Genomic DNA, 56232 nt, shown 5'->3' with positions numbered 1-56232 from the left:
CGCGAAGCGCGGTGAGGAAAGCAGTCCAGGACACGAGTCCCGGAGCGGCCCGCACCCGCGCCACGGCGACCGGGCCCGCCCGGAGTCCCGCACCCGTGCCCGGCGACCGGGCCGCCCCCAGGGACCAAAGACCCGCACCCCGAGACCTCGCACCCGGGGCGCCCCGCACCGACCGAGCCCCGAGAGATCAGTCCGCGTCCACCGTCACCGAGAACGAGAATCTGTCGCCGCGGTACCGGATCCGCGCCACATCCACCACTCGCCCGCCCTCGTCGTACGTCACCCCGGTGTAGTGCAGGATCGGGCTCAGCAACGGGACCTTCAACAGCTCCGCCGTCGGCGGATCCGCCAGCCGCGCCTCCACCGTGTCCGTGATCCTGCTGATCCGCACGCCCAGCACATCCCGCAGCACCTTCGTCATCGGCCAGCGCTCCAGGTCCGCGAGGTCGAGCCCCGCCGCCACATCCGGACGGACCGCGTTCTCCGCCCAGTTCGTCGGCTCACCGCTCTCCCCGTCGCAGCGCAGCCGCTTGTACAGCATGACCTCCGGCGTCTTGGGGAAGTACTCCACGAGCTCGCCCGGCACCGGCTCCGGCCCGTGCCCCAGAATCGTCGTCCGCTCGCCCGACTGCTGGGCCACGATCGCGTCGATCGAGCCCAGCAGCCGCCTCGGCGCACCCCGCCACGCCCCCGGTTCGATGAAGGTGCCGCGCCGCCGGTGCCTGCTGATCAGCCCCTCCTCCTCCAGCTCCTTGAGGGCCTGGCGCATGGTCAGCACGCTGACGCCGTAGTGCGCGGCGAGCTGCTCCTCGGTGGGCAGCCGCAGTGACGCCTCGGGCGTTCGGCCGAGTATCGAGGCACGCAGCGACTGCGAGACCTGGTACCACAGCGGCAGCTTGCGGTTCAGGACCAGCGAGTCAGGGGCGAAGGAGGAGGTCACAGGGACTCCGTATTAGGACCGGCCGTGGTTTCCGGGGGAGTATCCCCCAGACCCCCAGTGGCGCTGGAGACCCTGCCACACGTTGTCGTACCCCTCCTGCAGATGCCCCGCGCTCATCGCTTGTCCGGTTGCCGTCACCGGCCACCGCGTCTCGAACATGAACGCAAGCCCGTCGTCGATCTTCTGCGGCTTCAGGTCGGCAGCGCTGGCCCGGTCGAAGGTCTCACGATCCGGCCCGTGCGCGGACATCATGTTGTGGAGCGACCCGCCGCCCGGAACAAAGCCCTCAGCCTTGGCGTCGTACGCGCCCTCGATGAGTCCCATGTACTCGCTCATCACATTGCGGTGGAAGTACGGCGGCCGGAAGGTGTCCTCGCCGACCAGCCAGCGCGGCGCGAAGACCACGAAGTCGACGCCTGCGAGCCCAGGCGTGTCCGAAGGAGACGTCAGCACGGTGAAGATCGACGGATCCGGGTGGTCGTAGCTGATGGTGCCGAGCACATTGAAGCGCCGCAGATCGTAGACGTACGGGACATGGTTGCCGTGCCAGGCGACGACATCGAGCGGCGAGTGGTCGTACGTCGCTGCCCAGAGGTTCCCGCAGAACTTGTTGACCACCTCCACCGGCTGCTCCACCTCCTCGTACGCCGCCACCGGCGCGAGGAAGTCGCGGGCGTTGGCCAGCCCGTTCGCGCCGATCGGCCCCAGATCCGGCAGCTGGAACGGCTGCCCGTAGTTCTCGCAGACATATCCGCGCGCGCTCTCGTCCAGGAGCTCCACCCGGAAGCGGACCCCGCGCGGAATCAGCGCGACCTCGCCGGGCCGGGCGGCGAGCAGTCCGAGCTCCGTGCGGAGCAGCAGTCCACCCCGCTCGGGGACGATCAACAGCTCACCGTCCGCGTCGCTGAACACCCGGTCCGTCATGGCGGAGTTGGCGTGGTAGAGGTGCACGGCCATGCCGGTGCGCTGGGTCGCGTCGCCGTTGCCGCCGAGCGTCCACAGACCGGCCAGCCAGTCCGTACCCGGCGCGGGCTCCGGCAGCGGGTTCCAGCGCAGCCGGTTCGGGTCGGGCACGGACTCGGTGAAGGGCGCGCTGCGGAGCCGGCCGTTGTCGATGCGTACGAACGGCGGATGCGCCGCCGACGGGCGGATCCGGTACAGCCATGAGCGGCGGTTGTGGGAGCGCGGCTCGGTGAACGCCGAACCGCTCAGCTGCTCCGCGTAGAGCCCCAGCGGCGCGCGCTGCGGCGAATTGCGTCCGTGCGGCAGCGCGCCGGGCACAGCCTCGGAAGTGTGTTCATTGCCGAAGCCGGGGGAGTGGCCAAGACCCTCGGCCGTCTTCCGTGCCTGCTCGATGCCGCTCATCGTCCGCTCCCCGGTGCTGAAGGATTCCTATGCACAACCGTAGGATTGCAGGCCTGCCCCGTCAACGGGAGCAGGGCGGCATGATGGACGGCGTGTCCCCAGCCCGCCCTGCCCCGCATCTCCGCCGTACGCCCGTGCAGCAGCGCAGCGCCGATCGGCTCGCCCGGATACTGGACGCCTGTGCCGAACTCCTCGACGAGACCGGCTACGAGGAGCTCTCCACCCGCGCGGTGGCCGTCAGGGCCGGGGTCCCCATCGGTTCCGTCTACCGTTTCTTCGGCAATAAACGCGCCCTCGCCGACGCCCTCGCCCACCGCAATCTGGACAGCTACACCGAGCGCATCGGCGGCCGTCTCGCCTCGCTCCCGTCGGCCGACTGGCGCGGTGTCCTCGATGTCGTACTCGACGAGTATCTGGAGATGAAGCGGACCGTCCCCGGTTTCGCACTGATCGACTTCGGCTACCAGATCCCCGTCGGCACGCCCGCGACCGGGGCGAACCACCAGGTGGCGGACCGTCTTGCCGAGCTGCTCGCCGGCCATCTGGGCCGCGGTGCCGACGACGAGCTGCGCCGGGCGGCCCTGGTCTCCGTCGAGGCGGCGGACGCGCTGTTGCAACTCGCCTTCCGCGTGGACCCGGCGGGGGACGAGGAGATCGTCGCGGAGACGCGGGAGCTGTTGCGCGCGTATCTCGCACGGGTTCTCGACTAGGCCGTTTCGCCCGGATCACCGGGCGGACCGGAAGAGGATTCCCGCGATGGGGAGCCGAGCCGCGAGACGACTGCGACCGTTGTGCGCGGGGGCGGCGACGCGGCAGCGGTCCTGAACTTCGTCATCGATGGTCGCTCCCGCGGCGCGGGGGCAGTGGAGACGCACGTCACATTCGTTCATGTCACATAGTGCCGAGGCGTTTCCGTCCTGGGTGTGTAGCCACCGACAACGGCAGAGGAGCACACCATGGATGCCCGTTTGAACGTCTTCGGCAGCCCGACCGCAGGCAAGGTCCTGAAGCACATCATCTCGGCGGGCCAGGTGGTCTCGGCCTCGCCACTGCCGACCGTGACGCAGGAGTTGGTGAAGATCCGCGCGAGTCAGATCAACGGGTGCGGATTCTGCACCGACATGCACACCAAGGAAGCCGTGGCCGCCGGTGAGACGTCGGTGCGCCTCAACCTGGTCGCGGCGTGGCGGGAGGCCACGGTCTTCACCGATGCCGAGCGCGCTGCGCTGGAGCTGGCGGAGCAGGGCACCCGCATCGCGGACGCGGCCCGTGGTGTCACGGACGAAGTCTGGGCGAATGCCGCCAAGCACTACGACGACGAGCAGCTCACCGCCCTGGTGTCCCTGATCGCCGTCATCAACGCCTTCAACCGGCTGAACGTCATCATCCGGCAGCCCGCCGGCGACTACCAGCCCGGCCAGTTCGGATAGCCAGAAGTACCTTGTCCGGGGCCGGAGGCTGTTCCGCGCCGGCACCGGCCCTGGGCGTGGCCGCTGGGAGGACCCTGCCCCTTACCGAAATGTGGGCAGGTCCCCCGTGCGCCCCGGCCCCGGTTTCGGGAAGACGGCTTGCACCCCTCCCCTCCGTGCATACCGGTCGGTATGCTCGGAGTGAACCGCGCGCCACCGCCGCCGCCCCGGGGAGGGCCCATGTCCCGCACCAAAGCCGCCCAGACCGCACCGACGGACGGCGCGCCCGCCGTGCCGCCCGAGGCGGCCCGCACCGCGCTGCGCGTCTGTCCGCTCTGCGAAGCCACCTGCGGGCTGACCCTCACCATCGAGGGCACCCGTGTCACCGGTGCCCGCGGCGACCGCGACGACGTATTCAGCCACGGCTTCATCTGCCCCAAGGGCGCGTCCTTCGGGGAGCTCGACGGCGACCCCGACCGGCTGCGCACCCCCCTCGTGCGCAGGGACGGCGAGCTGAGGGAGGCGAGCTGGGAGGAGGCGTTCGACGAGGTCGCGGCCCGCATCAGGCCGCTGGTCGAGGAACACGGGCCGAACGCCGTGGGCGTCGTCCTCGGCAACCCGAACGTCCACACCATGGCCGGCGCCCTCTATCCCCCCGTACTGCTCTCTCTGCTGCGCACCCGCAATCTCTTCACCGCCAGCACCCTGGACCAGATGCCCAAGCATGTCTCCAGCGGACTGCTCTTCGGCAACGCCATCGCCATCCCCGTCCCGGACCTGGACCGCACCGACCATCTGCTGCTCCTCGGCGCCAACCCCTTCGACTCCAACGGCAGCCTCTGCACCGCGGCCGACTTCCCGGGCAAGCTCAAGGCGCTCCGCAAGCGCGGCGGCACGCTGACCGTCGTCGACCCGCGCCGTACCCGCACCGCTCAGCTCGCCGACCGGCACGTCCCGATCCGGCCCGGAGCGGACGCCCTGCTGCTCGCCGCCCTCGCCCAGGTCCTCTTCGAGGAGAAGCTCACCGATCTCGGAACGCTGGCGGCGCAGATCGAAGGCGTCGACGAACTCCGGGAAGCCATAGGGGAGTTCACGCCGGAAGCCGTCGCCGCCGCTTGCGACATGGACGCGGAGGAGATCCGTACGATCGCCCGCGAGCTCGCCGCCGCACCCACCGCCGCCGTATACGGCCGCGTCGGCAGCAGCACCGTCGAGTTCGGAACCCTCGCCAACTGGCTGGTCGACGTACTCAATGTGCTGACCGGAAACCTCGACCGCCCCGGCGGCGCGCTCTTCCCGCTCGCCGCCACCGACCGGGCGCCCCGCCCCGCCGCCCCCGGCAAGGGCTTTACGCTCGGCCGCTGGGCCAGCAGGGTCAGCGGCCACCCCGAGGCCAAGGGCGAACTGCCGATGGCGGCCCTCGCCGAGGAGATCGACACCCCCGGCGACGGCCGGATCCGCGCTGTCATCTCCATCGCCGCCAACCCGGTGCTCTCCGCCCCCGACGGCGACCGCCTCGACCGCGCGCTGGGCGGACTCGACTTCATGGTCAGCGTCGACCCGTATCTCAATGAGACGTCCCGGCACGCGGATGTGGTGCTGCCCCCGCCACCGCCCTCCCAGAGCGCGCACTTCGACTTCTCCTTCAACAACTTCGCCGTACGCAACCAGGCGCGCTACAGCCCGGCGGTCGTCCCTCTGGAGGAGGGCAGGCTCGGCGAGTGCGAGATCCAGGCCCGGCTGGTGCTCGCCGTGGCCGGCATGCACGGCGCCCACCCGTCCGCCGTGGACGACATGGTCATCGAGAGTTCGCTCACCAAGGCCGTCGCCGACCCGTACTCCCCGCTCCACGGCGAAGACCCCGGGGCTCTGGCCCGTCAGCTCTACGGCAGCACCGGACCCGAGCGGCGCCTGGACATGATGCTGCGCATGGGGCCGTACGACCTCGTCCTCGAGGATCTCCTCCAGAACCCGCACGGCGTCGACCTCGGCCCGCTGCAGCCCCGCCTCCCGCAGATCCTCAAGACCCGCAGCGGACGCGTCGAGCTGCTGCCCGAGCCCATCGCCGCCGATCTGCCGCGGCTGCGGCGCGCCCTGGACGAGCGGCCCGGCACACTCGTCCTGGTCGGCCGCCGCCATCTGCGCTCCAACAACAGCTGGATGCACAATGTCGCCACGCTCAACGGCGGCTCCAACCGCTGCACCCTCCAGATCCACCCCACCGACGCGGCCCGGCTGGGACTCGAGGGCGGCGCCCCGGTCCGTATCAAGGCGGACGGAGGAGAGGTCGAGGCCCCGGTGGAGATCACCGACACGGTACGGACCGGAGTGGTGAGCCTGCCGCACGGCTGGGGGCACGACCGGCCCGGCACCCGGATGTCGGTGGCTGCCTCGCGGCCCGGAGTCAATGTCAATCAGCTGCTCGACGGCTCCAGGCTCGACCCGCTGTCCGGCACCGCCGTGCTCAACGGCTTCCCCGTCGAACTATCACCTCTGCGATGACCTGGGGTTTTGCTCGTATTGCTCACGCGTCAACGTCTTGTTAACGGCGATTGGCGCGACCTAACGTCATCCGAACCGCCGCTCCGGTGGGAGTTCAAGGATGAACGTTAGGTGTCCCCAATGCTGACAATCCTCGGCTTTGCCATGATTGCGACCTTTCTGGTCCTGATCATGATGAAGAAGATGTCGCCGATCGCGTCGCTGGTCCTCATTCCCGCACTCTTCTGCGTACTCGTCGGAAAGGGCGCGCACCTCGGGGACTACGTCATCGAAGGCGTCGGCAATCTCGCCCCCACCGCGGCCATGCTGATGTTCGCGATCGTCTACTTCGGCGTCATGATCGACGTCGGCCTCTTCGACCCGATCGTCCGCGGCATCCTGCGCTTCTGCAAGGCGGACCCGCTGCGCATCGTGGTCGGTACGGCGGTGCTAGCCGCCATCGTCTCGCTGGACGGCGACGGCTCCACCACCTTCATGATCACCGTCTCGGCGATGTATCCGCTCTACAAGCGCCTCAAGATGAGCCTGGTCGTGATGACCGGTGTCGCCGCCACGGCGAACGGCGTGATGAACACCCTGCCCTGGGGCGGTCCCACCGCCCGTGCGGCGACCGCGCTGAAGGTCGACGCGGCCGACATCTTCGTCCCGATGATCCCGGCGCTCGGCGTCGGACTGCTCTTCGTCTTCGTCCTCGCCTATGTGCTGGGCCGGCGCGAGCGCACGCGCCTCGGTGTGCTCACCCTCGACGACGTGCTCGAGACCGAGACCGCCGACGAGACCGTCACCGGGACGGTGCTGGTCAATTCGGGCGGCGCCGGCAAGGGCACGAGGAAGAGCCTCACCGGTGGCGCCGGTACGGGCGCCGACGCCGAGCCCGCGAAGGCCGACGGGAACGACGGCAAGGACGCCGACGGGAACGACGGCAGGCACGGGAACGACGAGGGCTTCCAGGGACTCGACCCGAACCGCGCCACCCTCCGCCCCAGGCTCTACTGGTTCAACGCCGGGCTCACCGTCGCTCTCCTCGCCGCGATGATCATGGAGACTCTCCCCATCCCGGTGCTCTTCCTCCTCGGTGCGGCTCTCGCCCTCACGGTCAACTTCCCCAAGATGGCCGACCAGAGGGCCCGGGTCGCCGCCCACGCCGAGAACGTCCTCAACGTGGCGGGCATGGTCTTCGCCGCCGCCGTCTTCACCGGCGTCCTCACCGGTACCGGCATGGTCAAGCACATGGCCGACTGGCTCGTCGGCGCCATCCCCGAGGGCATGGGCCCGCACATGGGCATCGTCACCGGTCTGCTGAGCCTCCCGCTGACCTATTTCATGTCGAACGACGGCTTCTACTTCGGTGTGCTGCCGGTCCTCGCCGAAGCGGGCTCCGCCCACGGTGTCTCCTCGCTGGAGATCGCCCGCGCATCGCTGGTCGGCCAGGCCCTGCACATGTCGAGCCCGCTGGTCCCCGCCGTGTACGTGCTCGTCGGCATGGCCAAGGTCGAGTTCGGCGACCACACCAAGTTCACCGTCAAGTGGGCCGCGCTCACCTCTCTGGTGGTGCTCGGTGCCGGCGTCCTCTTCGGCATCATCTGATGGTGCCCGCTTCTGGGGAGCCCGGCAGGAGCTGGCTGCTGCGCCTCGTCATCGCCTTCGCCTTCGCGCAGGGCGCGGTGTCGATGGCGCGGCCGGCCGTCTCCTACCGGGCTCTTGCCCTGGGCGCGGACGAGCGCGCGATCGGTGTGATCGCGGGCGTGTACGCGCTGCTTCCCCTGTTCGCCGCCGTACCGCTGGGGCGCAGGACGGACCACGGGCGGTGTGCACCCCTGCTGCCCATCGGTGTTGTCCTGATCTCCGGCGGGTGTGCCCTCAGCGGTACGGCGGTCTCACTTCCCTCGATGGCGGCCTGGAGCGGAGTGATGGGCCTCGGTCATCTCTGCTTCGTCATCGGTGCCCAGTCGATCGTCGCCCGCCAGTCGGCCCCGGACGAACAGGACCGCAACTTCGGCCACTTCACCATCGGCGCCTCGCTCGGCCAGCTGGCCGGACCGATCGCCGCCGGGTTCCTGGTCTCCGAGCAGGATGGCGCCATGGACCGTACGAGCGCACTCGCCCTGGTCACCTCGGCGGCCGTGGCCGCCGTCTCCCTCACCTCGCTCTGGCGCATCGAGCATTGCGTGACCGGCCGTGAGGCTCGCGCACCGCGGTCCAAGGTCCCCGTACACCGCATTCTGCGCACCCGCGGCGTACCCGCCGGGATCTTCATCAGCCTCGCGGTGCTCTCGGCCACCGACATCCTCACGGCCTATCTCCCGGTGATCGGCGAGCACCGCGGTATCGCCCCCGCCGCCATCGGTCTGCTGCTCAGCCTGCGCGCGGCCGCGACCGTCGCCTGCCGCCTTGTGATGACGCCGATGATCCGGCTGCTGGGCCGTACGGCGCTGATGACCGTCACCTGTCTGCTCGGTGGTCTCCTGTGCGCGGGCATTGCGCTGCTCGTCCCGGTATGGGCGCTCGCCGTGATGCTCGCCGTCCTCGGCTTCTGTCTGGGCGTCGGTCAGCCGCTGTCGATGACGACGGTCGTCCAGGCCGCCCCGGCCCGGGCGCGCTCAACCGCACTCGCCCTGAGGCTGACCGGAAACCGCCTCGGCCAGGTCGCCGCTCCCGCTTCCGCGGGACTGGTCGCGGGCATCGCGGGCACGGCCGCGCCGTTCGTCATGCTGGGCACGCTCTTGCTGGTCGCGGCCGGATTGAGCGCCCGGCGGTCAACCCGCCCGGCGGCGGCCGGGGTAAGTGAGGGACGAGACCATGGCCGGGGTCGTCCCCCGGTGGCGGACGGCTCCGTACGAAGAGCCTGTCCCCAACCTTCGCGCGAATCATTCCCTGACCGGGAGTAGTCGGCTATTTTCAGGCGTCTCAGTCGCTCCTCCTCTTCTCCTGGCGGAACCATATGAGTCGCGCCATTTCCCTGCACAGCGTCAGTAAGAGGTACGGACGCGGCACCCGTGCCGTCGACCGCTTCTCCCTGGAGATCGAGCCGGGGGAGTTCGTGGTGCTGCTCGGCCCCTCGGGCTGCGGCAAGTCGACCGTGCTGCGCATGATCGCCGGCCTCGAGGACATCACCGAGGGGGAGTTGCTGCTCGACGGCGAGTACGCCAACTACATCCCGCCTCGCGAACGCGCGATGGCCATGGTGTTCCAGAACTTCGCGCTGTACCCGAGCATGACGAACCGCGAGAACATCGGCTTCCCGCTGCGACTGGAGAACCCCCGCCTGGACATCGGCCCGCAGGTCGAGGCCACCGCCCGGATGCTCGGCATCGAGGATGTCCTCGACCGCTATCCCAGCCAGCTGTCCGGCGGCGAACGCCAGCGGGTCGCGATGGGCCGTGCCATCTCCCGGCGGCCGTCCGTCTTCCTGATGGACGAGCCGCTGTCCAATCTCGACGCCAAGCTGCGTAATCATCTGCGGGCGGAAATCGCGCAGCTCACCGCGGAGTTGGGGGTGACCACCGTCTATGTCACGCACGACCAGGCCGAGGCGATGTCGCTCGGCGACCGGGTCGCGGTGATGCGCGGTGGCGTGCTGCAGCAGGTGAGCACCCCGCGCGAGACCTATGCCCTGCCGGAGAATGTCTTCGTCGCCGCGTTCATCGGCACGCCGCGCATCAACCTCCTGCAGGCCGTCGTGTACGCGCCGCTGGACGGCCGTATGTCGATCGATCTGGGCAAGCAGCGGCTGCCGCTGCCCGAGCCCCTCAGCATCGACCACCAGCTGCTCCGTATCCAGCAGGGCCGGCAGATCATCGTCGGCCTGCGTTCCGAGGCGACCCGGATCGCTCCGCCGAGCCAGGCGCGCCCCGGCGAGGTGGCTCTGACCGGGATCGTCGAGCACATGGAGTACCAGGGGCACGAAGCGCTGGTGTACTTCAACACCGGCTCGCAGCCCGCCGTGGTCGCCGATCTGGAGTCGCCCAAGCCGCAGCCCACCCCGCGCCGCCGCCGCGGAAGAAGCGGCGGCCCGAGCGTGCTGACCCGGCTGAAGGAGCGTGCGGCCGCGCATGTCTCGGGTCCCGTCGTGGTGCTCGACGACCCGGCGCCGGAGCCCGCCGCTCCGTTGTACGAGCGCCAAGCCGTTTCCACGGGCGATCTGGTCGTCAGGACCGGCCCCGACGTCCGGCTGCGTACCGGCGCCCAGGTGCCTCTCCTCGTCGACCTCGCGCATCTCTACGTCTTCGACCACCAAGGACGACGGATCTGTCCCGCTCCCGCCGACCTCCTCGGGCTGGATGCCTGAAGCCTGCGCCGGTCTCCTCACCCCGGGTGCCCCTGGCGCCCAAAAACTAACACCGCTAGTTTGGGGTCCGGAAGACTACCGCAGGTTCTGGAGGAGTGCGATGAAGGCTCACGACGGCATGTATATCGGCGGCCAGTGGCGGCCGGCCGCCGGACCCGACACGATCGCGGTGGTCAATCCGGCGGACGAGCAGGTCATCGCCCATGTCCCGGCCGGCACGGCGGAGGATGTCGACGCCGCCGTACGCGCCGCCCGCGAGGCCTTCCCGGCCTGGGCCGCGACCCCTCCCGCCGAACGCGCGGCGCGGATCGCGGCGCTGCGTGACGTGCTCGTGGCCCGCAAGGACGAGATCGCGGAGACGGTCACGGCCGAGCTCGGCGCACCACTCGCCCTCTCGCAGATGGTCCATGCCGCAGTACCGGTCCTGGTAGCCGGATCGTACGCGGAACTGGCCGCCTCGTACTCCTTCGAGGAGAAGATCGGCAATTCCACCGTGCTGCTGGAGCCGGTCGGCGTGGTCGGCGCCATCACCCCCTGGAACTACCCGCTGCACCAGGTCGTCGCCAAGGTGGCCCCGGCTCTCGCGGCGGGCTGCACGGTCGTACTCAAGCCCGCCGAGGACACCCCGCTGACCGCCCAGCTCTTCGCCGAGGCCGTGCACGAGGCCGGGCTGCCCGCCGGAGTGTTCAACCTGGTGACCGGCCTCGGCCCGGTCGCCGGCCAGGCACTCGCCGCGCACGAGGGTGTCGATCTGGTCTCCTTCACCGGCTCCACCGCGGTCGGCAGGCAGATCGGCGCGACGGCCGGCGCAGCCGTCAAGCGGGTCGCGCTGGAGCTCGGCGGCAAGTCGGCCAATGTCATCCTGCCGAGCGCCGACCTGGCCAAGGCCGTCAGCGTCGGCATCGCCAATGTCATGTCCAACTCCGGCCAGACATGCAGCGCCTGGACCCGGATGCTGGTGCACAAGGACCAGTACGACGAGGCGGTCGCGCTCGCCGCAGCCGCGGTCGCCAAGTACGTGCCGGGCGAGCGGGTCGGCCCACTGGTCAACGCCAAGCAGCAGCAGCGCGTACGCGGCTATATCGAGAAGGGTGTCGCCGAGGGAGCCCGTCTCGTCGCGGGCGGCCCCGACGCCCCGCACGAGACGGGCTACTACGTCAGCCCGACCGTCTTCGCCGATGTCACTGAGGACATGACCATCGCGCAGGAGGAGATCTTCGGCCCGGTGGTCTCCGTGCTCAAGTACGAGGACGAGGAGGACGCGCTCCGGATCGCCAACGGCACCGTCTACGGTCTCGCGGGCGCGGTCTGGGCCGGCGACGAGACGGAGGCCGTCGCCTTCGCGCGCCGGATGGACACCGGACAGGTCGACATCAACGGCGGCCGCTTCAACCCCCTCGCGCCGTTCGGCGGTTACAAGCAGTCCGGCGTCGGCCGCGAGCTCGGCCCGCACGGTCTGTCCGAGTATCTCCAGACCAAGTCCCTCCAGTTCTGAGCCGGGAGTCCCACCCATCATGGTCCGCGCCGCCGTACTGCCCGCCGTCGGCTCTCCGCTGGAGATCACCGACATCGAACTGCCCGAGCCTGGCCCCGGCAGGGTGAGGGTCCGCCTCGCCGCCGTCGGGGTCTGTCACTCCGATCTGTCCCTGTCCAACGGCACCATGCGCGTCCCCGTCCCGGCCGTCCTCGGCCATGAGGGCGCCGGCACGGTCGTCTCCGTCGGTGAAGGCGTCACCCATGTCGCCCCCGGCGACGGCGTGGTTCTCAACTGGGCGCCTTCGTGCGGGAGTTGCCACTACTGCGGGATCGGCGAGGTGTGGCTGTGCGCGGGCGCGCTCGCGGGCGCCGCAAGCGTCTACGCCCGTACCGCCGACGGCGTCGAACTCCACCCCGGCCTGAACGTCGCGGCCTTCGCCGAAGAGACCGTGGTCGCCGCGAACTGCGTTCTGCCGGTCCCGGACGGCGTCCCGCTCGCCGATGCCGCCCTGCTCGGCTGCGCGGTCCTCACCGGCTACGGCGCCGTCCATCACTCCGCCCGCGTCCGGCAGGGGGAGTCGGTGGTGGTCTTCGGCGTCGGCGGCGTCGGCATCGCCACCCTCCAGTCCGCCCGGATCGCAGGCGCCTCGACCGTCATCGCGGTCGATGTCTCGCCGGAGAAGGAGTCGCTCGCCCGCAGGGCGGGCGCCACCGAGTACGTCATCGCCTCCGAGACCACAGCCAAGGAGATCCGTAAACTCACCGGCGGCCAGGGTGCGGACGTCGCCATCGAGTGTGTCGGCCGGGCCGCCACCATCCGCACCGCATGGGACTCCACCCGCCGCGGCGGCCGCACCACGGTCGTCGGCATCGGAGGCAAGGACCAGCAGGTCAGCTTTAACGCACTGGAGATCTTCCACTGGGGCCGTACGCTCTCCGGCTGCGTCTACGGCAACAGTGATCCGGCTCGTGACCTGCCCGTCCTCGCCGCACACATCCGCGCCGGACGCCTCGACCTGAGCTCCATGATCACCGAGCGGATCGCGCTCGACGGCATCCCCGCCGCCTTCGACAACATGCTCGCCGGCAAGGGGGGCCGGGCCCTGGTCGTCTTCTAGATTCCGCTCCCGCAGCACCCCGGCCGCCCGTGCGCGGCCGGGGTGTCAGTGCTGCCTTCGAACTCCCGCTGACGAGTCATGCCCGGGCAAAAACTCCTGGTGCGCGAACCGTTGACCGCCATACCACCCGGTCGGTACGGTCCCCGCACTCCTCGTCCCCGCACCCATCGGAGTGTGCACAGCATGGACACGGCCGCACAGCTCACCGACAGCACCGCCCCGGCCCCCGCCGACCCGAACCGCCGCAGGGTGGCCACAGCCGCCGCCCTCGCCTCCGCCGTCGAGTGGTACGACTACTTCGTCTTCGGCATCGCCGCGGCTCTCGTCCTCGGCGACCTCTACTTCCCCTCCGGCAGCTCATCGGCCGGTGTGCTCGCCGCCTTCGCCACCTTCGCGGTCGGCTTCCTCGCCCGGCCCATCGGCGGGATCATCGCGGGCCAGCTCGGCGACAAGCACGGCCGCAAGCCGATGCTCGTCGTCGCGCTGACCCTGATGGGCGTCGCCACCACCGGAATCGGCCTCCTCCCGACGTACGAGACGATCGGCATCGCCGCCCCCGTGCTGCTCGTCCTGCTCCGCGTGGTCCAGGGCATCGCGGTCGGCGCCCAGTGGGGCGGCGCGATGCTGATGGCCACGGAGTACGCCCCGGAGGGCAAGCGCGGGCTGTACGGGAGCCTGGTCCAGCTCGGCGTCCCCATCGGAGTGGTGACCGCCAACACTGTCTTCCTGGTCGCCGGTGCCGTCACCAGTGACTCCACCTTCGCCACCTGGGGATGGCGGGTCCCGTTCTTCGTCGGCTTCCTCGTCCTCGCCCTCGCCTGGTTCATCCACACCCGGGTCGAGGAGACGCCCGCATTCCGCGAGGCCGAGCAGGCCCTGGCCGCACAGGAGAAGAGCGAGCCCCGCTCACCGCTCCGTACGATCCTGCGCAAGCACCTCGGCACGGTCTTCCTGGCCGGCGGTTCCTTCGCGGTGAACACCGCCACCTTCTACATCATCATCACCGGCGTGCTCGACTACGCGACCCGCGAACTCGAGATGAAGCGCAGCGCCGTGCTCACCGTCTCGCTCTGCGTCAGCCTCACCCAGCTGGCGCTGATACCCGCGGCCGCGGCCCTCTCCGACCGCATCGGACGGCTGCGCATCTACGCCGCGGGCGCGGTCGGCCTGCTGGTCTGGGCAATTCCGATGTTCCTGCTGATCGACACCAAGTCACTGCTCTGGCTGGGCGTCGGCACCTTCGTCACCAGCTGTTTCCTCAGCATCATGTACGGGCCGCAGGCGGCGCTGTTCGCCGAACTCTTCACCGCCGAGATGCGCTACACCGGAGCCTCGCTCGGCTACCAGATAGCCGCGGTCCTCGGCGGCGGCCTGGCTCCGTTCATGATGGTCCTGCTGCTGGAGGCGACCGGCACTTCGATGGCCGTCTCCGGCTACATCATCGGCCTGGCGGTGATCGCCCTCGTCTCGATCAAGATCCTGGCCTCACGGGCCGCCGCCCGGGATTGAGCCGGCACTCCGTTCCGTCCGTACGGCCGCCGCCCCCCGGCGCGGCGGCCGTACTCACTCACGAGCTCACGAGCTCACGAGCTCACGAGCTCACGAGCTCACGAGCTCACGAACTCACGAGCTCACGAGCCCCGGGGGCGGGAACGGCGTGGCTGCGGGAGCGCGCGGCTCAGGTCTGACGGGGCCCGGCACCGGACCCCGCCGGTCCCGTGTTCGCCGGTCCGGTCTCCGCTGTTCCTGTCTCCGGCGTCCCGGCCCCGAACGCGGAGGCGTCGGCCCCCGCTTCCGTCACCGGCCGCCGAGCCCGGCCCCGGGAGCGGGAGACGGCCACACCGGCCAGGCACAGGGCGCCTCCTGCCAGCGTCAGCCCGGCCGGCACCTCGTCCAGCGCCAGCCAGGACATCAGGACGACCAGAGCGGGGACGGCATACGTCGTCGCGCCCATCCGTCCCGCCGTCGTACGTGCCAGGGCATAGGCCCACGTCGTGAACGCCAGCGCGGTCGGGAACACCCCCAGATAGACCATGTTGAGCGTCGCCGTCACGGGCGCCCGGCTCGCCTCGTCGACCAGCTGCCCGACGAACGGCAGACAGGCCACCGCCCCGACCAGACACCCGAACGTCGTCACCTGCAGTGCGCTCGCACGGGCCAGCGCCGGCTTCTGACCGACCACCCCGGCCGCGTACCCCACCGCCGCCAGCAGACACAGCAGCACTCCCAGCGCGGATGCGCTGCCCTCGCCCGACATCGAGAGCCCGACGGTCACCGCTCCTGCGAACGACACCGCCATGCCGGCCAGCAGCCGCGGCGGCAGCGCCTCGCCCAGCAGCCGCGCGCCGAGCAGCGCGATGAGGATCGGCCCGATGTTCACGACCATCGCGGCCGTGCCCGCGTCGACCTGCTGCTCACCCCAGTTGAGCACCACCATGTAGACCCCGAACCAGAGCAGCCCCGAGACTGCGATCCCGGGCCAGGCGGCTCGCGGCGGCAGCCCCTCGCGCCGTATCAGCAGGAAGACGCCGAGTACGAGGGACCCGGCGAGCAGCCTTCCGAGGGCGAGTGCGCCGGGAGAGTACGCATCGCCCGCGCTGCGGATCGACACAAAGGCCGAGGCCCACAGCAGCACGGTGACGCCGGCCGCGGCCAGCGCGGGCCACTGCGGGCGGGGGACGGGGTGTGCGGGGTTCGTCATGGGGCGACCGTACGTCCCCGGCCATTCGGCGCTCACCGCAATATCTCCGGCTCGATGCCGAGCAGCTCGCCCAGCGCCCGCTCGCCGGCCGCGGTCACCTTCACCGCACGCTCGGATCCGATCCGTACGCACCAGCCCGCATCCAGCGCATGCCGGCACAGCTCCGCCCCGGCGATGCCGGCGAGATGCGGTTTGCGCTCGGTCCAGTCCAGACATCCCCGTGCGAGCGGACGTCGCCCCTTCCGCCGCAGTTCGATGCCCAACTCGCCGAACCATGCCGTCCCTTGATCGGTCAGGGCGAAACCGGTGTCCTGGCGCAGCAGCCCGCGTACCGTCATGGCCTGCGTGATCTCGATCCCGAGCCGCCCGGCGAGATGGTCGTAGCAGGTCCGCCCGCGCGCCATGGCACTGCGCGCGCTCGCCACCCGCAGGGACCGCGGCGCCGGGGCGGGTGCCGGGGCGGCATGCGAGGCGAGCTCCTCGAGGAGATGTGCGACGTGTTCGTCGGCGAGGCGCACGTACCGGTGCCGCCCTTGCCGCTCCTCGGCGAGCAGCCCGCCTGTGACGAGCTTGCCCAGATGCTCACTGGCGGTCGACGCCGCGACGCCCGCATGCCGTGCGAGTTCGCCGGCGGTCCAGGCCCGTCCGTCGAGCAGTACGAGACAGAAGGAGGCGCGGGTCTCGTCGGCCAGCAGTGCGGCGAATGCGGCCAGGTCTCTGGATTGCATGACTCCAGGATCGGCCATTCACCCTTCGGCGGTGGCCGAACTGTTCCGGTGCCTCCGGTCCGAGAGGTTCCACCGGAGAGGCCCGTTCCTGAGGGGGTGAATGAGGGGCTGTCCATGACGGGCGCGCCGCCCGTCAGGTGCGCACCAGGGCCGCGTACTGGACGGCAAGGCCGTCGATGAGTGCCCGGAGCCCCGTCTCGAACGCGCCCTCGTCCACCTTCTGCTGCCGGTCGGCGAGCAGATGGGCCTGGCCGAGATGCGGGTAGTCGGCCGGATCGTACGCCGTTTCGTCGTCGACGAATCCGCGGGCGAAGGAGCCGAGCGCCGAGCCGGTGATGAAGTACCGCATCAGGGCGCCGATATGGGTCGCCTGGGCCGGTGGCCAGCCGGCCCGGACCATCGCGCCGAAGACGGCGTCGGCCACCCGCAGGCCGGCCGGGCGGCGGCCTGGGCCGCGGGCGAGGACAGGGACCGTGTTGGGGTGGGCGGTCAGGGCGGCGCGGTAGGAGACGGCCCAGTCGTGGAGCGCGGTGCGCCAGTCGCGCGCGTCGTCCTCCTCGAACATCGACAGGTCGACCTGGGCGCTGATCGCGTCGGCGACCGCTTCGAGGATCTCGTCCTTGTTGCGGAAGTGGTTGTAGAGGGAGGGCCCGCTGACGCCCAGCTCGGCGGCGAGCCGCCGGGTGGAGACGGCCTCCAGACCCTCCGCGTCCACGAGTGCGCTCGCCGTTTCGACGATGCGTTCTCTGCTGAGGAGGGGCTTGCGCGGTCGGGCCATGCGGCACATAGTAGGGCCTGCCAGCAAGAAACTAGCAGTGATAGTTAAAAGTGGGGTGGGCGCGAATGAACCTGGAGCTCAGCGAGGAGCAGGCAGCCGTCCGGCAGCTGGCCAAGGACTTCGTCGACCGTGAGATCACCCCGCATGTCGTCGCATGGGACCGCGCCGAGAACGTCGACAAATCGATCGTCAAAAAGCTGGGCGCGCTGGGCTTCCTCGGGCTCACCGTCGACGAGGAGTACGGTGGCTCCGGCGGTGACCACCTGGCGTACTGCCTGGTCACGGAGGAGCTCGGGCGAGGCGACTCCTCGGTGCGCGGCATTGTCTCCGTATCCCTGGGGCTGGTCGCCAAGACGATCGCTGCCTGGGGGGACGAGTCGCAGAAGCGTGCGTGGCTGCCCCGGCTCACCGCCGGTGAGGCGATCGGCTGCTTCGGGCTGACGGAGCCGGGCACCGGCTCCGATGCGGGAAATCTGACCACCAAGGCTGTGCGGGACGGCGACGACTACGTCATCAACGGCTCCAAAATGTTCATCACCAACGGCACCTGGGCCGATGTGGTGCTCCTCTTCGCCCGTACCAACGACACGCCCGGCCACAAGGGCGTCTCCGCCTTCCTGGTGCCGGCCGACACGCCCGGACTGAGCCGTCGCACCATCCACGGAAAGCTGGGCCTGCGCGGCCAGGCAACCGCCGAACTGGTTCTCGAGGACGTCCGTGTCCCCGCGGCCACTCTGCTCGGCCCCGAGGGCAAGGGCTTCGCCATCGCCATGTCCGCGCTCGCCAAGGGGCGGATGTCGGTGGCGGCGGGCTGCGTCGGCATCGCGCAGGCCGCCCTCGACGCGGCAGTCGGCTATGCGGGCGAGCGCGAGCAGTTCGGCAGGTCCATCGCCTCGTACCAGCTGGTCCAGGAGCTGATCAGCGACATCTCGGTGGATGTGGACGCGGCCAGGCTGCTGACCTGGCGGGTCGCCGACCTCGTCGACCGCGGCGAGGACTTCGCCACCGCCGCGTCCCAGGCCAAACTCTTCGCATCCGAGGCCGCCGTGCGCTGTGCCAACAACGCTCTGCAGGTCTTCGGCGGTTACGGCTACATCGACGAGTACCCGGTCGGCAAACTGCTGCGCGACGCCCGCGTGATGACCCTCTACGAAGGCACCAGTCAGATCCAGAAGCTGATCATCGGCCGCGCGCTCACCGGAGTCTCCGCGTTCTGACCCGGTGGGTTGTTGATCCGGTGGGTCCGGCAGCCGGTGTCTCCGGGCCTCTGAGTACGCTGATGAGTACGGGAGCGGATGTGGCACCGGCCACACCGGCCGATGCTGACCGGCATGAGTGAAACACCGGTCAAGCAGCAGAACACGGCGGCCTTCTACGGTCAGGCCGTCGCCTCCTTCGCTGTCGCCCTGGCGGCCGTCGGCCTCGGCATCCTGTATCTCGACGCGGATGCCTGGGTGCGCGGCTTCCTCGCCATCGCCGTCCTCTACCTCACCACCTCGGCGTTCACCCTGGCCAAGGTGATCAGGGACCGTCAGGAGGCCGGGCAGATCGTCAGCCGCGTCGACCAGGCCCGGCTGGAAAAGATGCTCGCCGAGCACGACCCCTTCCAAAAGGTCTGACCAGATGCCCTAAGCGCTTGCTCACCCTCGGGGTATGGTGTGCGTTCTGCTGATCGGAAGGGGCCAGTGATGAGTACGGCGGAGGACACGGCCGGCGAGGACATGCCGTGGGGTGAGGTCACGCCCGAGGCGGCCAGAAAGCTGCTCGTCGCCGCCGTCGAGGCCTTCGCCGAAAGCGGCTACCACGCGACGACGACGCGGGACATCGCGGGCCGCGCGGGGATGAGCCCGGCCGCGCTCTACATCCACTACAAGACCAAGGAAGAGCTGCTTCACCGGATCAGCCGGATCGGGCACGACAAGGCGCTGGAGATCCTTACGGCGGCGGACGCCGGCGGCGGCACACCTTCCGATCGGCTCGCCGACGCGGTGCGCTCCTTCGTGCGCTGGCATGCCGGGCGGCACGACACCGCGCACGTGGTCCAGTACGAGATCGACGCGCTCTCCGACGACCACCGCACCGAGATCTTGGAGTTGCGGCGCCGCAGCGACGCCGTGGTGCGGGGCATCCTGCGCGACGGCGTGGAGACGGGGGAGTTCGACGTCCCCGATGTGCCCGGCACCACGGTCGCCGTGCTGTCGCTCTGCATCGACGTGGCGCGGTGGTTCAACGTGCGGGGAGCCCGGACGCCCGACGAGGTCGGCGCGCTCTACGCCGACCTCGTCCTGCGCATGGTCGCCGCTCGGAAGTAGCTCAGGAGCGGTCCAGGCCGACGCTCAGAAGTAGTAGCGGGACACCGACTCGGCCACGCACACCGGCTTGTCGCCGCCCTCGCGCTCCACTGTGACGAGGGCGGTCACCTGCACACCGCCGCCCGCCTCCTCGACGTTCTGGAGGACCGCCGACGCGCGCAGCCGTGAGCCCACCGGCACGGGGGAGGGGAAGCGGACCTTGTTGGCCCCGTAGTTGATGCCCATCTTCATGCCTTCGACGCGCAGGATCTGCGGTACGAAGACCGGCAGCAGCGACAGCGTGAGATAGCCGTGCGCGATCGTCGTGCCGAACGGGCCGCTCGCGGCCCGCTCCGGGTCCACATGGATCCACTGGTGGTCGCCGGTGGCGTCGGCGAAGAGGTCGATCCGCTTCTGCTCGACTTCCAGCCATTCGCTGTGCCCCAGCTGTTCGCCGACCCCGGCGCGCAGCTCATCGGCGGAGGTGAAGATCCTCGGCTCGGCCATGTCCCTGGTCCCTGCCTCTCAAGCGTTCACAAGCTCATTGTCTAAGCGCTTGCTCAGCATGGTTGTGCATGCGCTCTTCTGTCAACGGAAGGCTGCCAACACACGACCAGTAGGGTTCGAGGAGTGCCACAGATTCCCGAGAAGATCCATGAGCTCACGGTCGGCCAGCTGTCCGCGCGCAGTGGCGCGGCCGTGTCCGCCCTCCACTTCTACGAGTCAAAGGGCCTGATCAGCAGCCGCAGGACCACCGGAAACCAGCGCCGCTACAGCAGGGACGCACTGCGCCGCGTCGCCTTCGTGCGCGCCGCGCAGCGCGTCGGCATTCCGCTCGCCACCATCCGGGACGCGCTCGCCGAGCTGCCCGACGAACGCACGCCGGACCGTGAGGACTGGGCGCGGCTGTCCGAGGCCTGGCGTACCGAGCTCGATGAACGCATCAAGCAGCTCGGCAGGCTCCGTGACCATCTCACCGACTGCATCGGCTGCGGCTGTCTCTCGCTGGAGACCTGTGTGCTGTCCAACCCGGACGACATCTCGGGCGAGCGGATGAGCGGCTCGCGGCTGTTGCCGGAGCGCCGGTCCGCGAAGGACTGCTGCTGATGCGGGCGCGGTGGCCCATGCGGCCGGCCCGGTCCGTCCGGGCCCGCCGGGCAGAGGGTTCGTCCTCGGTCGCCGGACGGGCCTGAAGATCAAGCCCGTGTGGCGAGCCGCCGACCGGCGGTGGGCCCGCACCCCCGTGACGGGCCCACCTCTTCCACGGTCCGCGCAGGGTCGCTCTACTCGTACTCCGTGCCACCCTTGCGAGTCAGATACGCCGGGCTGACCGCCTTGGCGATCGCGCGGCCGCCCACCACGGGGCTGTAGCGCTCGGTGGCCGGACGGATCACGACGCCCTCGCGCAGATGCAGCTCGCGCCCGGACACGGTTTCCCGCCCGCTTGCCAGCTCCAGCACCTTCTCGATGTCGTACGGACCCTCGTACAGCCTTGGTACGAGCGGCAGTTCACCCTCCAGCAGCCCGGCCGGATCCAGCCAGCGGACCTGGCCGTCGATCTCCGCCGATACGTCGAATACGGCGTAACCCAGTGCCTCGGAGCGCGCGTTGGCACCGTAGCCGAGGTCCTGCACCCCGGCGCCGTACACCTCGCCGAAGAGACCGATCCGGCTCGCTCCCAGCTTCTCGGCGAGGCGCGCCGCGACCGCGGGGACGTCATGGCCGAGCACCGCGCGCCAGTACAGATTCCGCGGATCCTCTGTGAGCGCCAGACCCTTGGCGCCGAAGCCCTTCGACGACACCTGCACCTTCCCCCGGCCTCCGGTCGTGGGGACCCCCGTCTCGCTTCGCTCTCCGTCCGCCACGCTGTACGTCAGCAGGCAGGCCGAACCGTGCAGCTTCTCGGTCAGCACCACCGGCTCGCCCGGCTCGAATATCTCCGGGTAGCGCTGGATGTTCTCGATGTCGACCCACGGCAGCAGTTCGGGCGCCCGCTCCACCTCCCCGTCCATCGTGGGCGGGATGGGCGGCGACCACTTGGTGATCGAGAGCAGCTCCGCGAAGTCCGTGCCGTCGGCGGCCGCCTGCGTCAGATCGAGGTCCGCGAGCGCCCGCGGCCGGCACACGATGCCTTGCGACAGCTCGCCGCGCAGCCGCACCGCCTTGACCCGGTCGGACGCCTTGCCGGCCAGACGCCCGGTCAGCCCCAGCTCCTCGATCAACTCCGCGGGCAGCACTGCCTGTTCCGGGATGTACACGGCAGCGTCGCCACTGCGGTAGGCGCCCTTGGCGACGACCGCGCGGTACAGACCCACCTGGGCCAGCTCGAGCGCATCGGCGTTCGGGTGCTCGTGAACGGTGAGCAGTTCTGCGGTGACTCGCAGCGTCGACATCGGCGCCTCCTCGGTTACGGATTGCCTTCACCACTGTGAGGGCTGTCGAGGGTGGGCAGCCACCGAATATCGGCGATGTCCGGGGCGGCGCACGCCAGTTGGGCATGGGCCGCGGCACGCCGGCCGTCCGGCGGGAAGAGCGTGTCCGCCGGCCCGGTCCTCCGCAGTGCCGGTCACCGGCCGAACAGGGCGCGTCCGGGCAGACTTGGATGGTGCCTTCGGTGGTGCCGGCCGCCACTGACAAGGCCACCGTCACCGGGTCGGCTACGCGGGGGCGCAACGACGCCGTGGCCCGCCCCCGCGTGCCTCACGCCACCGACGCCAGTTCCCTGCGCCCGGCCCTCTTGGCCGCCGCCACGGCCTCGGACGTCAGAACGGGCTGCGGCACAACGATGCCGCAGCCCGTGCAGACCGGCCCGAACCACGGTTCACGGGCGAGGTCCTGCCGCCAGACGATGTTCGTTCCCTCGCACACCGGACAGGCCGCACCGGGATCGGTCTCCAGTGCGGAAATCAGCCGGCGCAGTACCTCACCGAGCGGCGCCGCCGGATGGGCGGCCGGGATGTCGCAGCGTGCGACCCCGTTCCCGCCCCAGGTCCGGCGGTGCCAGTCGTCGATGAATCCGGGTCGCCTCAGCCCGTCGTGCTTCTCGCGTTTCCGACGGTCGGCGAAACTCTCCTCGTACGCGAGCCAGACGGCCCGCGCCTCCTCCAACTCCTCGAGCGCGGCCACCAGCCGCGCCGGATCGGGAGCCCTGTCCTCGGGTTCGATTCTGTGCTTCCCGCACAGATGATCCCAGGTCGCCCGGTGCCCATAAGGGGCAAACCGCTCCAGGCACTTGCGCAGTGAATAGCGCCGAAGCGCCAGGTCACACCGTGGGTCGCGCACCTGTCTCGCGAGACTCCGGAAACCGGCCATCGCACTGCCACCTCCGTCGCTGGTACATCGGCGTCAAAGAGTGGACGTACGACTACCCCATCCGGCTCCATCGAAAATTCGATGGCGGCCATCAGCGGGACATCGCCTCGCCGTGTGGTGGTTCGGGAAAGGTGACGCATGTTCACCTTACTTGTGAGTCATACCGTCGGTAACCTCCGGAGGAGCATCCATGCGACGACGCACCGGAAGTCTCAGAACTGCCGTCACTGCCGCGGTGTTCGCGCTCGCCGCGGGGCTGATGGCCCCGCTGCCCCAGACCACGGCCGCGGCCGCGGCCCCCACCGCGTCCGCCGATGGCGACCTCTGCCGGAGCCAGTGCGCCGACATCCTGCCGCCCGGCGAGAACGGCAACGCCACCCTCGCCGACATCCTCGCCCATCGCGTCCTCGGCACCCGCCCGGCCCACAGCTCCGACCAACTCGGCCGCTACGACTCCCTGGTGGGCGGCTACGGCGGACTCACCGACACCAAGCTGACCGACTTCTTCAACGACTCCTCCTTCGGTGTCCCCGAAGGCCAGGCCGAGTCCGTCACCAAACCCCGCTCCGACGTCACGATCACCCGCGACAGGAAGACCGGCGTCCCGCACATCAAGGGCACCACCCGCTACGGCACCGAGTACGGCGCCGGATTCGCCGCCGGCCAGGACCGGCTGTGGATGATGGACCTCTTCCGGCACATCGGCCGGGGCGAACTCACCCCGTTCGCCGGTGGTGCGCTCGCCAACCAGGGCCTGGAGCAGCAGTTCTGGCCCTCCGCCCCGTACACCGAGGCCGACTACGAGGCGCAGACAGAGCGGATCCGCACCACCGAGGGCGCCCGTGGCGAGCAGGCCATGGCCGATGCCCAGGCCTACGTCGACGGCATCAACGCCTACCGGGTGCAGTCCAAGAACGGACGGTACTTCCCCGGCGAGTACGTCCTGACCGGCCATATCGACTCGATCACCAACGCCGGTGAGATCCAGCCCTTCAAACTCAGCGACCTCATCGCCATCGCCTCGGTGGTCGGCGGCCAGTTCGGCGGAGGCGGCGGCGGCGAGGTGCAGGCCGCTCTCTCCCTGCTCGCCGCGCAGCAGAAGTACGGCCTGGTGGAAGGCACCAGGGTCTGGGAGTCCTTCCGGCAGCGCGAGGATCCCGAGGCCGTGCTCACCGTCCATGACGGCACCAGTTTCCCGTACGCCAACAAGCCCGCGAACCCGCGCGGCACCGCACTGCCCGACGCCGGATCTCTCGTCCCCGAGCAGCTCGTCCACGACAGGACCGGCGCCGCGGGCACCGACGCCAAGTCCCCGCTGCGGGTCCCGGAGAACCTCAGGCCCGCGCAGGGCATGTACGACCACGGAGTTGTCGCGCCCGGTTCGATCGGCGGCGGGCGCGGGATGTCCAACGCGCTCGTCGTCTCCGGCAAGAACACCGCGAGCGGCAACCCGATCGCCGTCTTCGGCCCGCAAACCGGCTATTTCGCGCCACAGCTGATGATGCTCCAGGAGATACAGGGCCCCGGCATCTCCGCTCGCGGCGTCTCTTTCGCCGGCATCGGTATGTACGTTCAGATGGGCCGAGGCCAGGACTATGCCTGGTCCGCCACCTCCGCCGCCCAGGACATCACCGACAGCTATGCGGTCGAGCTGTGCGCACCCGGCGGCGGCACCCCGGGCAAGGACGCCGACCACTACCTCTACCGCGGCGTCTGCACCCCCATGGAGAAAATGGAGCGCCGCAATGCCTGGAAGCCGACGGTCGCCGACTCCACCGCCGCCGGCTCCTACCGCATGCAGGTCTGGCGGACCAAGTACGGCATGGTCACCCACCGCGCCACGGTGGGCGGCAGGCCCGTCGCGTACACCTCGCTGCGCACCACCTACCGCCACGAGGCCGACTCGATCATCGGCTTCCAGATGCTCAACGACCCGTCGTACGTGACGGACGCCACGTCCTTCCAGCAGGCCGCCCACCACATCGACTACGCCTTCAACTGGTTCTACGCCGACTCGCGCACCGCCGCCTATTTCAACAGCGGCATGAACCCGGTACGGGCGGCCGACGTCGACCCGGCGCTGCCGGTCAGGGCGGAGCAGTCGTACGAGTGGCAGGGCTTCGACCCGGCGGCCAACACCGCCTCGTACACGCCCTTCGCCCAGCACCCCCGGTCCATCGGCCAGGACTACTACATCTCCTGGAACAACCGGCAGGCCAAGGGGTACGCCACCGCGGCCTTCGGCTTCGGCGCCGTGCACCGTGGCGATCTGCTCGACGACCGGGTGGCGAAACTGGTCGCGGACGGCCGGGTGACCCGCGCCTCGCTCACCCGGGCCATGGCGGAGGCGGCCGTCGCCGATCTGCGCGGCGAGCAGCTGCTGCCCGAGCTGCTGAAGGTGCTGCGCTCCCAGCCCGTGACAGACCCCCAACTGAACGCGGCGATCCAGCAGTTGGACTCCTGGAGCGCGGCAGGCTCGCAGCGCAGGGAGACGGCGCCAGGCTCGCACAGCTACACCCATGCCGACGCGGTGCGCATCATGGACGCCTGGTGGCCGCTCTTGATCGAGGCCGAGTTCAAACCGGGGCTCGGCGACGGTCTCTACCAGGCTCTGGCCGGGAACCTCGCGATCGACGAGTCCCCGTCGGCCGGCCACGGCGCGACCGGCGCGCACAGCGGCTCCGCCTTCCAGTACGGCTGGTGGGCCTTCGCCGACAAGGATCTGCGTCAGGTACTGGGCGAGCCGGTCCAGGGCCCGCTGGCGAAGACGTACTGCGGCAACGGTGACCTCGCCGCCTGCCGCGACGCACTCCTCGCCACGCTGAAGCAGGCCACGGCCAAGCCGGCGACCGAGGTCTACCCCGCCGACGGCAGCTGCGGCGCGGGCAACCAGTGGTGCACGGACTCGATCATCCACCGTGCGCTGGGCGGCATCACCCACCCGGGGGTCAACTGGCAGAACCGGCCGACGTACCAGCAGGTCGTGGAGTTCCCGACGCACCGGTGACCACATATCGCCGACCGCTCGCCGGAGACACTCATCGCTGACGGTCGGCCGGTCGGCCGGTGACCGGTTCGGCCGGTGTCGGCCGGTCGATGACAACTGCTGTGTTTCGCACGGGCGTTGAGGCCACTCAGCGCCCGATGCGGCCGGCGGCCACCACCACCCGCGCCAGCTCCTCATGGCAGATGTCGCTGTGCGCGCCCGCCGGCGGCCCGCCGCGCCGCACCACCGGCGCCGTGTCCACACTGACGCAGCCCGAGCCCGGAATACCGTCGCGGAGCGCCTGCTCGAGTGTTATCCGCGATGTCTGCCCGACGGCCTGTATCCCGTCGTGTCCCATCGCCCACCACCGCTTGTCCAGCCCGACCGCGCTCGCATCGTCCCCGGCGAGGCTCGAAGCCAGCGGATAGATCACCCCGAGCGCGCTGTCGTGCCGCGAATAGCAGGCGACCACGGGACCGTCGACCCGGTGCTCCATGCTGCGCAGAGCCCCGCCGCTGTGCGGGGAGTGCGGCAGGCTCGGCGCGAACGCGTAGTGAGAGAAAGCTCCCTGAAGGAGCGTCAGTGACTTCACGTTCCTTACGCCGTCGGGCAGTCCGCGCAGCGCGAAGGAAACCAGCCGTGCCCCCTGGCTGTGTCCGACCAGATGGACGCGTACATCGGGGGAGGACCGGGCGAGCTGCCCGAGCAGCGGGCCGAGGCCCAGCTCGCCGACGGTCCCGGCGCGCCGCTTCATCGCGTAGTACGTCGTCTGCCTCAGCAGCTCCTTCGCGCCCTTCCACACCTTCTTCAATCCGCCGCCGAGCGAGAAGGACCGAGCGGCGGACTGCTCCGTCATGGCCCCGGTCTCCTCCAGTGCCAGCGTGAACTTCCGGCACATCGTGAGCGCGTCCTCGTACAGGACTGCCGGCGGGCCCTGCTCGTCCTGCGGCAGATCGTCCGTGAAGCCGGACTCGAGCCCACCTGCCGGCACTTCGGCCAACTGCCGTGCCAGTACGCCGAACTCCGCGAACGCGGTCTCCGACTCGGGCTGCTCGTCCAGGAGCCGGGCCAGCCGTTCCACCGTCGCCCGGTGTCCGGGGAACAGCTCGATCAGGGCGTCCTGTGTCGCCTCGTCCAGCCCCGGTTCCGTCGACGGGCCGAAGACGGACGGCTTGAAGTCGGGTACCGGCTCGTCCGTGAACTTCATCGACGGCCACACGACACCCGCGTATCCGAGCCGCACGCCGGGCGATGCCGCCAGCAGCCCGGGAAACGGCGCGAAGAAGGCCGAGTACAACTGGGCCGCAACCGATGGCGAGTTGTTCCAGCCGTGCGCGAACATCACCAGATCGGTGACATCCAGCTTTGCCAGCCGGTCGCGCTGCCGCGCATCGACATCACCGTCCTTGTCGAAGGTGATGTCCCGGTACGGCTCCACACTCATATCCGGCATGACCGGCCCTCCCCGCTTTTGTCACCTGATGACACAGCATCCTGCGGGAAGGGAGGGACGGCCATACCCGCGACATATGTCGGCCGCGGTCGGTCGAAGACAGTCAGAGCCGATCAGAGCCGGTCGTACGGTGGCCCGGGCCCCGTCAGTACCGCAGATACCTCTTCCGTACGGCCCGGAACGCGGCCAGCTCGCTCTGCCATGCCCCGACCACCTCGTCGGTCCCGGCGCCCGCGTCGATCATCGTGCGTACCTTCGCCGAGCCCGTCAGCTTGTCGATCCAGTTGTCCGGGCGCCAGGCGAAACCGCTCCAGGTCCGCTTCGCCGTCACCAGCAGCGCGATCCCCGTGCGGACCGGGTCGTACGACTTCCGGTCGTGGATGTGGAGTTGGACCCCGCCGATCGTCCTGCCCTGGAACTTGGAGAAGGTCGGAGCGAAGTACGCCTCGCGAAAGCGGACGCCCGGCAGCCGGAGCGCGTTCGCGGCCTCCGCCCACTTGCGGTCGATGCCCTCCGCGCCCAGCAGCTCGAACGGCCGTGTCGTCCCGCGCCCCTCCGACAGATTCGTGCCCTCGAAAAGACAGGTCCCCGAGTAGACGAGCGCGGTGTCCGGCGTCGGCATATTGGGGCTCGGCGGCACCCACGGCAGGCCCGTCCCGTCGAAGAAGTCCGAGCGACGCCAGCCCGACATCCGCACCGTCTCCAACTCCACCGGCTTGGTCAGGAACTCACCGTTGAACAGTTCCGCCAGCTCGGTCACGGTCATGCCGTGTGCCTGGGAGATCGGCTCGCGGCCCACGAAGGTCGCGAACGCCTTGTCGAGCACGGGTCCGAGGGCGGCCCTGCCCGTCACCGGGTTCGGCCGGTCGAGCACCACGAAGCGCTTGCCCGCCAGCGCCGCCGCCTGCATGCAGTCGTAGAGCGTCCAGATGTACGTGTAGAAACGGGCGCCGGCGTCCTGGATGTCGAAGACCACCGTCTCCACGCCCGACGCGGTGAAGATGTCGGCGAGCGGCTGCCCGCTCTTGAGGTAGGTGTCGTACACGGGCAGCCCGGTCGCCGGGTCGTTGTAGCGGCCCTCGGAACCGCCTGCCTGCGCGGTACCGCGGAAGCCGTGTTCGGGACCGAAGACGGCGACGATGTTCACCCGGTCGTCGGCATGCATGACGTCCACGATGTGGCGTACGTCCCGGGTGATCCCGGTGGGGTTGGTGACCACCCCGACCCGCTGTCCGGACAGCCGTGCGTATCCGTCGGCGGCCAGCCGGTCGAAACCGGTACGTACCCGGCCGCCGTCGCCGGACCGCGCGACGGACGCCCCCGGCCGCGCCGCGGCCGAACCGGATGTCGCCGCCAGCGCGCCCGCCGCGCCTCCGGCGGCCAGCAAACCTCGTCTGGACAGGCTCATCGGGCTACCTCCGTGACCGTCGTCTGTCATGGCCACGCACGCTAGCGCGCACACCGGCCTCGGGGAACGACCCCGTCTCCAGGTTCGCATCCGGCCTTCCGGTCCATCGGCCGCTCCCCTTACGGTCCGCCCCTTCCCTCGCGACATACCGACTGGTTAGTCTGCGGTGATGGTCGGCACGCAGAGAGGCGGAGCTTGATGGGTACGGTGCACGGCGCTGGAGTTGTGGTTACGGGCGCGGGCGGCGGCATCGGCGCCGCACTCGCCCGCCGGTTCGCGGCGGAGGGCGCCCGCGTCGTGGTCAACGACCTCGATCCCACAAGGACCAAGGCGATCGCCGACGAGATCGGCGCGACCGCGGTCCCCGGTGACGCCTCGGAGATCGTGGAAGCGGCCCGCGACGCGCTGGGAGGCACCGTCGACGTCTACTGCGCCAACGCCGGCCTTGCCTCGCCCGGCGACGCCTTCGCCGGCGAAGAGGTCTGGGCAGCCGCCTGGGACGTCAATCTCATGGCGCACGTCCGCGCGGCCCGCACCCTGCTGCCCCACTGGCTGGAGCGGGGGAGCGGCCGCTTCGTCTCCACCGTCTCCGCCGCCGGGCTGCTCACCATGGTCGGCGCGGCCCCGTACAGCGTCACGAAGCACGGCGCGTACGCCTTCGCCGAGTGGCTCTCGCTCACCTACCGCCACCGCGGCATCAAGGTTCACGCGATCTGCCCCCAGGGCGTGCGTACGGACATGCTGACGGCGGCCGGATCGGCGGGCGAGCTTGTCCTCGCGCCGACCGCGATCGAGCCCGAGGACGTCGCCGACGCGCTCTTCGAGGGCATCGAGGCCGACCGCTTCCTGATCCTGCCGCACCCCGAGGTCGCCGAGTACTACCAGGCACGTGCCGCCACGCCCGAACGCTGGCTGACCGGTATGAACCACCTTCAGCAGAAGTGGGAAGGGACGGCCCGGTGACCTCGATCTACGCCGCCAAGCCGTGGCTCTCCCAGCTCACCGACGTCCAGCGCGCCGACATCACCCCGCCGGCGACCGTGGTGCACTCCTTCCGCGCCGCCGTCGACCGGGCCCCCGAGCACACCGCCCTCGCCTACTTCGACGGACGGCTCAGCTACCGCGAGACCGACGCGCTCTCCGACTCCGTCGCGGGCCATCTCGCCGCGCGCGGTGTCCGGCGCGGCGACCGTGTCGCGATCATGCTGCAGAACTCCCCGCACTTCGTGATCGCGCTGCTCGGTGCCTGGAAGGCCGGCGCCACCGTCGTCCCGCTCAACCCGATGTACAAGTCGGCCGAGGTGTCGCACGTACTGAGCGACGCCGACGTCACCGCGCTGATCTGCTCGGACCGTGCCTGGGAGACCTATCTGCGCGCGAGCGCCGCCGCCTCGTCCGTACGTATCGCGCTCACCGCCTGCGAACTCGATCTGCAGACCCGGAACGACGCCCGCGTCCTCGGCTTCGAGCGGCTGCCGCAGCCGGTGGACGCCGACGATCTGGTGAGCGTGGCCCGCGCCGGGCACACTGCTCCGGTGGACCGTGAACTCGCCACCGCCGACGTGGCGTTGATCAGCTACACCTCGGGCACCAGTGGCACTCCCAAGGGTGCCATGAACCTCCACGGCGGCATCACCTACAACGCCGAACGCCAGCGCACCGGCCACCCTCTGCCCGAAGGTGCCTGCTACTTCGCGCTCGCGCCCCTGTTCCACATCACCGGCATGGTCTGCCAGCTCGCCGCCTGTATCGCCAACGCCGGCACCCTTGCTCTCGCCTACCGCTTCGAGGCGGGCGTTGTCCTCGACGCCTTCGCGGAGCACCGTCCCGCCTACACCGTGGGACCCTCCACCGCCTTCATGGCGCTCGCCGCACAGCCCACCGCCACCCGCGAGCACTTCGACTCCTTTCAGGTGATCTCCTCGGGCGGCGCCCCGGTGCCGCCCGCGCTGGTCGAGAGGTTCCGCGCCGGCTTCGGCCCGTACGTCCGCAACGGCTACGGCCTCACCGAGTGCACAGCACCCTGCGCCTCCGTGCCGCCGGAGAAGGAGGCCCCGGTCGACCCGGCCTCCGGCACCCTCTCCGTCGGCGTGCCGGGGCCGGACACGCTCGTGCGGATCATCGACGAGACGGGCGAGGAGGTGCCCTTCGGCGAGCCGGGTGAGATCGCGGTCAGCGGTCCCCAGGTCGTGCCCGGCTACTGGAAGCTGCCGGACGCCACCGCCGAGGCGTTCCCGGACGGCGAGCTGCGCACCGGAGACATCGGCTTCATGGACGCGGACGGCTGGCTCTATGTCGTCGACCGCAAGAAGGACATGATCAACGCTTCCGGTTTCAAGGTCTGGCCGCGCGAGGTCGAGGACGTCCTTTACACCCACCCGGCGGTGCGCGAGGCGGCCGTTGTCGGCGTCCCCGACGACTACCGTGGGGAAACGGTCAAGGCATACATCAGCCTGCGCCCCGGAGTCGACGTGGAACCGGCTGAAATCTCCGCGTACTGCGCGGAGCGGCTGGCCGCGTACAAGTACCCGCGGGTGGTGGAGATCCTGCCGGAACTGCCCAAAACGACAAGTGGGAAGATCCTCCGGCGCGAACTGCGTTTCAACAAGTAAGTTACTCAGTGGTACTGAACGAGAGGTGGGTGGCGGCAATGGCCAGGACGACGGACGGGGACGGCGCCCCTGTCCCGCAGAGGCTGCTGGCCGCCGCCACCCGGCTCTTCGCCGAGCGCGGCTACGACCGCACCTCCGTGCAGGAGATCGTCGAGGCGGCCGGCGTCACCAAGGGGGCGCTCTACCACTACTTCGGCTCCAAGGAAGACCTGCTCCAGGAGGTCTACGCGCGAGTGCTCCGGATCCAGCAGGAGCGGCTCGACGCCTACGCGAACGCCGATGAGCCGGTGGAGCGGCGGCTGCGCGGCGCCGCGGCCGATGTGGTCGTGACCACGATCGACAACCTCGACGACGCGGCGATCTTCTTCCGGTCCATGCACCATCTGAGCCCGGAGAAGCACAAGCAGGTACGTGCCGAGCGCCGCCGCTATCACGAGCGGTTTCGCGCGCTGGTCGAGGAGGGCCAGCGGAGCGGGGTGTTCTCCTCGGCCACCCCCGCCGACCTGGTGGTGGACTACCACTTCGGCTCGGTCCATCATCTGTCCACCTGGTACAGCCCGGACGGCCCGCTCACTCCGCAGCAGGTCGCCGACCACCTCGCGGACATGCTGCTGCGCGCGCTGCGCCCGTAGTCGTCGTCGTGTCCTCAGTCAGCCGGGCGGGCCTGGAATCAGGTCCGCCCGGCTGACTGAGGACCGGCATCCGGGGCGGAGCCCCGGCGAATGCCTACATGTACTGCTTCAGCTCACGCCGCGCCAGCGAGCGCTGGTGCACCTCGTCCGGGCCGTCCGCCAGCTTCAACGTCCGTGCCGCGGCCCAGAGTTCGGCCAGCGGGAAGTCCTGGCTCACGCCGCCGGCGCCATGCACCTGGACCGCCTTGTCGAGGATTTCCACGACCGCGCGCGGGGTGGCGATCTTGATGGCCTGGATCTCCGTGTGCGCACCGCGGTTGCCGACCGTGTCCATCAGCCAGGCGGTCTTCAGCACCAGGAGACGCAGCTGCTCGACCGTCACCCGGGCGTCCGCGATCCAGTTCTGCACGACGCCCTGCTGGGCGATCGCCTTGCCGAAGGCCTCACGCGATACGGCCCGCCGGCACATCAGCTCGATGGCCCGCTCGGCCATGCCGATCAGCCGCATGCAGTGGTGGATACGGCCCGGGCCGAGGCGCGCCTGGGCGATGGCGAAGCCGCCGCCCTCCTCGCCGATGAGGTTCGAGGCGGGCACCCGGACATTGTTGAAGACGATCTCGGCGTGGCCGCCGTGCGAGTGGTCCTCGTAGCCGTACACCTGCATGGCGCGCCGGACTTCGAGACCGGGCGCGTCGCGCGGAACCAGGATCATCGACTGCTGGCGGCGGATGTCGTCGCCGTCCGGGTCGGTCTTGCCCATCACGATGAAGATCTTGCAGTCGGGGTTCATCGCCCCGGAGATGTACCACTTGCGGCCGTTGATGACGTAGTCGTCACCGTCGCGCTCGATCCGCGTCTGGATGTTCGTCGCGTCGGACGAGGCGACCTCGGGCTCGGTCATCGCGAACGCCGACCGGATCTCACCGGCGAGCAGTGGCTCCAGCCACTGCTTCTTCTGGTCGTCGGTGGCGAACTGCGCGAGCACCTCCATGTTCCCGGTGTCCGGAGCGGCACAGTTCAGCGCCGTCGGGGCCAGGTGCGGGCTGCGACCGGTGATTTCGGCGAGCGGCGCGTACTGCAGGTTGGTCAGTCCGGCGCCGTGCTCGGCATCGGGCAGGAAGAGGTTCCACAGGCCCTGCTTGCGCGCCTCGGCCTTCAGCTCCTCCACGATCGCCGGGGTGTCCCACGGCGAGGCCAGCTGCCGGCGCTGCTCGTGCTCGATCGCCTCGGCCGGGTAGACGTGCTCGTCCATGAAGGCGAGCAGCCGGGCACGCAGCTCCTCGGTGCGCGCGTCGAATGCGAAGTCCATGGGTGTACTCAGCCTTCCTGGAGGGTGGTGCGGCCGTGCTCGATGAAGACGGGGACGAGATCGCCGATCCGGTCGAAGCCGGCGCCGACGGTCTGGCCGAGGGTGTAGCGGTAGTGGATGCCCTCGAGGATCACGGCGAGCTTGAACCAGGCGAAGGCCGTGTACCAGGGGATGGCGGAGGTGTCGCGGCCGGAGCGGGCGGCGTACCGCTCGATGAGCTCGGCAGCGTCCGGATGGCCCGGCGCTCCCGCGGTCGTGCTGATCGGAGAGTCGGGCAGCTCCAGCCTGGCGCTGTACATCACCAGCAGACCGAGGTCGGTCAGCGGATCGCCGAGGGTCGACATCTCCCAGTCCAGCACCGCCTTGATCCGGTCGTCCTCGCCGACCAGGACGTTGTCCAGCCGGTAGTCGCCGTGGATGACGGTGGCTGTGGGGGAGGTGGGCAGCGAGCCGCCGAGTGCGGCGTGCAGCTCGTCGATGCCGGCGAGTTCGCGGTTGCGGGAGGCGTCCAACTGCTTGCCCCACCGCCGCAGCTGTCGGTCGAGGAAGCCCTCGGGCCGGCCGAAGTCGCCCAGACCCACCGACTCGGGGTTCACGGCATGCAGTTCCACGAGGGTGTCGACCAGGCCGAGCACGGTGTCCCGGGTGCGCTGGGGTCCGATCGGTGCCAGTTCCTCGGCCGTACGGTACGGAGTGCCGTCCACGAACTCCATGACATAGAACGGCGACCCGATCACCGCCTCGTCCTCGCACAGCAGTACAGGCTCAGGCACCGGCACGGCGGTCGGGTGCAGCGCGCTGATCACCCGGTGCTCACGCTTCATGTCGTGCGCGGTGGCCAGCACATGCCCGAGCGGCGGCCTGCGGACGACCCAGCGGCCGGTTCCGTCGGTCACGGAGTACGTGAGGTTGGAGCGGCCGCCCTGGATCAGCCGGGCGCTGAGCGGTCCGCTCACCAGACCCGGCCGCTCGCGGTCGAGATAACCGCGCAGCTGCTCGGGATCGAGGCCTGGCGGGGGGACTGAGCTCATGGTTGGCACCTCCGGGGGCGCATAGGAACGGATCCGGTTCATGATGACCGACCAGTCGGTATGTCGTCCAGTGCACGGCGGAACCCGGGTGCGGATCACACCGCGGCGGATCACCTTCAGGTGTGTCCGTGACGTACCGGAACCGGGTCGCTGTCGGGCAGGCGGCGGGACCGCTCAGGCGTGGCAGGCCACCGGCACGCCGCCGTTCATCGCCGCCATATCGCCGAAGACCAGCACGGGATCCAGTGGCGAGCCCTCCGGCTGCCCGTCCAGCTCCGCGTACGCCCGGTGCAGATTCGCCACCAGGCGCTCGCTCTCCCGCAGATCGGCGAAGGCCCCGAGATCCGCCTCACGTGCCGTCTCCAGCGGAGTGCGCCCCTTGGCGCGTCCCTCCTGGGCCAGCTCGGCGACGTACCGCAGATAGCGCTCCGTCGCGTCGTAGGCCGACGGGTCGGTGACCGGACCGTGGCCGGGGACGACCGTCGTCGCATCGAGCGAGCGCAGCACGTCCAGCGCCCGCAGGGACCCGCTCAGCGAGCCCATCGGGATGAAGGGCGTGCCGCCCTGGAAGATCAAATCCCCGGTGAAGACCACCTCTTGCCGCGGCAGATGCACGATGGTGTCGCCGAGGGTGTGCGCGACGCCGCCGGGGTGGATCAGCCGCACCTCGATGTCACCGACATGGACGGTGAGCCGGTCGTTGTACGTCACGGTGGGCGCGGTGATCGTGATGTCGCCGAAGTCGGTCCGCGGCCACATCAGATGGAGCTGATGGCCTGCCGACAACTGCTCGCTGCGGCACAGGTCGTGCCCGATCACCACGGCTCGCGGAGTGAAGACCGCGTTGCCGTAGGTGTGATCGCCGTGGTGATGCGTATTGACGATGGTGCGGGGCAGCGGGACGCCGCTCGCCAGGACCGCCTCACGCAGCGCTCGCGCCCGCCGTTCCGTGGCGGCGGTGTCGATGAGGAGGGTCGACTCCCCGTCGCTGACGAACCCCGCGTTGTTCAGGCACCAGCCGCCGTCCGGCTGGACATAGGCGTGCACTTCCGGGGCGAGCCGGACGGTGTACGGATCCGTTGCAGACAACTGAACTCCCCCGAGTCAAGGCCGAACCGAGCGGTAACAGACTGCCAGTTGGCCGGGGCTCGGGGGAAGGCGGGAGCCGGCCGTGCTCAGTGGTCGTCCCAGTGGCCGTCATGCTGGGCGTGCCGGTGTCCGTCGTGGGCGTAGTCCATATGGTCGCCGTGCTCCACGGCGGGGTGCCCGCAGCCCGGGCCGTGATCGTGCGCATGGCCGCTGTGCGAGACATGCTCGCCCGGCTCGCACTCGTCCCAGTGCCCGGAGTGCGCCCGGTGGAGATGGCCGTCGTGCGCGTAATCCACGTGATCGCCGTGCGGAACCTCGGTATGCCCGCAGGCCGGACCGTGCGTGTGCTCATGCGTGGGATGTTCGTGGTGGAGAACGGTCATGACGCTCACCTTTGATGTGATTCGTGGCGTTCTGTCGCTCTTCAGGCTATCCGTCGGGACTCTCTGCGTCCGTGTCCCGGCCCCGTGCCGCGCCCGGGAAAACAGGATGACCGCGCATCACCGCGCAGGGGCGCGCCGACCGGCCCGGGGCGCTCGTACAGACCCGGCTTGCGCAAGCGCCGACCGCAGCTGAGGGTCGGATTCCCTGTGGACCGGGCCTTCCCGCTGGAGCAGGCGGCCGAGGCTCAAGCGCTGAACGCGGAGGGCCGCACCCGCGGCAAGATCGTCGTCGCCGCCGACCGGGCGGCCCGAGCCGACCGGCGGCCTGAGTTCAGACGATCACCGCGACCGCGAAACCGGCCAGGGCGACCGTGCAGGCCACGGCTGCCAGCGCGGCACGGCCCGGCAGCGCCTGCGGTCTGGGACCGGTACCCAGCGCGTGCACCCGCCGGTGGGCCACCCGCAGAAATCCCAGCCACACCAGGGCACTGCAGGCCACCGCCATGAACCCGGCAGTGCCCAGATCGCCGCCGGCCGCCTGCCGGGCAGCGAGCACGGCCGCCACGGTGAACGCCAGGGTGGTCCTGCGCCACGCCAGCCGGGTCCGCTCGGGCTGCAGCCCCGGATCCCGCTCCGGCTCGACGGTCAACGCCCGCCCTCCCAGCCGAAGAGAACGACCACCACCATCGCCACCGCGACGACGGCGATCACCATGCTCAGGAGGGTCGGGAACCGCGAAACGGGCAGATCCTCGCCCCGCCGCATCGCCCGCTCGCACCGCACCCAGTGATTCACAGCGCGCAGCGCACACAGCACCCCGGCGCCCAGCAGCCCGAGCGCCATCCCCGCGCGCAATCCCCAGGCCAGGTCCGGCAGAAACTGGTCGACCGCGAACCCGCCGCCGATCAGTGCGAGCGCCGTACGCAGCCAGGCGAGAAAGGTCCGCTCATTGGCGAGCGAGAACCGGTAGTCGGGGGTCTCGCCCTCCTCCCGCACCCGCTGGGGCGCGAACCACAGCCGCAGGCTCTGTCCGATTTCGCTCACCTGCCGCACCCTACCCGCGGAGTTGTCAGTGGCCCCGGCCACCGGGCGGCGGTACGGGGAGCCGCTGTCCGATCCTCGGCAACTCCATCCGGCAGCTGCCGAGTCGGGCCGTACGGGACGGCAGCCCGATCCCGGTCCGTGGCAGCGGCCACAGCCCCCGCGCGCTTCCCCCGGCGCCGGGCATCACCTCCGACCGGGCCCGCGATCTCGCCGACGCCCGGTCAGGAGGGCCGCGTACCCGACTCCCGCACCCGTTCGTACGCCGCGAGACCGTCCGGCACCCACTCCCACTCACCGAGCCGCCGCTCCAGCTCCTCCTCCGGCAGGAAGTCGTGCCAGGCGATCTCATCGGCCTGAGGGTGCACGGGCAGCTCGCAGCGGACCTCGTACACGGCCGACCACCAGCTCTGCTCGCCGTTCTCGTACAGGAACTTGAACAGCGGTTCGGGCCGGGGGAGTCCGCGGACCCCGAGCTCCTCCTCGGCCTCGCGCAGCGCCGCCTCGTCGTAGCTCTCGCCCGCGCCGACGACGCCGCCGACGAACATGTCGTACAGCGAAGGGAAGACAAGCTTCGTCGCCGTACGGCGGTGGACGAAGATCCGGCCCTCCGCGTCCCTGACGAGGATGAACGCACAGCGGTGGCGCATCCGGCGGGCGTATGCCTCGCCGCGCGCGGCCTGGCCTATCACCTCGTCGTTCTCGTCGACGATGTCCAGGATTTCGTCAGCGGGAGTCATGCCCCCATCCAATCACCGGCCGACCGGACTGTTGACTAGTTACTGACCCGTACCGAAGATCGGACCACCGCACGCGCCCCTGACACGGCCGAGCCCGACAAGGATGGAACTCATGGCGTACGACGCTGATGTGATCGTGATCGGGGCAGGGCTGGCAGGCCTGGTGGCCACCGCGGAGCTCGTCGACGCGGGGCGCAAGGTCATCCTTCTCGACCAGGAGCCCGAGCAGTCCATCGGCGGGCAGGCGCACTGGTCCTTCGGCGGGCTGTTCTTCGTCGACTCGCCCGAGCAGCGGCGGATGCGGATCAAGGACAGCAGGGCCCTGGCGCTCCAGGACTGGCTCGGCACTGCCGGGTTCGACCGCGACGAGGACCGGTGGCCGCGCGAGTGGGCCGAGGCATACGTCGACTTCGCCGCCGGCGAGAAGCGGGCCTGGCTGCACGCGCAGGGAATGCGGTTCTTCCCGGTGGTGGGCTGGGCCGAGCGCGGCGGATACGACGCCACCGGCCACGGCAACTCCGTACCGCGTTTCCACGTCACCTGGGGCACCGGACCCGGCGTGGTCGCACCCTTCGAACGCCGGGTCCGGGAAGGCGTCGCGCGCGGCCTGGTCCAGCTGAGGTTCCGGCACCGCGTCACCGGCCTGAGCGGCAGTGCCGGAGTGCTGGACACCGTCAGCGGCGAGGTCCTCGAGCCGTCCGCAGCCGAGCGCGGCACCGCGAGCACCCGCGAGGTGGCCGGCGCCTTCGAGTTCCGCGCGCAGGCGGTGATCGTCACCTCGGGCGGCATAGGCGGCAACCACGATCTCGTACGCGCCCAGTGGCCCGAGCGGCTCGGCACCCCGCCACGGAAGATGCTCTCCGGCGTTCCCGCGCACGTCGACGGGCTGATGCTCGGCATCGCGGAGGGCGCGGGCGCGAGCCACATCAACCGCGACCGGATGTGGCACTACACCGAGGGCATCGAGAACTGGAACCCGATCTGGGCCAGGCACGGCATCCGCATCCTGCCCGGCCCGTCCTCCCTCTGGCTGGACGCGCGCGGCAAGCGGCTGCCCGTCCCGCTCTTCCCCGGCTTCGACACGCTCGGCACGCTCGAGCACATCATGAAGTCCGGCTACGACTACACCTGGTTCGTGCTCGACCAGAAGATCATCGGCAAGGAGTTCGCACTGTCGGGCTCCGAGCAGAACCCGGATCTGACCGGGAAGTCGATCCGCGATGTGATCGGGCGCGCCAGGGCCGATGTCCCGGGCCCGGTGAAGGCTTTCATGGACAACGGCGTCGACTTCGTCGTCGAGCACGATCTCTCCGCGCTCGTACGAGGGATGAACGCACTCACCAAGGAGGCGCTGATCGACGAGGCGGAGCTGCGGCGCGAGATCACCGCGCGGGACCGGGAGATCAAGAACCGGTTCACCAAGGACCTCCAGGTCACGGCCATCCGCGGGGCCCGCAACTATCTCGGCGACAAGCTCATACGTACCGCCGCACCGCACCGCATCCTCGACCCCAAGGCCGGACCGCTCATCGCCGTGCGGCTGAATATCGTCACCCGCAAATCCCTCGGAGGCCTGGAGACCGACCTGTCCTCGCGGGTGCTCGGAGAGGACGGCGAGCCGCTGGCGGGTCTGTACGCGGCGGGCGAATCGGCCGGCTTCGGCGGCGGCGGGGTGCACGGCTACCGCTCGCTGGAGGGCACGTTCCTCGGCGGCTGCATCTTCTCGGGGCGGGCAGCGGGGCGGGCAGCGGCGAAAGCGGTGGGCTAGGGCGAATTGCGGCCCGTCAGGAGATCGAGGGCAGGCCCCGAAACGCCACTTGCCGACGGAGTGTGACGAAAGTCTGACGTGCGGCCGGTTCTTCTGGCTTCTGGAGGCCCGTGGTGTTCGAATCAAAGGGTGACCACACACCACTCCGACACCGAGGGCGCGCCCGTCGGGCGCCGCTTGGTGCTCGGCATGCTCGGCCTCGGCGCGACCGGAGTCGTGGCGGCGCCCTATCTGCAGCGCGGGCTCGAATCCTTCCTCGGCGCGGCCTCGGACAAGGACCCGACCGGTCTGAGCGGGCTGTTGCCCAACGGCGGCGGCTTCCGCTACTACTCGGTCGCCTCCTCCGTACCGCGCAAGGACGAGCGGAGCTACCGGCTGACCGTCGACGGTCTGGTCGACCGCCCGGCGACCTACACGCTGGACGCGCTGCGCAGGCTCCCGCAGACCAGGGTCGTACGCGACGTCCAGTGCGTCACCGGCTGGCGGGTCCCCGACACCCCGTTCGCGGGCGTCAAGCTGTCGCTGCTGCTGGACGCCGCGGGCGTACGCCCCGAGGCCAAGGCGATCCGCTTCAGCTGTTTCGACGGCACGTACAGCGAGAGCCTCACGCTGCCGCAGGCCCGTCGCGACGATGTGCTGGTTGCCCTGCAGATGCAGGACAAGCCGGTCAGCCACTCCCACGGCGGCCCGGTCCGGCTCTATGTCGCACCGATGTATTTCTACAAGTCGGCGAAATGGCTTTCCGGGATCACCGTCACCGACGGCGTCCGGCCCGGCTACTGGGAGGAGCGGGGCTATGACGTCGACGCCTGGGTCGGCCGGTCCAATGGCCGCACTGACACCCCCACAGTCTGAACGGCCCCCGCGGGTACGGCGGTTCAGCCGCGCCGAGCGCTGGGTGCACCGTACGACTGCCGGGCTGATGCTGCTCTGTGTGGCGACCGCCGCGGCTCTCTACGTACCTCAGATCGCCGAACTCGTCGGCCGCCGCTACCTGGTGGTCACCGTCCATGAGTGGGCCGGGCTGCTGCTGCCCGTGCCGTTCCTGCTCGGTCTCGCCTCGCCCGCCTTCCGGGCCGATCTGCGCAGGCTGAACCGCTTCGGGCCGCACGACCGGACATGGCTGCGCGCGGCCCGCCGGCGCGACCGCCGTCCCGAGTCCCGTCCCGCGGGCAAGTTCAACGCCGGGCAGAAGGTGTACGCCGCGTGGATCGCGGGCGCGGTGCTGGTGATGCTGGCGACCGGGCTGCTGATGTGGTTCACCCACCTGACCCCGCTGGTCTGGCGGACCAGCGCGACGTTCGTCCATGACTGGCTGTCGCTGACCGTCGGCATCGTGCTGGCCGGACACATCGCCATGGCGCTCGCCGACCCGGAGGCACGCAGGGGTATGCGTACCGGGTCGGTCGAGCGCCCGTGGGCGAAGCGGGAACACCCGCTGTGGCTGGACGACCGGCTAGAGGACGAGTGACAGCAGCAGTACGCAGCCGAGGCCGACCACGGAGATGATCGTCTCCATCACCGACCAGGTCTTGATCGTCTGGCCGACACTCATCCCGAAGTACTCCTTCACCAGCCAGAATCCGGCGTCGTTGACATGGCTGAAGAAGAGCGAGCCCGTGCCGATCGCCAGCACCAGCAGGGCCGCGTGCGTGGTCGACATATCGGCCGCGAGCGGCGCGACCAGACCGGCGGCTGAGATGGTCGCCACGGTCGCCGAGCCGGTCGCCAGACGGATGGCCACGGCGATGAGCCAGGCCAGCAGCAGCGCCGGAATCGACCAGCTCTTGGAGAAGTCCAGGATCATCCGGCCCACGCCGACGTCGATCAGAGTCTGCTTGAAGCCGCCGCCCGCGCCGACGATCAGCAGGATGCCCGCGATCGGGGCGAGCGACTTCTCGACGGTGGAGGAGAGCCGTTCCTTGGTGAACCCGGCCGCGCGGCCCAGCGTGAACATTCCGACGATGACCGCAGCGAGCAGGGCGATGAGCGGCGAGCCGATGACATCGGTGACACGCTGGATGCCGCTCTCCTTGTCGTCGACGACGATGTCCACGAGCGCCTTGACCAGCATGAGGACGACCGGCAGCAGCACGGTGGCCACCGTGGCGCCGAAGCCGGGACGCCGGTCCAGGTCTTCGGAAGGACGCTGCGGAATCATGCGCTCCGGCGCCGGGATGTCCACCCAGCGCGCGGCGAATCGGGAGAACACCGGACCCGCGATGATCACGGTCGGAATGGCGACCACCACACCCAGCGCCAGCGTGACGCCGAGGTTGGCGCCGATGGCGTCGATCGCGACCAGCGGCCCGGGGTGCGGCGGGATCAGCCCGTGCATCACGGAGAGGCCGGCCAGGGCCGGGATGCCGATCCGCATCAGCGAGTAGTTGCCGCGCTTGGCGACGAGCAGTACCACCGGGATCAGCAGCACGATGCCGACCTCGAAGAAGAGCGGCAGCCCGATCACCGAGGCGATGAGCACCATCGCCCACGGCATGGCGCGACCGCCGGCCCTGGCGAGGATCGTGTCGACGATCTGGTCCGCGCCGCCGGAGTCGGCGAGGAGCTTGCCGAGGATCGCACCGAGCGCGATGAGCACGCCCACACCGGCGACGGTGGTGCCGAGGCCGGTGGTGAAGCTGACTATGGCCTTGTCCAGCGGGGCGCCGGCGAACGCGCCGAGAGCCAGTGAGCCGATGGTCAGCGCCAGGAAGGCATGGACCTTGAACCTGGTGATGAGAAGGACGATGACGGCAATGCCCGCCAGGACGGCGATGCCCAACTGCGCGTTGCCGGCCGAAGTGATCGTTTCGGTGGCGTCCGCTGCCAGCGTCTCGACGCTGAGACTGGTCACGGTGGCGATTCCTTAGCTCTCGAGCCGGCGCAGCGCGGCGACGGCCCGTTCGGTTATTTCTTCCGGGGTGCCGGACACATCGACGGCGACGCCCACCTCGTCCCCGCCGAGCGGCTGGAGCGTGGCGAACTGCGAGTCCAGCAGCGCGGCGGGCATGAAGTGGCCCTTGCGCTCGGACATCCGCTGCTCCACGAGCGCCCGGTCGCCGGTGAGATGGAGGAAGACGGCACCGGGTGCGGCGGCCCGCAGCCGGTCGCGATAGACCCGCTTGAGCGCGGAGCTGGAGACCACTCCGCCCAACCCCGCCCGGCTGTGCGCCCACTGCCCGATGGCATCGAGCCAGGGCCCGCGGTCCGCGTCGTCCAGCGGGGTGCCGGCCGACATCTTGGCGATGTTCGCCGGGGGGTGGAAATCGTCGCCCTCGGCGTACGGGACGCCCAGTGCGGCGGCGAGCAGGGGGCCGATCGTGGTCTTGCCGGTGCCTGCCACGCCCATCACCACGACGACGTGGGGGGTGCTCATTTACGTGCCTCGCTGTCTTCGTCGACATCGGTCCGTCGCGCTACTGAAGCCCATTAGGTATGACGTATTCAAGAGGTCGAGACATAAACGTCATACTTTTAGATCCCGAATCGTGCCCCGATACTCTTGCCCCATGACCACTGAGGGCCGGGGCCTCCATTCCCATGTGCTGGACACCCTCGGCCTCGCGATCACCGCGGGCGAGTATCCACAGGGCAGCGTGCTGCGCACCGATGAGGTGGCGCAGCGCTTCGACGTCTCGCGCACCGTCGTCCGCGAAGTGGTCCGGGTGCTGGAGTCGATGCACCTCGTGGAGTCCCGACGCCGGGTCGGTGTGACCGTCCGCCCGACCGAGGAGTGGAACGTCTACGACCCGCGGGTCATCCGCTGGCGGCTGGCCGGCAGCGACCGCCCGCGCCAGCTGCGCTCACTGACCGTGCTGCGCTCCGCCATCGAGCCGGTCGCGGCCGGGCTCGCCGCCCGCAACGCCACCCCCGAGCAGTGCGCCGAACTCACGGAGTGCGCCCTCGGCATGGTCGCCACATCGCGCGGACACCAGCTCGAGGGGTATCTGAAGCACGACATCGCCTTCCACCGTGTCGTGCTGAACGCCTCGGGCAACGAGATGTTCGCGCGGCTCGGCGATGTGGTCGCCGAGGTCCTCGCCGGACGTACGCACCATCAGGTGATGTTCGACGACCCCGATCCGGCGGCCGTGACCCTGCATGTCCAGGTGGCCGAGGCAGTTCGTGAGGGCGACGCGGTCCGGGCCGAGGAGATCACCCGCCAGATCTCCCTCGGGGCGCTCGCCGAACTGGATGTGCTGGCGCCCTGAGGCGTTCGGAGCCGCCCACGCCCCGGAGAACCGAGCACGTGGGTGACCTTGGTTTACTGCGGCGTAACCTCTGAAACACCTCAGATCTATTCCTGCGTGAGGTTGGCCACTGCCAAAATCGCAGGGTTGCCGTGATGATGGGCCGTCGGGTTATGTGCCCTCGGGCCATGCCAGGGTGACCACCCCCCACCGGCTGCGGCCGGGCCCCCGTCCCCTCACGAAGGCGAACCTCTCCATGAGTGACCGCACCACCGCGGCCGAAACGCTCGCCGCCGGGGCACCGGCGAAGAGCTCCCCCCATGTCGACGCGGGCGACGCCGGCTACAGCAAGGATCTCAAGTCCCGCCACATCAACATGATCGCCATCGGCGGAGCGATAGGCACCGGGCTGTTCCTCGGCGCGGGCGGCCGGCTGGCCGGCGCGGGCCCTTCCCTCGCCATCGCCTACGCGGTCTGCGGCGTCTTCGCCTTCTTCGTGGTCCGCGCGCTCGGCGAGCTGGTGCTCTACCGCCCCTCGTCCGGCGCCTTCGTCTCGTACGCCCGTGAGTTCATGGGCGAGAAGGGCGCCTTCGCGGCCGGCTGGCTCTACTTCCTCAACTGGTCGACCACCGCGATCGCCGACATCACCGCGGCCGCCACCTACGCCCACTTCTGGGCCATGTTCAGCGACATCCCGCAGTGGGTCCTCGCGCTGATCGCACTCGCCGTCGTCCTCGCCGCGAACCTCATCTCGGTGAAGTACTTCGGTGAGATGGAGTTCTGGTTCGCGATCATCAAGGTGGCCGCGCTGGTCGCCTTCATGCTGGTCGGCATCTTCCTGGTGGTCACTCAGCACCCGGTCGACGGCCACACCCCCGGCTTCTCCACCATCACCGACAGCGGCGGCATCTTCCCGGTGGGCATGCTGCCGATGCTGCTGGTGATCCAGGGCGTCGTCTTCGCGTACGCCTCCGTCGAGCTGTGCGGCGTCGCCGCGGGTGAGACCGAGAGCCCCGAAAAGATCATGCCCAAGGCGATCAACTCGATCATGTGGCGTGTCGGTCTCTTCTACGTCGGCTCGGTGGTACTGCTCGCGCTGCTCCTCCCGTACACGGCGTACTCCGATGGCCAGAGCCCGTTCGTCACCGTCATGGACAAGCTCGGCGTCCCGGGCGCGGCCGGCGTGATGAACCTCGTCGTGCTGACCGCGGCGCTCTCCAGCCTGAACTCCGGTCTGTACTCCACCGGCCGCATCCTGCGCTCCATGGCGCTGTCGGGCTCCGCGCCCAAGTTCACCGGCAGGATGAACAAGGGCCAGGTGCCCTACGGCGGCATCCTGCTGACCGCCGGATTCGGTGTGCTGGGCGTCGCGCTCAACTACATCGTGCCCGGCCAGGCCTTCGAGATCGTGCTGAACTTCGCCTCGATCGGCATCCTCGGCACCTGGGGCATGATCATGCTCTGTTCGCTGCTGTTCTGGCACCGGGCACAGGACGGCCGGGTCACCCGCCCCGCCTACCGGCTGCCCTGGGCCCCGTACACCCAGATCGTCACGCTCCTCTTCCTCGCCAGCGTGGTCTTTCTGATGTGGTGGGGCGGCGGTGTGGGCCGTACGACCGTGATGTTCCTGCCGCTGATCGCGGCGGCCCTGGTCGGTGGCTGGTACCTGGTCCGCGGCCGGGTGAACTCCCTCGCGCGGGAGCGGCAGGACGCCTGACCGCGTCGTTGCAGGAGAACGGGCCCCCGCCGGAGAGAGATCCCGCGGGGGCCCGTTCCCGTACCCGTCAGCCCTGGTACGGACCGGCCACGGCGACGCGACCGCCATCGGCGACGAGTCACCTCACGTCGCGGAGTGGGCTGCGCCACATCAGCGGCTGCGCCGGGCGGCGGGCCACTGAGTCAGCCGGAGCCCGCTCTCGAAGCGGAGCGGCTCCCCTGTCACCGGATCGGTGAACTCCAGCGCCTTCGCCAGGAGTTGAAGAGGCCGGGAGTAGTCGTCGGGCCCCGCCTCCTGGACGACCGGATAGACCGGGTCGTTCAGCAGCGGAAGCCCCAGGCTGTTCATGTGGACCCGCAGCTGATGGGTGCGGCCGGTGGCCGGCAGCAGCCGGTAGAGGCCGAGCCCGGCGTGGTGCTCGAGCAGCTCGATCCGGCTCTCGCTGTTCGGCTCGCCGGGCTCCTCGCGCGCTGCCATCACCCCGCGCTCCTTCACGAGCCTGCTGCGTACGGTGCGGGGCAGCGCCACTGCCGGGTCGTACGGAGCCACCGCCTCGTACTCCTTGCGAACCTCCCGGTCCCGGAACAGGGTCTGGTACGCGCCTCGGTCCCCGGGCCGTACGACGAAGAGCGCGAGCCCCGCGGTCAGCCGGTCGAGACGGTGCGCGGGCTGCAGCTCGGGCAGTTCCAGATCGCGCCGCAGCCGGGCGAGCGCCGTCTCGGTGATGTGCCGGCCGCGCGGTGTGGTGGCCAGGAAGTGGGGTTTGTCGGCGACCACGAGACGCTCGTCGCGATGGACGATCCCGACCTCGAAGGGGACGGGCTCCTCGGGGGCGAAGTCCCGGTGGAACCAGAGGTACCGGCCGGCGGTGTAGGGCTCGTCGGCGGCGACAGGACCCTTGGTACCGACGACGCGTCCCTCACGGAACATCGCGTCGACGGCCTCGGCGCCGATGGCGCCGGCGTACCGCGCCGCGAGATGGTCGCGCACCGTCGCCCAGGCGCCGTCCGGGTCGGCGGGCAGCCGCAGTCGCACCGGGTCGATCCCGTCGCGTTGGGGGAGCGGAGCGGCCGGGGCTTTGTGTCTGCGTCTCACCGGGATGACTGTATGCCCGCTACATGGGATGCCGGTGGAACGGGGGCCGGAGCTGATGGCGCTGCCCATCCACCCTGCACCCCACTTCGGCTGCGCTCCCCGGCCACGCGCGTACCGCGGACGCACGACACTCAGACGCACGACACTCAGGGGTACACAAAAGATCCCCACGGGAATCCGTGGGGATCTTTGCTGGTGTCCGAGGGGGGACTTGAACCCCCACGCCCGATAAAGGGCACTAGCACCTCAAGCTAGCGCGTCTGCCATTCCGCCACCCGGACCAGGTGTCTGTCTCGCGGCGCTGGGCCGTTCCGACGTGGAAAACCATAGCAAACATTCGACTGTGCTCGATCACGCCCGGATCCGGTGTGACGGCCGCATGACGGCGGGCGGTCGCCCTTGGGGTACGGGGCCGGGGCGCGGGAGGATGAGGAGGAACCACCAGCAGCGACAGTGGGAGGAATCAGCGTGAGCCAGTCGAACAAGGCTGAGAGGACCAAGCCCGTTTCGGGTGAGGACGAGGTCGTCGACCTCTGCCGTGAGCTGATCCGGATCGACACCAGCAACTACGGCGACCACTCGGGCCCGGGGGAGCGGGCCGCCGCCGAGTACGTCGCGGAGAAGCTCGCCGAGGTCGGGCTCGAGCCGCAGATCTTCGAGTCCCACAAGGGCCGCGCCTCCACTGTGGCCCGTATCGCGGGTGAGGACCCGTCGAGGCCCGCGCTGCTCATTCACGGCCACACCGACGTCGTACCGGCCAACGCGGACGACTGGACGCACCACCCCTTCTCCGGCGAGATCGCGGACGGCTGTGTGTGGGGCCGGGGCGCGGTCGACATGAAGGACATGGACGCCATGACCCTGGCGGTCGTACGGGACCGGCTGCGCAGCGGCCGAAAGCCCCCGCGCGACATCGTGCTGGCCTTCCTCGCCGACGAGGAGGCCGGCGGCACGTACGGCGCCCGGCACCTGGTCGACAAGCACCCCGATCTCTTCGAGGGTGTGACAGAGGCGATCGGCGAGGTCGGCGGCTTCTCCTTCACCGTCAACGAGAATCTGCGGCTCTATCTCGTCGAGACGGCGCAGAAGGGCATGCACTGGATGCGGCTCACTGTGGAAGGCACCGCCGGCCACGGGTCGATGACCAACAACGACAACGCCATCACCGAGCTCTGCGAGGCGGTCGGGCGGCTGGGCCGGCACAAGTGGCCGGTCAGGATGACCAAGACCGTACGGTCCTTCCTCGACGAGCTCTCCGACGCGCTCGGCACACCGCTCGACCCCGAGGACATGGAGGCGACGCTCGCCAAGCTCGGCGGCATCGCCAAGATGATCGGCGCCACGCTGCGCAACTCCGCCGCCCCCACCATGCTCGGCGCCGGCTACAAGGTGAACGTGATCCCCGGGCAGGCGACCGCACATGTCGACGGGCGCTTCCTGCCGGGCTACGAGGAGGAGTTCCTGACCGACCTCGACCGGCTGCTCGGCCCAAGGGTCAAGCGCGAGGACGTGCACGGGGACAAGGCGCTCGAGACCAGCTTCGACGGGGATCTCGTCGACGCCATGCAGATCGCGCTCAAGGCCGAGGACCCGATCGCCCGGGCCGTCCCGTACATGCTTTCCGGCGGTACCGACGCCAAGTCCTTCGACGACCTCGGCATCCGCTGCTTCGGCTTCGCGCCGCTCAAGCTGCCGCCGGAGCTGGACTTCGCGGGCATGTTCCACGGGGTCGACGAGCGGGTTCCGGTGGACGGTCTGAAGTTCGGCGTTCGGGTGCTCGACCGATTCCTGGACCAGTGCTGAACCGCGGCGGATGAGATCTGCTGAAAGGGAACTCCAATAATCGCCATTGCGTACGTGCTTGACTGAAAAGAGTGAATGGGGCCGTCGGCTCGTAGCCCCGTTCGCTCCTCCTCGTTACAGGTGATGCGGTCCGCGGCTGGGATCGCATTGCCAACAAGGAGGAACAATGATCAAGAAGGTCGTCGCTGCTGCGGCTGCCACCGGTGGTCTGGTGCTCGCTGGTGCGGGTGTGGCCATGGCCGACGCGGGTGCCCAGGGTGCTGCTGTTGGCTCCCCCGGTGTGCTCTCCGGCAACGTCATCCAGGTGCCTGTCCACGTGCCGGTGAACGCGTGCGGCAACACGGTCTCTGTGATCGGGCTGCTGAACCCCACCTTCGGCAACACCTGCGTCAACGAATGACGTTGTGACTCGACCCGTATGGGTCTGGGTTTGAACTGGTTTGAACTCGAGCGGCCCCGGAGTGCGCGCCACGCACTCCGGGGCCGTCCGGGCATTCCACCCCCGGGTACCGACGCCCGTGGGTATTCCTGAAGCAGAAGGCAGGGATTCAACCTATGCGACAGATCACGCGCAAGGGCCTGATCACCATGGCGGCGGCGGGCGGCGTACTCGCCCTCGGCGGCGGCTATGCGAACGCGGACGCCGGTGCCACCGGAAGCTCGTCGAATTCGCCGGGCGTGCTGTCCGGAAACACGGTCCAGGCTCCGGTGCATGTTCCCGTCAATGTGTGCGGGAACACCGTGAACGTCATCGCGCTGCTCAACCCCGTCAGCGGCAACGCCTGCAGCAACGAGTCCGACGGCGGGGACGGGCAGGGCACTGGAGCCCACGCGGTCGGGCAGACCAGCGACTCTCCCGGTGTCCTCTCGGGCAACACCGTGCAGGCACCGGTCGACGTCCCCGTGAACGCCTGCGGGAACGCCGTCACCGTCGGTGGCCTCGGCAACACCGCCGCGGACAACGGCTGCGCCAACGGCTCGAGCGTTTCCACCCAGCCGCAGAACCCGAACACCCCGAGCACGCCGAACACCCCGAGCACGCCGAACACCCCGAGTACCCCGAACACCCCGAGCACGCCGAACACCCCGAGCACGCCGAACACGCCGAACACCCCGAGCACGCCGAACACCCCGAGCACGCCCACCACGCCCGCAACGCCGGTCACCCCGGCCGTGCCGAACACTCCCGGCCCGCAGACCCTCACCCCGCCCAAGAGCACCGACCAGCTCGCGCAGACCGGTTCCGGTCCGCTCGACATGCTGGTCCCGGCCGGTGCGGGTCTGCTGCTGGCGGGTGCGGTGCTGTACCGCCGGGCCCGCGCCTCGGCGTAGTCCAGCGGTCGCAGCGGTATAAGTCGCAGCACAAATGGCACGAAACGGAGCGGGTCCCGCGTACGCGGGGCCCGCTCCGCCTCATTCGCTCACCAGGTGGCGCGCACCTGACGGATGATGCGCCGGCGCAGCCGCACCCTGCGGCTGCCGTCCCGGTGCAGACTCAGTCGGTCCAACTCCCAGTGTCCGTACTCGGCATGGTCGGTCAGCAGACGGGTCGCTTCCTTGCGGGAGACCCCGCGCGGTACATACACGTCGACAAATTCGTATTCCGGCATCGCATCTATTGTGCGGGCAGAGCCCAGGTACGGATAGCGTCTGCAGTATGTCTGATGCTGCGCAGCCCACCGCTGCCGAGGTACGTGCCGCCGCCGAGGCGGTCAAAGCCGCACTGGACCGTCACCTCGAGGCGGTCGAACGCCGCACGGGCGAGGACGACCCGGCCGTCTACGACGCGTTCAACGCCCTCGCCGCGGCGGCGGAGGCGTACGACGAGCGGCTCTACGACCGCTATGACGAGGTGACGCCGTTCGAGATCCCCGGCGCGGACGATTCACTGCCGCCGTACGCGGGTCCCGAGGAGCCGAGCGCGCTGAGCGTGCTGATCCGCCGCGACTACGCGGTGGTGGAGCCACAGCGTCTGCTTTCCCAGGCGCAGCGCATCGCCGACCTGGACCCCGAGGACGACCGGCCGGAGAACGCCCCGGTGGTCGGCACGAGCGTGCACGCGGCACTCGGCGTGCTCTTCGGCGAGTACGAACCGGACGAAATCGCTTCCCGGCACAAGGAGTTCGGTCTGGAGGAGGGCGACTCCACGCTGTGGGTGTCGGCCTCGGACGACACTCCCGAACCGGGCGAATGGCTGAGCACACCCTTCGACCAGGCAGATCCGCAGCGGGTCGTCTGCCGCTTCGACGTCAGCTCGGTCTTCGACGAGGACGAGCTGGCCGAGGAGCTGGATGACCTCGACGAAGTGGAGTCCTGACCGCACTGCCCCTGTGACCCGCAGCCCGGGTCCCGCCTCGTCGAGGAGGCAGGACCCGGGCTGTCGCGCGAGCTCAGGGCGTCGGCGTCGCGAGCAGCCCCTCGAGCAGCGTCCGCAGTCGCGTCGTGCGGTGCTGGGGCGCCCCCTCCGCCACCGCGCGTGGCAACGCCTGATCCACGCCGTGCACCACGGACAGATGGCGCTCGGCGCGGCTGAACGCGGTGTACACCCATGGACGGCTCAGCCCTTGCGCCGCGTCGCCCGGCAGCACCACGACCGCCGCGGGCCAGCGCATTCCCACGGCCTGGTGCGCCGTCAGTGCCCAGCCATGGCGCACCGCCGATTCGACCCGCTCCTTCGGTACGACGAGGGGCGTGCCGTCGCAGTCGAGATGCAGGCCCCCGGCGTCCGCCGAGACGACCGTGCCGGTCAGTGTCCTGCCGAGAGCAGGCGCGTAGGCGACCTTGTCGCCCGGGTCGAAGCCGCCGAACCGGCCCGGACCGGCGTTCAGCCGCTCCTTGAGCGCGGCGTTGAGCGCGCGGGTCCCGGCGGAGCCGCCATGACCCACTGTGATGACCTGGGTCTGCTCGGTCGGCACGCCGATGGCCCGCGGCACCGAGTCCGCGACGAGCTGCACCGTACGGTGAACCGCCTCTCCCGCGTCACGCACCGGGACGATGACGACCTCCTTGCCGGGTGCCGCCACCTGGGTCAGCTCGCCGATGCCGATGCCGGAGACAAGCTCCCCGATCGGGCCGGGGTCCGGCGTCCGCGAGTTGATCTGCGGGCACACGCCGGCCGCCAGGACATCGGCGAACACCCGGCCCGCGCCCGCCGAGTACAGCACGCCGGGATCGCCGCTCAGCACCAGTCGGCTGCCGTCCGGCATCGACTCCACCAGCATCGCCGCAGTCTCCACGTCAAGCTGCGGTGCGTCCAGCACGATCAGGAGATCGAGCGCGAACGCCCCGTCCTCGTCCCTGCCGGGACCCTCCGCACCGGACAGCAGCCCGGAGACGGTGACCGCCGCAGGACCGAGCCGCCGACTGCCGTCCTCGCTGTGGACCGCGACGACCGCGCGCAGTCCGAGCGCACCGGCGGCCCCGGCCGACGCGACCGGCTCGGCCCGCGCCGCCTCCCCGCCCGTGTGCACGACCAGACCGCTCGCGGCGATCGCACGGATGAGCTCGGTGGGCTCAGCCTCATGCCACCTGGCGTCCGCACCGGCCTTGGCAAGCCGCGCCAGGCCGTCAGCGAGACTCTCCTCGGCGAGTGCGTACCGGTCGAGCCCCAGTAGTACCGGCACCGCCGACTGCTCGGACTCCTCCCCGTCCGCGCCCTGCCCGGTCTCCTCGGTCTCCTCGACACCGTCCTGGAACACCAGCACGGCACCTTCGGCGATTGCCTGCTGCAGTGCTTCGTCGGGATCGGGCACCGACCGCTCTGCCAGCGCCGCGCGTACGGCCGAGGACTCCACCGCGGTGTGGCCCTGCAGTGCCGCGCGCTCCAGCTGCCAGGCGACGAGTGCCGCCGCCCGGCGCTCGTCCCCCGGGCCGCACTCGGCGCCGAGAAGCGCTCGCGCGAAGCCGTCGGCCTGCTCCGGCCGGACGCCGGGCACGGACAGCAGCCGCCACGGATCCTCGCGCAGCATGTCCGCGGCCTGCTCCCCGAGCACGTCCGCGACCTGGGCCGCCAGCGCCGCGGGTGCGCCGCCCTGCGAGAGCACGGTCTGCACCGTCGTCACGGTCTCCGGAGCCGTGGCCCGCGGGGTCCGCACAGGCTGCGGAACGCGGGGCCGTACGGGCTCCGCGGTCGGAGCGGCACGTCTGGGCGCGGGGGCGGGGGAGTCGAAGAACGCGGTGCCGGCCTTCTCACCGCTCTCCACGGCCCGCACCGCCGCGAGCAGATCGGCGGCCGTGCCGCTCAGCTTGGTGCCGCTCTCGATGGGCCCCGCCTTCTCGGCCTTCCGGTGCTCGATCCGGGCCAGCAACTCCCGCTGCGCGGCGAGCTCCGCCTCGGCCTCGGAGCGCTCGGCCGCTTTCCCGGCCGCTGTCGTCCCGCCTTCCGCTTTCTCGGCCTCCGCTTCCTCGGCCACCGCAGCTTCCGCCTGCTCGGCCTCCGATGTGCCGGCTTCCGGCGCGTCCCCCTCGGGCACGTCCGCCTCGGCGGCGCCCGATGCCGCCGGTCCGGCGGCCTCGTCCGCGGTCTCGTCCGCGGCAGCGCGGGCCTCGTCCGCGGGTCCGGGGGTCGTCCCCCGGGAAGGCACAGTCACAGCGTGCTCCAGTCCTGGTCGGGATAGCGGTGCACGGGCGCCGACACATCGTCGAGCGCCTGGCAGATCTCGTCAGGAAGAGTAAGGGTCTCCACTGACAATGCCGCCGCGAGCTGCTGCGCGTTGCGCGCGCCGACGATCGGGGCCACCACACCCGGCCTGTCCCGCACCCAGGCCAGCGCCACCTGCAGCGCCGTCGCGGCGAGCCCGTCCGCCGCCGTCGCCACCGCGTCCACGATCCGGCTCGCCGCCTCGTCGAGATACGGTTCCACGAACGGCGCCAACTGCTCCGACGCGCCCCGCGAATCCGCCGGAGTGGCATGCCGGTACTTTCCGGTCAGCACCCCGCGCCCCAGCGGCGACGACGGCAGCAGACCGACTCCCAGGTCGAGAGCGGCCGGCAGCACCTCCCGCTCCACCCCGCGCTGCAGCAGCGAGTACTCCATCTGCGTACTGGCCAGCCGGGTCCGCACTCCCGGCGAGGCCAGCTGCCAGGTCGCCGCCTTCGCCAGCTGCCAGCCGCAGAAGTTCGACACTCCCGCGTACCGGGCGCGCCCGCTGCCGACCGCGATGTCCAGCGCCTGGAGCGTCTCCTCCAGCGGGGTGCCCGGGTCGAAGGTGTGGACCTGCCAGATGTCGACATAGTCCGTCCCGAGCCGCTCCAGCGAGGCGTCCAGCGCCGACAGCAGATGCCCTCGCGAGCCGTCGAAACGCCGGTCCGGGTCGGGGACGCTGCCCGCCTTCGTCGCGATGACCAGTTCTCGCCGAGGTACGAGCCGCTCGACGAGCTGCCCGAGCAGATACTCCGAATCTCCACCGCCGTACACATCTGCGGTGTCGACCAGCGTCCCGCCCGCCTCCCAGAACGCTTTCAACTGGTCGGCAGCGTCGTGCTCATCGGTGTCCCGACCCCAGGTAAGGGTGCCGAGCCCGATCCGGGACACGCGCAGGCCGGTACGGCCGAGATGCCTCTGCTCCATGGGCGCTGAGATTACTGGCCGGCGGCCCACCCGGAGTAAGCCTGTGGACAACCTCCCCCTGACGGATCCTGTGAACCCGCGCTAGAGTCCCCGGAACAGGGACGTTACTGATCAGTAAGAGGAGCGCTTATGCGGCTCGGCATCAACCTCGGCTACTGGGGCGCGGGGATGGACGGAGACAATCTCGCCGTCGCCAAGGAGGCCGACCAGCTCGGCTACGACGTCTGCTGGGCCGCAGAGGCGTACGGCTCCGACGCCCCCACCGTGCTCACCTGGGTCGCCGCCCAGACCGAGCGCATCGACGTCGGCTCCGCGATCATGCAGATCCCGGCCCGCCAGCCCGCGATGACCGCGATGACGGCCGCCACGCTCGACTCGCTCTCCGGCGGCCGCTTCCGGCTCGGCCTCGGTGTCTCCGGCCCGCAGGTCTCCGAGGGCTGGTACGGCATCAAGTTCGACAAGCCGCTCTCCCGCACCCGCGAGTACGTCGAGATCGTCCGCAAGGCGATGACTCGCGAGCGCCTCTCGTACGAGGGAGAGCACTGGACGCTCCCGCTGCCGGGCGGTCCGGGCAAGCCGATCAAGCTCACCGTCCACCCGGAGCGCGAGCACATCCCGCTCTACATCGCCGCGATCGGCCCCAAGAACCTGGAGCAGACGGGCGAGATCGCCGACGGCGCCCTGCTGATCTTCCCGTCCGCCGACCATCTCGAGGACACCGCGCTCAAGCACCTGCGCGCGGGCCGTGAGAAGGCCGGAAAGACCATGGAAGGCTTTGACGTCTGTCCGACGCTGCCGCTCGCGATCGGCGACGACGTCGCCGGACTGGCCGACATGTTCCGTCCGTACACCGCCCTGTACGTCGGCGGCATGGGCAGCCGCAAGCAGAACTTCTACAACCAGCTTGCGCAGCGCATGGGCTACGAGAAGGAAGCCGCCGAGATCCAGGACAAGTACCTGGCCGGCGACAAGGCAGGCGCGGCGGCGGCCGTCCCGCACCAGCTGATCGACCAGACGGCGCTGCTGGGGTCCGTGGACCGGATCGCCGATCGGATGCAGGCGTACGCCGCTGCCGGAGTCACCACGCTGACCCTGGCTCCGGCCGGCTTCACGCTCGACGAGCGGATCACGGCACTGAGGGCGGGCACCGAGGCCCTGGAGCGTGCCGGCCTCGCGTAAGACGTGCCGGCCTCGCGTAAGACGTGCCGGCCTCGCGTAAGAAAGGTGCGCCTGCAACTCGGGTGAGCGGCGCTCGTACGCAACTGGAGAGGTCTGCGGCCGTGGAGGGGGCTCGGGGGTCTTCCCCGCCACGGCCGTCACGCAGCACAACGCGCGAAAGCCGGTCCTGGTTACTCCCGCGCGCCTCCCTGTCGTCCGCCGTTCGGCGCAGTTGTGCCGCTTACCTGTTGCCCCGCCTCCCGTGCCGCCTTTGACTTGTTCTTTGCGGACGCTCTCACGGAGGAGGAAGTGATGCTCTCGGCTCGAAGTCTCTTCCAGGAAATCATCGACGACGACGATGCCTTCCAGCTCTTCTGCTCGATCGCCGCCAGCGGCGAGGCGCAGGGCGGCTGGGAGAACGGCCGTATCGCCGCCCTCGTGCCTGAGAGCATGTCTGCCCTCGCGCCGAAGATCACCCGGCACGGCGCCGACGAGGACAAGCACGGCCGGCTCTTCAACGCACTTCTCAAGAAGCGGCAGCTCGCGCCGGTCGACGTCCCGGCCGAGACCGACTACACGATATTGCTGGAGAAGCGGGGCATCGGTCTCACCCACGCGAAGCTGAGCCGCGACGAGCCGCTGAGCGAACGGGACATCATCGTCTATCTCTCGCACAGCAGGGTCACCGAACAGCGGGCCGCCGACCAGATGGACATGCTGGTGAAGTACTTCGGCGACCACCCCGAGCTCGGCAGGGCGATCAGAATGATCTGCGACGACGAGGCCAACCATCTGGCGTACTGCCACGAGGAGTTGCTCCGCCTCGTCGCCGAGGGGCACGGCCGTACGATCCAGCGGGTGTTGCGCGAGAGCGCCCTCGCCGAGATCAGGGTCTACCGCGATGTCAGCCTTGCCGTGATGGGCCACATGGGACGTCTGCTGCACTGGCCCGCGGCCAAGTCGGCCGCGCTCGCCGCGGGTATCCACACCATGTACGCGTACGAGAGGCTCGGCGGCTGGCACCGGATGGTGGGCCTGGAGATGCCGCAGCGTCGCGGCGCCCTCGACGGACCGGCCACCGCGGCGCCCGCTTTCTAGCTCCTTTGAAGCCGCAGAGCCCTACAGCCAGCCGCGCCGCTTGAACAACCGGAACAGCCCGTAGACCGCCCCCGCCATGAACAGCAGCACCACCGGATACGCCCACACCCACCGCAGCTCAGGCATGTGCTCGAAATTCATGCCGTAGATGCCCGCGACCATCGTGGGAACCGCGACCATGGCCGCCCACGCCGAGATCTTGCGCATATCGTCGTTCTGCCGCACGCCCATCTGCGCGAGAT

52 protein-coding genes, 1 tRNA gene and 1 pseudogene (1 of these 54 running past the window's edge) are annotated in these 56232 nt (G+C 70.0%); 29 read left to right on the top strand and 25 right to left on the bottom strand.

The annotated features are described in order from the left end of the window. Window positions 1–187: 187 nt before the first annotated feature. Together OG966_RS08445 and hmgA are read right to left on the bottom strand one after the other, a co-directional pair. Complete coding sequence (locus tag OG966_RS08445) at window positions 188–940, bottom strand: GntR family transcriptional regulator (RefSeq protein ID WP_326648826.1); 753 nt, start codon at window positions 938–940, stop codon at window positions 188–190. A gap of 12 nt (window positions 941–952) precedes the next feature. Beyond that, window positions 953–2305, bottom strand: a complete 1353-nt coding sequence (hmgA, locus tag OG966_RS08440) for a homogentisate 1,2-dioxygenase (RefSeq protein ID WP_326648825.1) — start codon at window positions 2303–2305, stop codon at window positions 953–955. Between the two features lie 83 nt (window positions 2306–2388). On the opposite strand from hmgA, the gene OG966_RS08435 reads away from it, so the two are divergent. From OG966_RS08435 to OG966_RS08395, 9 genes are all read left to right on the top strand, one after another. Beyond that, window positions 2389–3015: a TetR/AcrR family transcriptional regulator gene (locus OG966_RS08435; protein ID WP_326655130.1), complete on the top strand. Its 627-nt coding sequence runs from the start codon at window positions 2389–2391 to the stop codon at window positions 3013–3015. Between the two features lie 246 nt (window positions 3016–3261). Further along, entirely contained in the window at window positions 3262–3735 is a 474-nt protein-coding gene (locus OG966_RS08430) for a carboxymuconolactone decarboxylase family protein (RefSeq protein WP_326648824.1), read from the top strand. A 219-nt stretch (window positions 3736–3954) separates the two neighbouring features. Further along, window positions 3955–6216 carry a molybdopterin oxidoreductase family protein gene (locus OG966_RS08425; protein WP_326648823.1) on the top strand — a complete coding sequence of 754 codons (2262 nt, stop codon included), beginning with the start codon at window positions 3955–3957 and terminating at the stop codon, window positions 6214–6216. 120 nt (window positions 6217–6336) lie between these two features. Next, window positions 6337–7803 carry a CitMHS family transporter gene (locus tag OG966_RS08420; RefSeq protein ID WP_326648822.1) on the top strand — a complete coding sequence of 489 codons (1467 nt, stop codon included), beginning with the start codon at window positions 6337–6339 and terminating at the stop codon, window positions 7801–7803. Between the two features lie 2 nt (window positions 7804–7805). Beyond that, window positions 7806–9104 carry an MFS transporter gene (locus tag OG966_RS08415; RefSeq protein WP_326648821.1) on the top strand — a complete coding sequence of 433 codons (1299 nt, stop codon included), beginning with the start codon at window positions 7806–7808 and terminating at the stop codon, window positions 9102–9104. A gap of 53 nt (window positions 9105–9157) precedes the next feature. Then, window positions 9158–10504: an ABC transporter ATP-binding protein gene (locus OG966_RS08410; protein ID WP_326648819.1), complete on the top strand. Its 1347-nt coding sequence runs from the start codon at window positions 9158–9160 to the stop codon at window positions 10502–10504. A gap of 100 nt (window positions 10505–10604) precedes the next feature. Then, window positions 10605–11999 carry an aldehyde dehydrogenase family protein gene (locus OG966_RS08405; protein WP_326648818.1) on the top strand — a complete coding sequence of 465 codons (1395 nt, stop codon included), beginning with the start codon at window positions 10605–10607 and terminating at the stop codon, window positions 11997–11999. Between the two features lie 19 nt (window positions 12000–12018). Beyond that, window positions 12019–13098, top strand: a complete 1080-nt coding sequence (locus tag OG966_RS08400; RefSeq protein ID WP_326648817.1) for a Zn-dependent alcohol dehydrogenase — start codon at window positions 12019–12021, stop codon at window positions 13096–13098. A gap of 183 nt (window positions 13099–13281) precedes the next feature. Beyond that, entirely contained in the window at window positions 13282–14607 is a 1326-nt protein-coding gene (locus tag OG966_RS08395; RefSeq protein WP_326648816.1) for an MFS transporter, read from the top strand. A 169-nt stretch (window positions 14608–14776) separates the two neighbouring features. Here the strand turns inward: OG966_RS08395 and OG966_RS08390 are convergent, their stop codons facing one another. From OG966_RS08390 to OG966_RS08380, 3 genes are all read right to left on the bottom strand, one after another. Next, entirely contained in the window at window positions 14777–15799 is a 1023-nt protein-coding gene (locus tag OG966_RS08390; RefSeq protein WP_326648815.1) for a DMT family transporter, read from the bottom strand. 32 nt (window positions 15800–15831) lie between these two features. Continuing rightward, window positions 15832–16527: an ArsR/SmtB family transcription factor gene (locus tag OG966_RS08385; protein WP_326648814.1), complete on the bottom strand. Its 696-nt coding sequence runs from the start codon at window positions 16525–16527 to the stop codon at window positions 15832–15834. A gap of 133 nt (window positions 16528–16660) precedes the next feature. Further along, window positions 16661–17305, bottom strand: a complete 645-nt coding sequence (locus OG966_RS08380; RefSeq protein ID WP_326648813.1) for a TetR/AcrR family transcriptional regulator — start codon at window positions 17303–17305, stop codon at window positions 16661–16663. A 65-nt stretch (window positions 17306–17370) separates the two neighbouring features. On the opposite strand from OG966_RS08380, the gene OG966_RS08375 reads away from it, so the two are divergent. The 3 genes from OG966_RS08375 to OG966_RS08365 all read left to right on the top strand — a co-directional run bounded on the left by OG966_RS08375 (window position 17371) and on the right by OG966_RS08365 (window position 19617). Beyond that, window positions 17371–18522, top strand: a complete 1152-nt coding sequence (locus OG966_RS08375) for an acyl-CoA dehydrogenase family protein (RefSeq protein ID WP_326648812.1) — start codon at window positions 17371–17373, stop codon at window positions 18520–18522. 114 nt (window positions 18523–18636) lie between these two features. After that, window positions 18637–18924, top strand: a complete 288-nt coding sequence (locus OG966_RS08370; RefSeq protein ID WP_326648811.1) for a YiaA/YiaB family inner membrane protein — start codon at window positions 18637–18639, stop codon at window positions 18922–18924. Between the two features lie 69 nt (window positions 18925–18993). After that, window positions 18994–19617, top strand: a complete 624-nt coding sequence (locus OG966_RS08365; RefSeq protein ID WP_326648810.1) for a TetR/AcrR family transcriptional regulator — start codon at window positions 18994–18996, stop codon at window positions 19615–19617. 24 nt (window positions 19618–19641) lie between these two features. On the opposite strand, the gene OG966_RS08360 is transcribed toward OG966_RS08365, so the two are convergent. After that, entirely contained in the window at window positions 19642–20103 is a 462-nt protein-coding gene (locus OG966_RS08360; protein WP_326648809.1) for a MaoC family dehydratase, read from the bottom strand. A 123-nt stretch (window positions 20104–20226) separates the two neighbouring features. Here OG966_RS08360 and soxR point away from each other — a divergent pair, with 123 nt between their 5' ends. Then, window positions 20227–20703, top strand: a complete 477-nt coding sequence (soxR, locus tag OG966_RS08355; protein WP_326648808.1) for a redox-sensitive transcriptional activator SoxR — start codon at window positions 20227–20229, stop codon at window positions 20701–20703. Between the two features lie 176 nt (window positions 20704–20879). On the opposite strand, the gene OG966_RS08350 is transcribed toward soxR, so the two are convergent. Together OG966_RS08350 and OG966_RS08345 are read right to left on the bottom strand one after the other, a co-directional pair. After that, window positions 20880–21989, bottom strand: a complete 1110-nt coding sequence (locus tag OG966_RS08350; RefSeq protein WP_326648807.1) for an RNA ligase (ATP) — start codon at window positions 21987–21989, stop codon at window positions 20880–20882. 307 nt (window positions 21990–22296) lie between these two features. Next, a complete protein-coding gene (locus tag OG966_RS08345; RefSeq protein ID WP_326648806.1) occupies window positions 22297–22908 on the bottom strand; it encodes a hypothetical protein in 612 nt (203 codons plus the stop codon). Window positions 22909–23098: 190 nt separating this feature from the next. Between OG966_RS08345 and OG966_RS08340 the strand changes: the two genes are divergently transcribed. Then, window positions 23099–25915 (top strand): penicillin acylase family protein, encoded by a 2817-nt coding sequence (locus OG966_RS08340; protein WP_326648805.1) that lies wholly within the window; start codon window positions 23099–23101, stop codon window positions 25913–25915. A gap of 127 nt (window positions 25916–26042) precedes the next feature. On the opposite strand, the gene OG966_RS08335 is transcribed toward OG966_RS08340, so the two are convergent. Both OG966_RS08335 and OG966_RS08330 read right to left on the bottom strand, forming a co-directional pair. Then, on the bottom strand, window positions 26043–27347 hold the full coding sequence (locus tag OG966_RS08335) for a serine-threonine protein kinase (RefSeq protein ID WP_406732604.1): 1305 nt from the start codon (window positions 27345–27347) through the stop codon (window positions 26043–26045). Window positions 27348–27492: 145 nt separating this feature from the next. Continuing rightward, window positions 27493–28755 carry an exo-beta-N-acetylmuramidase NamZ family protein gene (locus tag OG966_RS08330; RefSeq protein ID WP_326648804.1) on the bottom strand — a complete coding sequence of 421 codons (1263 nt, stop codon included), beginning with the start codon at window positions 28753–28755 and terminating at the stop codon, window positions 27493–27495. 198 nt (window positions 28756–28953) lie between these two features. Between OG966_RS08330 and OG966_RS08325 the strand changes: the two genes are divergently transcribed. Genes OG966_RS08325 through OG966_RS08315 form a run of 3 tightly spaced genes read left to right on the top strand, consistent with a single transcriptional unit; the run spans window position 28954 to window position 31999 of the window. Next, window positions 28954–29718 (top strand): SDR family oxidoreductase, encoded by a 765-nt coding sequence (locus OG966_RS08325; RefSeq protein WP_326648803.1) that lies wholly within the window; start codon window positions 28954–28956, stop codon window positions 29716–29718. After that, window positions 29715–31367 (top strand): class I adenylate-forming enzyme family protein, encoded by a 1653-nt coding sequence (locus OG966_RS08320; RefSeq protein ID WP_326648802.1) that lies wholly within the window; start codon window positions 29715–29717, stop codon window positions 31365–31367. Before OG966_RS08325 ends, OG966_RS08320 begins: the two co-directional genes overlap by 4 nt. Before the next feature lie 38 nt (window positions 31368–31405). Continuing rightward, on the top strand, window positions 31406–31999 hold the full coding sequence (locus OG966_RS08315) for a TetR/AcrR family transcriptional regulator (RefSeq protein WP_326648801.1): 594 nt from the start codon (window positions 31406–31408) through the stop codon (window positions 31997–31999). Window positions 32000–32093: 94 nt separating this feature from the next. Here OG966_RS08315 and OG966_RS08310 read toward each other — a convergent pair whose 3' ends face one another. The 4 genes from OG966_RS08310 to OG966_RS08295 all read right to left on the bottom strand — a co-directional run bounded on the left by OG966_RS08310 (window position 32094) and on the right by OG966_RS08295 (window position 35811). Then, on the bottom strand, window positions 32094–33308 hold the full coding sequence (locus tag OG966_RS08310) for an acyl-CoA dehydrogenase family protein (protein ID WP_326648800.1): 1215 nt from the start codon (window positions 33306–33308) through the stop codon (window positions 32094–32096). An 8-nt stretch (window positions 33309–33316) separates the two neighbouring features. Continuing rightward, window positions 33317–34339 (bottom strand): phosphotransferase family protein, encoded by a 1023-nt coding sequence (locus OG966_RS08305; protein WP_326648799.1) that lies wholly within the window; start codon window positions 34337–34339, stop codon window positions 33317–33319. A gap of 174 nt (window positions 34340–34513) precedes the next feature. Then, on the bottom strand, window positions 34514–35428 hold the full coding sequence (locus OG966_RS08300; protein ID WP_326648798.1) for an MBL fold metallo-hydrolase: 915 nt from the start codon (window positions 35426–35428) through the stop codon (window positions 34514–34516). Window positions 35429–35514: 86 nt separating this feature from the next. Then, on the bottom strand, window positions 35515–35811 hold the full coding sequence (locus OG966_RS08295; RefSeq protein ID WP_326648797.1) for a hypothetical protein: 297 nt from the start codon (window positions 35809–35811) through the stop codon (window positions 35515–35517). A 207-nt stretch (window positions 35812–36018) separates the two neighbouring features. On the opposite strand from OG966_RS08295, the pseudogene OG966_RS08290 reads away from it, so the two are divergent. Next, a pseudogene (locus OG966_RS08290) lies at window positions 36019–36111 on the top strand (zinc-binding dehydrogenase); the annotation flags it as partial. Between the two features lie 31 nt (window positions 36112–36142). On the opposite strand, the gene OG966_RS08285 reads toward OG966_RS08290, so the two are convergent. The 3 genes from OG966_RS08285 to OG966_RS08275 form a co-directional block, all read right to left on the bottom strand. Beyond that, the gene (locus OG966_RS08285) at window positions 36143–36460 is read right to left on the bottom strand and encodes a DUF202 domain-containing protein (protein WP_326648796.1); all 318 of its coding nucleotides are present in this window, start codon (window positions 36458–36460) and stop codon (window positions 36143–36145) included. Beyond that, window positions 36457–36855 carry a YidH family protein gene (locus tag OG966_RS08280; protein ID WP_326648795.1) on the bottom strand — a complete coding sequence of 133 codons (399 nt, stop codon included), beginning with the start codon at window positions 36853–36855 and terminating at the stop codon, window positions 36457–36459. The genes OG966_RS08285 and OG966_RS08280 overlap by 4 nt, the downstream gene beginning before the upstream one ends. A gap of 221 nt (window positions 36856–37076) precedes the next feature. After that, window positions 37077–37592, bottom strand: coding sequence for an NUDIX hydrolase (locus OG966_RS08275; RefSeq protein WP_326648794.1), 516 nt, complete (start codon window positions 37590–37592; stop codon window positions 37077–37079). A 112-nt stretch (window positions 37593–37704) separates the two neighbouring features. On the opposite strand from OG966_RS08275, the gene OG966_RS08270 reads away from it, so the two are divergent. From OG966_RS08270 to OG966_RS08260, 3 genes are all read left to right on the top strand, one after another. Further along, window positions 37705–39360 carry an FAD-binding dehydrogenase gene (locus OG966_RS08270; RefSeq protein ID WP_326648793.1) on the top strand — a complete coding sequence of 552 codons (1656 nt, stop codon included), beginning with the start codon at window positions 37705–37707 and terminating at the stop codon, window positions 39358–39360. 189 nt (window positions 39361–39549) lie between these two features. Then, complete coding sequence (locus OG966_RS08265; RefSeq protein ID WP_326655128.1) at window positions 39550–40215, top strand: molybdopterin-dependent oxidoreductase; 666 nt, start codon at window positions 39550–39552, stop codon at window positions 40213–40215. Continuing rightward, window positions 40187–40831, top strand: a complete 645-nt coding sequence (locus OG966_RS08260) for a cytochrome b/b6 domain-containing protein (protein ID WP_326648792.1) — start codon at window positions 40187–40189, stop codon at window positions 40829–40831. The genes OG966_RS08265 and OG966_RS08260 overlap by 29 nt, the downstream gene beginning before the upstream one ends. Here the strand turns inward: OG966_RS08260 and OG966_RS08255 are convergent. Both OG966_RS08255 and OG966_RS08250 read right to left on the bottom strand, forming a co-directional pair. Then, window positions 40817–42214, bottom strand: coding sequence for a GntP family permease (locus OG966_RS08255; protein ID WP_326648791.1), 1398 nt, complete (start codon window positions 42212–42214; stop codon window positions 40817–40819). The genes OG966_RS08260 and OG966_RS08255 overlap by 15 nt on opposite strands. A 12-nt stretch (window positions 42215–42226) precedes the next feature. Next, window positions 42227–42736 (bottom strand): gluconokinase, encoded by a 510-nt coding sequence (locus OG966_RS08250; RefSeq protein WP_326648790.1) that lies wholly within the window; start codon window positions 42734–42736, stop codon window positions 42227–42229. 133 nt (window positions 42737–42869) lie between these two features. Here OG966_RS08250 and OG966_RS08245 point away from each other — a divergent pair, with 133 nt between their 5' ends. Next, the gene (locus OG966_RS08245; protein ID WP_326648789.1) at window positions 42870–43571 is read left to right on the top strand and encodes a FadR/GntR family transcriptional regulator; all 702 of its coding nucleotides are present in this window, start codon (window positions 42870–42872) and stop codon (window positions 43569–43571) included. A gap of 235 nt (window positions 43572–43806) precedes the next feature. Further along, window positions 43807–45267 (top strand): amino acid permease, encoded by a 1461-nt coding sequence (locus OG966_RS08240; RefSeq protein WP_326648788.1) that lies wholly within the window; start codon window positions 43807–43809, stop codon window positions 45265–45267. A 150-nt stretch (window positions 45268–45417) separates the two neighbouring features. On the opposite strand, the gene OG966_RS08235 is transcribed toward OG966_RS08240, so the two are convergent. Together OG966_RS08235 and OG966_RS08230 are read right to left on the bottom strand one after the other, a co-directional pair. Beyond that, window positions 45418–46362 carry an RluA family pseudouridine synthase gene (locus OG966_RS08235; RefSeq protein WP_326648787.1) on the bottom strand — a complete coding sequence of 315 codons (945 nt, stop codon included), beginning with the start codon at window positions 46360–46362 and terminating at the stop codon, window positions 45418–45420. A 193-nt stretch (window positions 46363–46555) separates the two neighbouring features. After that, window positions 46556–46643 (bottom strand) — tRNA-Leu (locus OG966_RS08230). Between the two features lie 187 nt (window positions 46644–46830). On the opposite strand from OG966_RS08230, the gene OG966_RS08225 reads away from it, so the two are divergent. The 3 genes from OG966_RS08225 (at window position 46831) to OG966_RS08215 (ending at window position 49497) form a co-directional block, all read left to right on the top strand. Beyond that, entirely contained in the window at window positions 46831–48165 is a 1335-nt protein-coding gene (locus OG966_RS08225; RefSeq protein ID WP_326648786.1) for a M20/M25/M40 family metallo-hydrolase, read from the top strand. A gap of 166 nt (window positions 48166–48331) precedes the next feature. Next, a complete protein-coding gene (locus OG966_RS08220) occupies window positions 48332–48565 on the top strand; it encodes a chaplin (protein WP_326648785.1) in 234 nt (77 codons plus the stop codon). A 155-nt stretch (window positions 48566–48720) separates the two neighbouring features. Further along, complete coding sequence (locus tag OG966_RS08215) at window positions 48721–49497, top strand: chaplin (RefSeq protein ID WP_326648784.1); 777 nt, start codon at window positions 48721–48723, stop codon at window positions 49495–49497. Between the two features lie 89 nt (window positions 49498–49586). On the opposite strand, the gene OG966_RS08210 is transcribed toward OG966_RS08215, so the two are convergent. Then, entirely contained in the window at window positions 49587–49775 is a 189-nt protein-coding gene (locus OG966_RS08210; RefSeq protein ID WP_005319466.1) for a DUF5703 family protein, read from the bottom strand. 47 nt (window positions 49776–49822) lie between these two features. Here OG966_RS08210 and OG966_RS08205 point away from each other — a divergent pair, with 47 nt between their 5' ends. Beyond that, window positions 49823–50482: a hypothetical protein gene (locus tag OG966_RS08205; RefSeq protein ID WP_326648783.1), complete on the top strand. Its 660-nt coding sequence runs from the start codon at window positions 49823–49825 to the stop codon at window positions 50480–50482. Window positions 50483–50555: 73 nt separating this feature from the next. Here the strand turns inward: OG966_RS08205 and OG966_RS08200 are convergent, their stop codons facing one another. Then, window positions 50556–52754, bottom strand: coding sequence for an ATP-dependent RecD-like DNA helicase (locus OG966_RS08200; RefSeq protein WP_326648782.1), 2199 nt, complete (start codon window positions 52752–52754; stop codon window positions 50556–50558). After that, window positions 52751–53734, bottom strand: coding sequence for an aldo/keto reductase (locus tag OG966_RS08195; RefSeq protein ID WP_326648781.1), 984 nt, complete (start codon window positions 53732–53734; stop codon window positions 52751–52753). Before OG966_RS08195 ends, OG966_RS08200 begins: the two co-directional genes overlap by 4 nt. Window positions 53735–53863: 129 nt before the next feature. Here OG966_RS08195 and OG966_RS08190 point away from each other — a divergent pair, with 129 nt between their 5' ends. After that, window positions 53864–54913, top strand: coding sequence for an LLM class F420-dependent oxidoreductase (locus tag OG966_RS08190; protein ID WP_326648780.1), 1050 nt, complete (start codon window positions 53864–53866; stop codon window positions 54911–54913). A gap of 291 nt (window positions 54914–55204) precedes the next feature. Beyond that, window positions 55205–55990 carry a ferritin-like domain-containing protein gene (locus tag OG966_RS08185; protein ID WP_326648779.1) on the top strand — a complete coding sequence of 262 codons (786 nt, stop codon included), beginning with the start codon at window positions 55205–55207 and terminating at the stop codon, window positions 55988–55990. A gap of 21 nt (window positions 55991–56011) precedes the next feature. Here the strand turns inward: OG966_RS08185 and corA are convergent, their stop codons facing one another. After that, window positions 56012–56232 carry the 3' portion of a magnesium/cobalt transporter CorA gene (corA, locus tag OG966_RS08180; protein ID WP_326648778.1) on the bottom strand. It continues 769 nt past the right edge of the window, so the window shows 221 of its 990 coding nt (coding positions 770–990); its start codon lies off the right edge, out of view; its stop codon occupies window positions 56012–56014.

Origin of the sequence: Streptomyces sp. NBC_01750, from assembly GCF_035918095.1 — a bacterium.
Lineage (GTDB): Bacteria > Actinomycetota > Actinomycetes > Streptomycetales > Streptomycetaceae > Streptomyces.
Note: the sequence above shows the minus strand (reverse complement) of the source record. Positions and strands in the feature narration are given on the sequence as shown.

What these genes read in the sequence shown, in the direction of transcription:
- hmgA (WP_326648825.1), bottom strand. Translation starts at nt 2,305, where the DNA reads ATGAGCGGCATCGAGCAGGCACGGAAGACGGCCGAGGGTCTTGGCCAC.
- OG966_RS08435 (WP_326655130.1), top strand. Translation starts at nt 2,389, where the DNA reads ATGGACGGCGTGTCCCCAGCCCGCCCTGCCCCGCATCTCCGCCGTACG.
- OG966_RS08430 (WP_326648824.1), top strand. Translation starts at nt 3,262, where the DNA reads ATGGATGCCCGTTTGAACGTCTTCGGCAGCCCGACCGCAGGCAAGGTC.
- OG966_RS08425 (WP_326648823.1), top strand. Translation starts at nt 3,955, where the DNA reads ATGTCCCGCACCAAAGCCGCCCAGACCGCACCGACGGACGGCGCGCCC.
- OG966_RS08420 (WP_326648822.1), top strand. Translation starts at nt 6,337, where the DNA reads ATGCTGACAATCCTCGGCTTTGCCATGATTGCGACCTTTCTGGTCCTG.
- OG966_RS08410 (WP_326648819.1), top strand. Translation starts at nt 9,158, where the DNA reads ATGAGTCGCGCCATTTCCCTGCACAGCGTCAGTAAGAGGTACGGACGC.
- OG966_RS08405 (WP_326648818.1), top strand. Translation starts at nt 10,605, where the DNA reads ATGAAGGCTCACGACGGCATGTATATCGGCGGCCAGTGGCGGCCGGCC.
- OG966_RS08400 (WP_326648817.1), top strand. Translation starts at nt 12,019, where the DNA reads ATGGTCCGCGCCGCCGTACTGCCCGCCGTCGGCTCTCCGCTGGAGATC.
- OG966_RS08395 (WP_326648816.1), top strand. Translation starts at nt 13,282, where the DNA reads ATGGACACGGCCGCACAGCTCACCGACAGCACCGCCCCGGCCCCCGCC.
- OG966_RS08390 (WP_326648815.1), bottom strand. Translation starts at nt 15,799, where the DNA reads ATGACGAACCCCGCACACCCCGTCCCCCGCCCGCAGTGGCCCGCGCTG.
- OG966_RS08385 (WP_326648814.1), bottom strand. Translation starts at nt 16,527, where the DNA reads ATGCAATCCAGAGACCTGGCCGCATTCGCCGCACTGCTGGCCGACGAG.
- OG966_RS08380 (WP_326648813.1), bottom strand. Translation starts at nt 17,305, where the DNA reads ATGGCCCGACCGCGCAAGCCCCTCCTCAGCAGAGAACGCATCGTCGAA.
- OG966_RS08375 (WP_326648812.1), top strand. Translation starts at nt 17,371, where the DNA reads ATGAACCTGGAGCTCAGCGAGGAGCAGGCAGCCGTCCGGCAGCTGGCC.
- OG966_RS08370 (WP_326648811.1), top strand. Translation starts at nt 18,637, where the DNA reads ATGAGTGAAACACCGGTCAAGCAGCAGAACACGGCGGCCTTCTACGGT.
- OG966_RS08365 (WP_326648810.1), top strand. Translation starts at nt 18,994, where the DNA reads ATGAGTACGGCGGAGGACACGGCCGGCGAGGACATGCCGTGGGGTGAG.
- OG966_RS08360 (WP_326648809.1), bottom strand. Translation starts at nt 20,103, where the DNA reads ATGGCCGAGCCGAGGATCTTCACCTCCGCCGATGAGCTGCGCGCCGGG.
- OG966_RS08350 (WP_326648807.1), bottom strand. Translation starts at nt 21,989, where the DNA reads ATGTCGACGCTGCGAGTCACCGCAGAACTGCTCACCGTTCACGAGCAC.
- OG966_RS08345 (WP_326648806.1), bottom strand. Translation starts at nt 22,908, where the DNA reads ATGGCCGGTTTCCGGAGTCTCGCGAGACAGGTGCGCGACCCACGGTGT.
- OG966_RS08340 (WP_326648805.1), top strand. Translation starts at nt 23,099, where the DNA reads ATGCGACGACGCACCGGAAGTCTCAGAACTGCCGTCACTGCCGCGGTG.
- OG966_RS08335 (WP_406732604.1), bottom strand. Translation starts at nt 27,347, where the DNA reads ATGCCGGATATGAGTGTGGAGCCGTACCGGGACATCACCTTCGACAAG.
- OG966_RS08330 (WP_326648804.1), bottom strand. Translation starts at nt 28,755, where the DNA reads ATGAGCCTGTCCAGACGAGGTTTGCTGGCCGCCGGAGGCGCGGCGGGC.
- OG966_RS08325 (WP_326648803.1), top strand. Translation starts at nt 28,954, where the DNA reads ATGGGTACGGTGCACGGCGCTGGAGTTGTGGTTACGGGCGCGGGCGGC.
- OG966_RS08315 (WP_326648801.1), top strand. Translation starts at nt 31,406, where the DNA reads ATGGCCAGGACGACGGACGGGGACGGCGCCCCTGTCCCGCAGAGGCTG.
- OG966_RS08310 (WP_326648800.1), bottom strand. Translation starts at nt 33,308, where the DNA reads ATGGACTTCGCATTCGACGCGCGCACCGAGGAGCTGCGTGCCCGGCTG.
- OG966_RS08305 (WP_326648799.1), bottom strand. Translation starts at nt 34,339, where the DNA reads ATGAGCTCAGTCCCCCCGCCAGGCCTCGATCCCGAGCAGCTGCGCGGT.
- OG966_RS08295 (WP_326648797.1), bottom strand. Translation starts at nt 35,811, where the DNA reads ATGACCGTTCTCCACCACGAACATCCCACGCATGAGCACACGCACGGT.
- OG966_RS08275 (WP_326648794.1), bottom strand. Translation starts at nt 37,592, where the DNA reads ATGACTCCCGCTGACGAAATCCTGGACATCGTCGACGAGAACGACGAG.
- OG966_RS08270 (WP_326648793.1), top strand. Translation starts at nt 37,705, where the DNA reads ATGGCGTACGACGCTGATGTGATCGTGATCGGGGCAGGGCTGGCAGGC.
- OG966_RS08265 (WP_326655128.1), top strand. Translation starts at nt 39,550, where the DNA reads ATGCTCGGCCTCGGCGCGACCGGAGTCGTGGCGGCGCCCTATCTGCAG.
- OG966_RS08260 (WP_326648792.1), top strand. Translation starts at nt 40,187, where the DNA reads ATGGCCGCACTGACACCCCCACAGTCTGAACGGCCCCCGCGGGTACGG.
- OG966_RS08250 (WP_326648790.1), bottom strand. Translation starts at nt 42,736, where the DNA reads ATGAGCACCCCCCACGTCGTCGTGGTGATGGGCGTGGCAGGCACCGGC.
- OG966_RS08245 (WP_326648789.1), top strand. Translation starts at nt 42,870, where the DNA reads ATGACCACTGAGGGCCGGGGCCTCCATTCCCATGTGCTGGACACCCTC.
- OG966_RS08240 (WP_326648788.1), top strand. Translation starts at nt 43,807, where the DNA reads ATGAGTGACCGCACCACCGCGGCCGAAACGCTCGCCGCCGGGGCACCG.
- OG966_RS08220 (WP_326648785.1), top strand. Translation starts at nt 48,332, where the DNA reads ATGATCAAGAAGGTCGTCGCTGCTGCGGCTGCCACCGGTGGTCTGGTG.
- OG966_RS08215 (WP_326648784.1), top strand. Translation starts at nt 48,721, where the DNA reads ATGCGACAGATCACGCGCAAGGGCCTGATCACCATGGCGGCGGCGGGC.
- OG966_RS08210 (WP_005319466.1), bottom strand. Translation starts at nt 49,775, where the DNA reads ATGCCGGAATACGAATTTGTCGACGTGTATGTACCGCGCGGGGTCTCC.
- OG966_RS08205 (WP_326648783.1), top strand. Translation starts at nt 49,823, where the DNA reads ATGTCTGATGCTGCGCAGCCCACCGCTGCCGAGGTACGTGCCGCCGCC.
- OG966_RS08195 (WP_326648781.1), bottom strand. Translation starts at nt 53,734, where the DNA reads ATGGAGCAGAGGCATCTCGGCCGTACCGGCCTGCGCGTGTCCCGGATC.
- OG966_RS08190 (WP_326648780.1), top strand. Translation starts at nt 53,864, where the DNA reads ATGCGGCTCGGCATCAACCTCGGCTACTGGGGCGCGGGGATGGACGGA.
- OG966_RS08185 (WP_326648779.1), top strand. Translation starts at nt 55,205, where the DNA reads ATGCTCTCGGCTCGAAGTCTCTTCCAGGAAATCATCGACGACGACGAT.